This is a genomic window from Citrobacter sp. wls711, from assembly GCF_005281055.1.
In the GTDB taxonomy this organism is placed as follows: domain Bacteria; phylum Pseudomonadota; class Gammaproteobacteria; order Enterobacterales; family Enterobacteriaceae; genus Citrobacter; species Citrobacter gillenii.
Genome location: NZ_SZXC01000008.1, coordinates 1 through 57,671, shown reverse-complemented (window position 1 = coordinate 57,671; position 57,671 = coordinate 1). Strand labels below are relative to the sequence as shown.

The window sequence follows — 57,671 nt, the reverse complement described above, 5'->3', positions numbered from 1 at the left end:
TGACGCCGCTTTCGTGCAACAGCTCGGTAGCGGTTTCAAAATTCAGAATGTCACCGGTGTAATTTTTGATGATTAGCAGCACGCCTTCGCCACCGTTAATTTGCATGGCGCATTCGAACATTTTGTCCGGGGTTGGCGAGGTGAAAATCTCCCCCGGACAGGCACCGGAAAGCATGCCCTGACCAATATAGCCGCAGTGCATTGGTTCATGCCCGCTGCCGCCACCTGAAAGTAGCGCCACTTTACCCATCACCGGCGCGTCAGCACGAGTGACGTATACCGGGTCCTGATGCAGCGCCAGAGAAGGGTAGGCTTTTGCCAGCCCGGCGAGTTGTTCATTCAGTACGTCTTCAACACGGTTGATCAATTTTTTCATTTTTATGCTCCGTAGACAGTCCTGAGATGGCTGCAAAAAACGGCAGGCATCTGGTGTAGGGTATCGGTGATGTACAGCGCCACGGCGACCTCTCGCTGCCGATAAGGTAATTTTGCATATGGGTTGTCAAAAGAAAATTGCCGTAATGAGCGTTTCAATACGGAACATCTTCGCTGATAAATGTTCCGTATTGAAACGTAGTGGTGCATAAAACAGCGGAAATGAGAGATGCGGCAGGTTTAGCGCAAAACGCCTGAGCGTGGGGAGGTGAAGTAAAAACCACCTGCACTGCAGGTGGTTTTGTTCGCAAGAGTGGAGTCCGGTCTTAGCCCGGATAGATACCACGATCTTTACGCGCCAGCAGAATACGCTCACAGGCGACAATGTAGGCGGCAGTACGCAGAGAGCAGGATTTCTCCGCGGCTTTTTCCCACACGTGGACCATTGCGTCGGTCATGATCTTATCCATGCGCGCGTTGATCTCTTCTTCGCTCCAGAAGAAGCTTGCCATGTCTTGTACCCATTCGAAGTAGCTGACGGTAACGCCACCGGCGTTACAGACCACGTCAGGTACCACAACGATACCGCGGCTGGCCAGTACGTCATCGGCATCCGGGTAGGTTGGGCCGTTTGCGCCTTCGAGCACCAGCTTACAGGTCAGCGTTTCCGCGCGATGACGGGTGATCTGGCCTTCAAGCGCAGCCGGGATCAGAATATCCATCTCCACGCTCCAGAACGCTTCGCTGGCAATGGTTTCAGCACCCGGGAAACCGGCAATTTGTTTGTGCTCTAACTGCCATGCAGTCAGCGCAGTCATGTCGATCCCGGTGGTATTAAACAGGGTGGCGGTATGATCCTGAATAGCGACCACGCGTGCACCCGCACCGGCGAACAGGCGAGCTGCTTCACTCCCCACGTTACCAAAACCTTGCACCGCCACGCGAGCGCCTTCAACGGCGATGTTGGCACGGCGCGCTACTTCCAGACCGCTGACGAATACGCCGCGACCGGTGGCTTTATCACGACCCAGAGAGCCGCCAAGATGGATTGGTTTACCGGTGACCACGCTGGTCACGGTAGTGCCGTGGTTCATGGAGTAAGTATCCATCATCCACGCCATGACTTTCCCGTTGGTACCGACATCCGGGGCAGGAATATCTTTCTGCGGTCCGATGATAATGCCGATTTCACTGGTATAGCGGCGAGTCAAACGCTCCAGTTCGCCTTCAGACAACGAGAAAGGATCGACGCGAACGCCACCTTTCGCACCGCCATATGGCAGGTTAAGCGCGGCGCATTTGATGGTCATCCACGCAGAAAGAGCCATCACTTCGTTAAGATCAACATCAGGATGATAACGCACGCCGCCTTTACCTGGGCCTCGGGAGAGGTTGTGCTGCACGCGGTATCCTTCGAAATGGCGGATGGTACCGTCATCCATTTGCACCGGGATATCGACAATCAATGCGCGTTTTGGGTGACGCAGGGTATCCACCCAGTGGGAAAGTTCACCCAGGTACGGGGCCACACGCTCGATTTGTTGCAGGTAGGTATTCCAGGCAGATGTGCTGCTATCTGAAGCGTAAGATAACTTATCCATGATAAACCTTAGTTATAAAAGTAATATGTGCTTAATTTCGCCGTGGTATACAGTGGATCTCACCATATAAACGTAAATTTAACATTTTTTTCAAACAACGGCCTGCCTTCAGGGCACGGATTGTCATGTCTGTGGGTTAGGTTTTTAGTTGGAATGTGAATAATTATCCGGGATTTACAGGGTTTTTGGCGGTTTTTCTGATAATAAACCAATTGCAGTGCATAAGATGTGCGGCTTGCTATTTGCCAGATTTATGACGCACCTCTAAAAGTAAAGAATATGATAATAAATTGTATTTTCCTTATTGCATTTCTGCTCTCAGTAGGTCACCGAGATGGTCACCGTATCGGCATAGTTATCAGGGGTAAAATTGCTGCCCGGAACGGTGGCATACACCGGATAATCGGTGGTTAACCCTGTACCTGTGCCTGCTACTGCATTAAGCGACGTATTTCCCCAGATAGTCCCCGTCGGGCCAGGTGTTGAACTTAGCTGATACGGCACTTTATCCTGATTGGCCCCGGTTCCTTTCAATACACCATAACCTGATGTATTCCCATTGGAAGGCTGCAATCCAATGGTATAGGGAGTGTTATTGGTGCAGGCGATCCCGAGTGCACTGTTTGCTGTGACGTTGCGGTCAGTGGCTTTAGACGGGTTAAAGGTAATGTTATTGGCGTAGCCGATCGCACACTGTTTTGTGACGTTGGCCGAGACGGTGAAGGGTAGCCTGGCGGCGACGGTATCACCACAGGTCGTGGGTGGCAAAACCAGACCGGGATTGAGCGTCACCAGAGCTGTTGCCGTCGTATAGCTATCTTGATAGTTTCCCGGCACGGCGGTCGTTTGCGGGGTGTTGAGCTTCGCGTACACCGTCAGCGTACCGGTCACCGGTGTCAGGTTAAGTAAGTTGAGCTTTACCATCGGGAAGGTGGCGCCCGACTGATACTGACTTCCCCATATTTTGCTATGTCCCGCGTCCTGGTACAGCTGATAGGTCAGCGTTCTGGCTGGCGTACCACTCAATGACATATTCCTGGTGGTGACCTGGCCGCTGACGCCGGAGATGCCAATATTAAAGCACAGATTAATCCCCGCCAGCACGTCACCCAGCTCTTTAGCACAGCTGTAGTTAAAGGTCATCGCGGATGTTACAGCTGACGTTGGCAGTGGATTGACGGCGCCAAAATTAACCGGCTGCACGTTGCTTACCGAACAGGTGACCGCGTAAACGAATCCTGGGTTTACGAGTAATCCGCTAATCAGGGTCAGATTTCTTAGCCACATAAAATTACTCCTGTTATCGGCATACCAGTGGGCCAATTTGCACGATGCCTCGCGCTGAGGCCGGGTAGTCAAATTTGACGCTGCAGGTGCCGGTTTCTGTCTTAATACGCAGAGCGTTGTGTTGCTCCAGCGTGTCGAACCAGGCCATCCCGTCAAACCCAACAAGTGATGACTGGCCCGCGCCAGTGGTGGCAATGGCCATGCTGCCTTCGGGGATAGCCTGCCCCTGTTCATCGACGAGGATCACCTGCGCGGCGCGTACTGGCGTAATGCCAAAACTGACCAGCGTGCCGGAACGGTCTGCAGGGGTGGCATTCGCCTCGACGTGGGTGATGCGCATATTGGCGGGCAGGTCCATCGGGTCAATGCTGATCTGGTTTTTTTGATAGCTGTTCAGGGGGGTAACCAGCAGCAGGCCATTGTCATCACTGCTGCCGATCACGTTGTTTTGTAGCTTGATGGGAACGTCGGGAATGCCGTCGGTCGACACCACGGCAAAGCCATTGCTAATTTCACGTGCGGCAAACAGGCCGCCGCCCATCATCACCACGGACCCGGTCGCACCGGCATAGCCATAGTGGTTATCCGGCAATTGGCTGAAGCCGGTGTACGCTTTCCCGTAACGACCTAAATAACCTACTTCCCCCTGGCCGCTTTGTTGAGATGCTTGCTGGCTGGCGGCGACGTTCCAGCCCCAGCCCCCGTCAGCTGGCGGCGTCTGGCTGGCATTCAACTGGTAGCCGGTTTCGTCATTCGTACGCTGGATGGTGCTGCTGACGCTCAGATTACGCGGCGTGGTGACGGTCACCATCAGGTAGACGCTGCGGTCGCGGTTGTCATCAACATTCTGGTTGAACCCTGCGTTAAGGGACACGGTATCAGTAAGGGACTTGTACCAACTGGCGTTGGCATAGCGCACAGCGTTTTCATGTGGGTAGCGAAATTGCAGGTAGCTCAGGCTGATATTTCCGGCGGACGCCAGCGAATAGCCCACCACCGTGTTGCTGCTCAGCGTCGGTGGTGGTTCGCCATAATGGGTCGCTACATCACGATAATCGCCGGAGGTGGCGGTAGTACTGGTGCTGAAATTGAATTTCTCTCCGGACCAGCGGTATCCTACGCTGTATAAAAAACCGTTTTTCCCGGCGTCCGCACTTGCTGCCAATGCCGTAGAGAGTGTGCCGCTGTGGATATCTGGGATCCAGTCGTTGCTGAAACCGGCATTAATCAGCCCGTCGCTGGTTTCGGCGTGCGCACCTGCGGTGAAGTTACTGCTGAATCCCCGACGCCATGTCCCGCTGATCGCCGGGGCGCTGGCATACTCAAATGAGGCGTACCCGTAGTTTTCGCGCACCACCCCAATCTCGGCTGACCACGAGGTCAGACCTTCGCGCAGCAGCTGTTGATCGTTGTAAAAAGAGAAATTTTGCACCGTCGTTCTGCCCAGCGCATCCGTCATCATCACCTGGCCCGTCCCCGCACCGCTGATATTTGGCAGGGTGTTGATCTGAAAACTGCCCGCCGGGACTTCACCGTTGTAATACCTGACCCCGTCGACATACAACTCTACGTTGGACGGCAACGTTGCGGAGCCGAGATACGCGGGAAGTGGGGTGGTTGGCATATACGGCTGCAAACCAAAATCAGTCCCAATTTGAATCCCGCCGATGCGGGTTGGGCGGGAGCCGGTGAGCGAACTGGTCAGCGTATCCCCCACGGTCAGTGCCAGCATCGTTTCCGGGAACGATGAGCGCCAGCTGGTATCCAGTCGGTAAAAGGCGTTATCGGCATCGGTTTCAGTGGAGTACTGGGTGAGTTGAGTGGTACTTAACACCCCTGAACCATTAAAAGCGCGCAGTTCGCTAAACGTATTAATGCTGCTGGCGTCACCCTGCTCTGCGTAAATATCATAATTGAGCAACGCGCCGCCCGCGGAGGAGGCCATCGGGGCAGTTTCTGCGGGTGGGTTAAGCTGGGTGGTGGTAAGGTCGAGTTCACTTAGTGGTACGGTTAGCGCCAGCGTTTGCAGTTGTTTATTGTAGTCAACGTTCAGTTGCGCAATATCGTTCAGCCCGACAGGCTGAATAGTTTCCTCTGGTAGACGAAAACCCAGCGTGCGTAGGGTATTGGCACTGGCGTACAGCTTTTCGTTTTCATAGCCAAAATGAACCAATCCAGCGGCATTGCCGTTGACCGTCACGTCGAGATATAAATCGACTCCGGGCAAGGGAGACTCATCACGAATAATGCCCGTGTCCGTTGGGGTGTTTGTCTGTGCGTGCACGCAGGCCATTCCCGAGAGTAAGGCCCCATTAAGTACGCCATATTTCACCACAAGCCAGAGCCAGTCAGAGTTCTTGTACTGTTTTTTGGCCATTGACCGTGACTTCAACTTTTCCGCCGTAATGAGTATCACTGGCTGACGGGGAGACTATCCACCGCATCGTTGAACCTGGAAGAACGTAGCCTAGCAGTCCTGGACTGATCACTTTTTTCGCGCCATTTCGTTGTATAAATGTGGCGGCGGATAATTGGGCATGAGCGTTTCCCTGATTACTGACTTCAAGAAAGTGTTTGCCGTCACGCTGTTGCAGTTTCCACTGTAATTTTGCCGCTGTGTCAGCCTGCGTTGTGGGTTGAATAAACACGGGCACGGAATAATGCATCACAAATTGCAGTTTATTTTTTTGTAATTTTGCAGGGGGTAATTCATCAATGGATAAGCGATAGGCCTCTTCAACAGACGCCGATGGCGGCGCGGTTCGAATCACGCGGATGAGCTGGCGTTCACCCGGGGCTAATGCCAGCATTGGTGGACTGATGACCAGTCCCTGAGAGGGTGACAACGTATCGCCGTCTGCTCCATGACGCCAGTGGAAAACGCGTACCTGCGCATTCAGCACGTTTTTACCTGCGTTGCTTAACCAGATACCGTCGGCATTTTGCGTCGCCTGCAATGTCAGCGTAACCGGCGCTATTTGCAGCCCGCTTGCCGCCGCGATATTAATGCTCATGGCTATTCCTGACAGACATGCGAAGGCGCACCGCTGCACAGGCAGTTTCAATGTCATGGGTCGTCCTGAGGTTAGTAGTTAACGTTAACCGTTACGAGATCGGCATAGTCATCAGGCGTGAAGTTGGCGCTCGGAGCGGTGGCATACACAGTGAAGCTTTGTCCCAGCCCGGTTCCGGTCGAGGCCACCCCATTTCCCACGCTTTCCGCAGTGGCTGTATTACCCCAAACCGGACCCGTTGCAGACGTTTGGTTCAACTGGTACGGCACTTTATCCGTGTTGGTTGCTGCGTTGGCCACCGAGGACATTGCCCCTCTGCCCGTGGTATTCCCGCCGTTAGCGACCGAAGGTGCCAGACCTATAAAATAAGGTGTCGTCTTGGAGCAATTAATGGAAATGGTATTACTGGCCGATGTATTTGTCGCAGTGGCATTGACCGATCCCAGGGCAATATTTGACCCTGAACCTGCGGTAACGGTACAGGCTTTTTGAATCGTCATTAGCACCTGAAACGTGCCGTTTGCGGTGACAGCATCAGCCGCTGAAATGATGGAAAAGGCGCTGCAACAAAGAATTAAGCGAGTGACGATAACTGGAGCCATATTCTTTACCTTTTTCAAATAACCACATTTTTTACTTTAAAAATACAATAATGCGGCATATGGAGACATATTCTAACCCTAGGATAAGTATGAGTCGTACGCCAGTTGGTCTAATGAATTTTACTTAGGAAAAAGGTGATGGCGTCGACAAAAAATAGTACCAACAGGTGAGTATTATTCAGTTGTTACCGTTTCTAAAATCCGCATTCTGCAATTAATGCATCCTGATACACGCACTGTGAAAACGTGGTTATTCCCCGATGCTTCACGCAAAGTTAAATTAAATGTGACAACTTTCTACCCGCTTGTTGTGTAGACTTTCAGTATCGGGATCGTGGGGGACAATGAAGTGAATCAGGATAAGAAATTACTTATCGTAGAAGACGATGAAAACATCGCTGAGCTGTTACAGCTTCATCTGCGTGAGGAGGGCTTTACGGTGACGCATGCGGTAAACGGCAATATTGGTATGGCGTTACTTAACCAGGGTGGGTGGGATGCGCTAATCCTGGATCTGATGCTGCCTGGCGTTGACGGGCTTGAAATCTGTCGCCATGCCAGAACGATGACGCGTTATACGCCCATCATTATTATCAGCGCTCGTTCAGGTGAAACCCATCGTATTCTCGGTCTTGAATTGGGGGCTGATGATTACCTTGCGAAACCGTTTTCAATGCTTGAACTGGTCGCCCGTGTAAAGGCGCTCTTTCGCCGTCAGGAAGCAATGAGTAAGAATTTACGGCTGGATGCTGGTGTACTGATTTTTGATAACCTCTCTATTGATCCGCTGGCTCGGGATGTTCAACTTAATCATCAGTCGGTGGAGTTGACGCCCAGAGAGTTTGATTTGCTCTACTTTTTTGCCAGACATCCGGATAAAGTCTTTTCCCGTTTGAGTCTGCTAAATCAGGTCTGGGGGTACGAACATGAAGGCTATGAGCATACGGTGAATACACATATCAATCGTTTAAGGATCAAAATTGAGGATAACCCGGCGGAACCTCACTTTATCCGTACCGTCTGGGGAAAGGGCTATAAATTCACCGCACAGCCACGCGAGTAACCATGCGAACTTATACACTTTCACAGCGTTTAACGCTGGTTTTTGCCCTCCTGTTTATTACGTCGTGTGCCCTGTTGGGCTGGCTGCAGGTGCGAACCAGTACTGAATACAGTAAGGCCGTTATTCAGCAGCTTTCTGCGGACCTTGCCGGGCATATCAACCAAAGTTACCCTCTGCTTGAACGCGATGGCCTTAATAAAGAGTCGATGCGTAATTTATTTGATCATCTGATGGCGGTGAATCCCAGTGTAGAAGTTTATTTACTGGACAAAGAGGGCAATATTATTGGTGATGCGGCGCCGGAAGGGCACATCAAACGTCAGCGGGTTGATTTACAGCCAATACACTCGGCATTAAATAATCCTCATTACCCCATTTACGGCGACGATCCGCGTAGCATTGATGCGAAGAAAGTGTTTAGCGTGTCGCCAATGCGTCAGGATGGGCAGATAAAAGGCTACTTGTATGTAATTTTGCTCGGGGAAAATTACAACGCCTTAAACAGCAATGCGCAATTTGATGCGTTGTTGAAGATAGTCTTACTGTCCATCAGCCTTGTTGCATTGTTGGGGCTGGTGGTGGGGGCACTCGCCTTGCGCTGGATTACTCGTCCCTTGCGCGAATTGTCTGCTCAGGTCCATGCCCTGGAAACCGGTGGGATAGAAGAAATGCAGGCAATGGCGGCGCAGCCCCGGCAAATCAATACCAGTAACGATGAAATTAGCCAACTGCGACAAGGGGTTATCTCGATGGCCCAGCGTATTGCAGAGCAGTGGCACCGACTTTCACAACAAGAGCAGTTACGACGTGAGTTTATCGCCAACATTTCCCATGATTTGCGCACGCCATTAACCTCACTACACGGCTACCTTGAAAGCCTGTCCGTAATGTCAGCCAGCCTGAGTGACGCTGAGAAGCAGCGCTACCTTAATATTGCTCTCGCACAGAGCCAAAAGGTGGGTGCGCTCTCCCAGTCGCTGTTTGAGCTGGCTCGTCTGGAATATGGTGTGGTTAAACCGCAGAAAGAGAAATTCTCGATTAGTGAACTGCTGCAGGATGTTTTCCAGAAATTCGAACTTTCTGCCCAGACCAAACAGCTAGCGTTGCTGGCAGATATTCAGCCTGGTCTGCCGCTTATTGATGCAGACCTCGGGATGATCGAACGGGTGCTGACCAACCTGCTGGATAATGCGATTCGCCATACTCCCGACAACGGCACTGTTGCTGTGCGTTTGTGGCGAGAAGCGGATAAAGTGATGGTGCAAATTAGCGACAGCGGTCCTGGGATCCCGCAAGAATTAATGGAGGGATTATTCATCCGTCCTTCGATTGCGAATCCGTCAGGTGTTCGAGTAGGGGGACTGGGGTTGATGATCGTCCGCCAGATGCTACAGCTACATGGTAGCGAAATTGCGCTGGTGGATACGCCGAAAAGCGGGGCTTGTTTTCGCTTTGGCTTAACGACGGGCCCACATATTTGAACCAGTTATCCGTGATACCAGCTTCAATGGCTACGCGCGCAGATGAAGATGAACGGTGTCGCCAGGTGGCTGCACGGCCGTAAAACCGATAGTAGCTGCGTTATTCATTATCCAGCCAGCTAATGAAAAACTCACTGAAAGCCGTCACCTGCAACGGCTGAAAACGCCGTTGAGGGTAGACAAACTGCAGACCAACGTGTTTCTTGTCATGGCGGCTGAAGCCGATAAAAGTCTCAGCAAATAAAACGCTCAGTCGCCCTTGTTCCACATCTCGCTTCACATCCCACCAGGATTTGCTGGCAATACCCGCTCCGGCCAGTACCCACTGACGAAGCAAGGCGCCGTCATCACATACCATTGCCGGCGTGACCTGCACCACCGCGGTTTCATTTTGCTCTTCAAAACGCCACTCGTTCATCAGCGTGCCGCGCTGCTCCATCACCAGGCAGCGGTGCACGTGTAATTCATCCGGATACTGAGGCGTTCCGTGAGCTTCAAGGTAGCTTTTTGACGCAACCAGTACCCGATAATTAGGACGGATGAATTTTGTGACCAGATTACTGTCCGGCAAGTTCCCGAAACGCACGCTCATATCCAGACGGTTGACAATCAAATCCACCACGCTCTCACTGAGATAAACGGAGCTTCTGACTTCAGGATGCAAACGGGAGAAATCGAGAAGCGCAGGGGAAAGATACTGTCGGCCAAAGTCCGAGGGGGCTGAAATACGCAGGCTGCCGCTGAGCAGTCCGTCCTTCTGCGTCAGTTTTGATTCTGCCTGTGTCATCTCCTCCTGCACACGAAGTGCGGCGTGGTAAAACTCCTCCCCGGCTCGCGTCAATGCGATAGCCCGGGTTGAACGATTAAACAGCCGGGTTTGATAACGTTCTTCCAGCGCCTTTAATCGTGCAGTCATGGTGGCGGGGGAAAGGTTCATCCGACGCCCTGCAGCGGCCAGACCACCAGCTTCAACCACTTCCACCAGTAACGTCATATCTTCGAATTTACCCATTATTCCGTTTTCCTGAAAAGATAATCAATTATTACTGCCATTATCAAAGAGACTTGCATGACATAAAGTCAAGCTATAGTTAACCGCTCAGGAGAGCAGAACATGCCACAACATTCCCTTTTCGAGACAACATCTATTGGCAAACGCGTACTAAAAAACCGTATTGTCATGGCACCGATGACTCGTGCCCGTACTGTCCAGCCCGGTAATATTCCTAGCGCACTTATGGCCGAGTATTATCAGCAGCGCGCCACCGCCGGTCTTATCATCACCGAAGCAACACAGATTTCTGCCCAAGGGCAGGGTTACTCCTGGACGCCAGGCATTCATTCTGCTGAACAGGTGGCGGGATGGCGTCTGGTAACAGATGCGGTCCATCGCGCAGGAGGTACGATTTTCTCCCAGTTGTGGCATGTGGGGCGTATGTCCCATGCAAGTTTTCACCCAGACGGTCAACCTGTAGCTCCTTCTGCGTTATCACCGCACGCACAGGTGTGGGTGGTAAACAATGAGGGTATCGGTGAAATGGTCGACTGCCCGGTTCCACGTGAGCTAACGACAGCTGATATTCAACAGGTAATAGCAGATTACCGGCAGGCGGCCCTCAATGCGGTGGAAGCGGGTTTTGATGGCGTGGAAGTTCACGGTGGCAACGGGTATCTGATTGACCAGTTCCTGCGCCGTTCTTCAAACCAACGAACCGATGAATACGGCGGTAGTCTGGCAAACCGTGTGCGTTTCGCCCAGCAGATACTGGAAGCGATCAGCGAGGCCATTGGTGCAGAGCGTACCGGTATCCGTTTGGCCCCGTACATCACCCAGCGTGGCATGGATGACCCGCAGGTTATTGACGCTATTCTGGCTCTGGCGGCCTGGTGTGAATCAAAAGGTATTGCCTTTATTCATCTGGCGGAAGCAGATTGGGATGATGCGCCGCAGGTGCCCTATGCCTTCCGGGAGACCCTGCGGGCGGCTTTTAGCGGTACGATTATTGTAGCGGGGAATTACACCCGTGAAAAAGCCGACAAACTGTTAGCGGCAGGGATCGTAGATCTGGTCGCTTTCGGACGTCCCTTTATCGCCAATCCAGATTTCCCACGTCGTCTGAAAGAAAACCTGCCACTTTCAGAAATGGGTAACCCAGCGACGCTGTTTGGCGGTAGCGAAGTGGGTTATACCGATTACCCATTTCTGAATTAACTATGGCGATGTATTAACGGCATCGCGGCGGGCATCAACAACAGGGTAAATGAAAAATCCACGCAATTGCGTGGATATATTAATTTTATAATACTATGGGCAAAAAGATATATTTTGTGCGCGATAATGACAGGGTGAAATTTAAACAATGCGTCTGGCTGGATATGCTTTAATATACAAGGTTATAAAATTAAGGAATCTGCCATAACGACAGATTCCTTTAATATATAATTAGAGATTTGCAACGTTATGATATACTTTTTGAACATCATCATCATCTTCAAGGGCATCAACAAGTCCTTCAAAGATTTCTAAATCTTCTGGTGAGAGTTCAATTTCTGCTTGAGCAATCATTTCTAATTCTGTTGTTGAGAATTCAGTAATTCCAGCTGCTTTTAGAGCTGCAATTCCTTTGTGAAGATCTGTAGGTTCAGTATAAATGACGATGTTTCCTTCTTCTTCGGTTACATCACGAACATCAACTTCAGCATCAAGCAAAATTTCAAAAATACGGTCTGGATCTGTTCCTGCAAATACAATGACGCCAGTATTGTCAAACATATAGCTGACAGAGCCTGCCGCTCCGATACTCCCGCCTTTTTTATTGAAAATTGTGCGGACATTAGCAATCGTACGGTTAACATTTGACGTCAAGGTTTCAGCGATAATCATTGAGCCATTGGGTCCAAAGCCTTCATAACGACCTTGCACGAATGTTTCATCGCCGCCGCCTTTGGCTTTATCAATTGCTTTATCAATAACGTGTTTCGGGACTTGTGCTTGCTTTGCACGTTCAATAACGAATTTTAAAGATGAGTTTGATTCTGGGTCTGGTTCACCTTGCTTAGCAGCAGCATAGATTTCTACACCGAATTTTGCATATATATTAGACGTCGCACCGTCTTTAGCCGTTTTTTTAGCAACAATATTGGCCCATTTACGTCCCACTGGAATGCTCTCCTCAAAGATTTATTTACATTAAATGCAGGTTGTTAACCTGCATTTTTTCCGCGAGATTATATCATAATATGTAAATACTCGTCTATGAGAAACAAAAAACGACAATCTTACGTGATGTCACTTTAATTTTATCAATGGTTGGTGTTTTTGGTGGTCATTTTAAAATTTACACTTGGTGCTTTATTTTTATTGTTAATAATTGAGCTGAAGTAATAATAAATAAGTCAGGAGGAATAATTGTGATAATCCAGATAATAAACACTATTAAATTGCGCAGAGTGGACAAAAATATCTGGAAAACTGGACTGACTCCGCGGCAGTAGGTATTTTCTGTCCTCACGACAAGATATGTTCGACTTTTTCTGGACTGATGCCGTTGAGGTTACATGAGACTCTATGAAATGAAAAACCCACGCAATTGCGTGGGTTTTAAAGTTTTTTCTGATTCTGATGAGATTCAGCGAAACCTCATGAGACAACAAACTTTATTTAGACGTTGAACAGGAAGTTCATTACGTCGCCATCTTTGACGATGTAATCTTTACCTTCTGCACGCATCTTACCGGCTTCTTTTGCTCCTTGCTCACCCTTGTAGGTGATGAAGTCTTCAAACGCGATGGTCTGTGCACGGATAAAGCCCTTCTCGAAGTCGGTGTGGATCTTACCAGCAGCCTGCGGAGCGGTAGCACCGACAGGGATGGTCCACGCGCGGACTTCTTTCACGCCAGCGGTGAAGTAGGTCTGCAGGTTCAGCAGCTCGTAACCGGCGCGGATCACGCGGTTCAGACCGGGTTCTTCAATGCCCAGCTCAGCCATAAATTCTTCACGATCGGCATCGTCGAGTTCGGCGATATCGGATTCAACTGCCGCACACACGGCAACCACCACAGAACCTTCAGCTGCCGCGATTTCACGCACTTTATCGAGGTACGGGTTGTTCTCAAAACCGTCTTCGTTAACGTTGGCGATATACATGGTTGGCTTCAGGGTCAGGAAGCTCAGGTATTTGATGGCGGCTTTGTCTTCGTCCGTCAGGTTGGTCAGTGAACGCAGCATCCCGGCATTTTCCAAATGCGGCAGGCATTTTTCCAGCGCGGCCAGCTCGGCTTTAGCGTCTTTGTCGCCGCCTTTGGCTTTTTTCTGCACGCGGTGAATCGCGCGTTCGCAGGTATCCAGGTCAGACAGTGCCAACTCGGTATTAATGACGTCGATATCGTCAGCCGGATCCACTTTGTTATTAACGTGAATGATATTGTCGTTTTCAAAGCAGCGTACCACGTGACCGATCGCTTCGGTTTCGCGGATGTTGGTCAGGAACTGGTTACCCAGACCTTCACCTTTGGATGCGCCTTTTACCAGACCGGCAATGTCGACGAATTCCATGGTGGTCGGGAGAATACGCTGCGGCTTGACGATCTCAGCCAACTGGTCCAGACGCGGATCGGGCATCGGTACAACGCCAGTGTTCGGCTCAATAGTACAGAACGGGAAGTTAGCCGCTTCAATACCCGCTTTGGTGAGCGCGTTGAACAGGGTGGATTTGCCTACGTTTGGCAAACCGACGATACCGCATTTGAATCCCATGTTTAAATCACCTTAATCTTTTGATATTCAACCTGTTATGGAAAACAGATTGTAGAAAAGTAAATAACTTTGCCTATTATACACAGCACGCGGGAAAAATGCCGCACATCGCTGCTTATTGTGCTTTAAAGGTATGTAACCGGCTGGTTGCCTTGGTCAGGCCGTCTTTGAACAATATCTCGGTACAACGCGCCGCTTCGTCGATGGCTTCATCAATTAACTTTTGTTCTGAAACAGGCGGTTTGCCTAAAACAAAACCGACAACTTTGTTTTTATCGCCGGGATGACCAATTCCAACGCGTAAGCGATGAAAGTTCGGGTTATTGCCCAACTTGCTGATGATGTCTTTCAGGCCATTATGCCCTCCGTGGCCGCCGCCGAGCTTAAACTTGGCAACGCCGGGGGGCAAATCTAATTCGTCGTGGGCGACCAAAATCTCATCAGGATTGATCCGGTAAAAGCTGGCCATCGCGCTGACTGCTTTGCCGCTCAGATTCATAAATGTGGTTGGCACCAGCAGACGGACATCTTCACCCTCGAGCGTCACTCTGGAGGTGTAACCGAAGAATTTCGGCTCATCGCGCAGGGGGGCGCGTAATCTCTCTGCCAGTAAATCGACGTACCATGCGCCGGCATTGTGTCGCGTAGCCGCATATTCAGCGCCGGGATTCGCCAGACCGACAATCAATTTAATCGTCACGTATTTTGTCCTGAGTGTGTCCATAACCGGCGTGTAGTTTACTGTCTGGCGGCGCGCTTGACAAAAAACTGCGTGCGTACCGGCAAAAAATGAATAATTGCCTCACTGGACTATTAGAAAATGAGTGTGTTCAGTGGGTTATTTGTAAAGTTTTGTTGCATGAGTGTTTGTAATTGTGATCACAGGCGCACTTGCGAGCGGCAGTGTTGTCTATACTTTACACATAAGGATTAGGGGTATTCCCTGTAGCAACCCAAAGTTCCGGAGGTGACACATGAAACGCAAAAACGCTTCGTTACTCGGTAACGTGCTCATGGCTTTAGGGTTGGTGGTGATGGTTGTCGGTGTGGGCTATTCAATCTTAAATCAGCTGCCGCAATTTAACCTGCCACAATTTTTTGCACACGGTGCCGTGCTCAGTATTTTTGTTGGCGGCGTGCTCTGGCTGGCGGGGGCTCGCGTCGGCGGTCACGAACAAATCAGCGACCGCTACTGGTGGGTTCGCCATTACGACAAACGCTGTCGTCGTAATAATAGCCAACGCCATAGCTAAACCGTGACATTGTCTGCAGACCAGCCAGCCTTACGCTGACTGGTTTTCAGTTCGTCTTGCTTTTGCGCGAGCGGGACTGAATTCGCAGTAATAGTGCTAATAATGCCACAACCACCGCCAGATACCCCATCACATACATTCCCTGATGTTTTCTTGACGCCAGCTGCGGATCGGCAACCCATGCCAGAAACGCGGTGACATCGCGCGCGTACTGTTGCTCGGTTTGTGGCAGATGAGACTGCGTGGTCCAGGTAATCTCACCATCTGCCAGCGGCTTTGGCATAGTGATTATCCCACCAGGAAAATACCGGTTTGCCTTCATCTCAGGATCGTCGGGTAAATAACCCGTTAGCAGCGCATAAATATAATCCGCACCGCTGTCAGTATAGGGAATAAACGCATCGAGGATAAACTGCGGAAACCCGCGATCGTAGCTTCGTGCCCGCACGATATAGCTGAGATCCACCGGCAGTGCGCCATTGTTGAGGTATTTGGCTTCCTGATCGTTCAGATAAGGGGAGGCGAAGACATCGTTCAGATTGCCGTCACGTTCACCCGGTTGTCCGTCGTCCTCAATCGTTGCAAACAGATAGCCGCTGGCCAGCGCTTTGGCTTCTGCTTGCGTGAGTTGCGGCCCGCCAGGTTGGGTCAGCTCTTTGAAGGTGAGATATTTCATACCGTGGCAGGCCCGGCATTTTTCTTCGTAAACCTGTAAACCACGACGTAACTGTTCAGTGTCGTGAGCGCCGTTCACGCCGCTAAATACCCACGGCTGCGGGGGCGGAAGCGGCGCGCAATGCCCATGACTGAAGAGTGACGCCAGGCTCAGGGCCGCAAAGGTTAACCATCGTCCCATCATGTCAGTCCTGTTTTTCCAGTAAGCGTCGACACGGCATCACAAGCAGAAACCATGCGAAATAAATAAGCGTTGAAAGCTGAGACGCGGCGCGGATCCAGCCGTCATCGTTACTCAATCCGTCCAGCAGGTCGGGCCCGACCAGTGCTTTTGAACCCAGCCAGCCTAAAAAGAACACATTACCGACCCAGATCCAGAAACCGAGTTTGATCCATTTGCTGTAATGGCGAAACCGTGCGCGGGAGGTATCCAGCCAGGGTAAAAAATAGAAGATCAGTACTGACGCGCACATGGCGGCAATGCCCGCCAGCTCATTGGGAAAACAGCGCAGAATGGAGAAGAAGGGCAGAAAATACCACTCGGGCGCGACAACGGCGGGCGTGACCGTCGGGTCGGCGGGGATAAAGTTATCGGCACTGCTGAGGTAGTGCGGCGCAAAAAATAAGAACCACGCAAACAGCATTAAAAACAGCGTCAGCTTGAGGGCATCGCGTTCGGTGACGCGAAAATCAAACAGCAGACGTTGCGACTCGCGTGCGGTGAACGTTTTTTTCATCGCGTGGGCGAACGCCGACTGGACGGTACGCACATGCCATATCGTCATCGCAACAATGGCGAAGGGGATAATAAAGTGCAGCACATAGAAACGGCCTAACATCGGCGTGCCGGGCGCATACCCGCCGACCAAAAAGGTGTACAGCGTATCGCCAACGAACGGTATTGCGCGGGCGAAACTGGTGATAACCGTGGCGGCCCAATAGCTTTTTTGCCCCCAAATCAGGCTATAGCCGAGAAATGCGGTGATCATCAGGAGCACATACAGCGTTACGCTGATGGCCCACATCTTCAGATACGGTTTGCGGTACACGTTGTAATACATCGCGCGAAAGATATGCAGGTAGCAGGCGAAGAAAAAAAGCGAGGCGCCAATGGCGTGCAGATTACGCACCAGCTCCCCGTGCCTGACCGCACGCATAATATGCACAATGGAATCAAACGCGGAATCTGCCGTGGGCACATAAAACATTGCCAGCACGATGCCGGAGAGAATTTGCACGCCCAGCATGACCAGCAAGATGATGCCGACGGCAAAGATCCACACGCCGGTAATGGAGCGGGGGAACGGAAGGCGAAATTGCACATGACGCTGGGGTGCTGTCGGGGACGTTGCGTTCATGTCAGGCCTCTTTTGTGCCAAGGCGTACACTCAGACCATCGGCGGCCAGGGCATAGTCGGGGATCGCCAAATTTGCCGTGGCCGGACCCCGCGTCACGCGCCCGGAGGTGTCAAACTCTGAGCCGTGACACGGACAAATCCAGCCCTGACCGCTGGGGTTGGCGTTAGGCACGCATCCGGCATGCGGGCAGTAACCCTGAACAATCAGCCACTGCGGATGCGCCGCCGTGACCCGCTCGCTGTCTGCCTGCGGGTCGAGCAACAGTCGGGTGTCGGCCTGCTGCGCCGCCGTGACCTCGTCTGGCGTACGGTGGCGAATCAGGATCAGTTTCCCCTGCCAGATTCGTTTCACCGTCTGACCAGCCGCTACTCCCGCAAGGGAAACATCCACCGGCTCATTTTCTGCCACGGTTTTATCGTCCGGCCCCAGCGCCGAAATGAGTGGCCAGACGGCTGCGGTCACCCCCGCAGCGCCGACAAATTTTGTCAACTTACACAGGCAATCGCGTCGCTGGGTGTGGATTGCCTCACTGTCCGTTTTTTTATTCACCGCCGTCTCCTCTGTTCATTGCGCTGTCAGGGTTTCTCAATGCGGGTATAAATGTCCTGAAAACGTTTATCGGCAAGGCCGGGGGCTTTAAACGCGCGGTAGCTGTCGGGTAAAACGGCGTCGCCGACTTTGATCAGCATAATCATCCCCTGCGCATAGTGCGGTGAGCATTTGATGCCGTAGAAGCCTGCTGCGTCGTATTTGATTTCAATCTCCTCATCGATTTTGCCGATGAAACCGGGGTACCCGGCAGGAGACAGCTCGGCAATTGAGGCCGCATTGTGGCTTTTGTGCTTGCGAACAAACTTCACGCTATCGCCCGGCTGAATCGCCAGAAAATCCGGCTCGTAGACCATCGGTCCGCCGGTACCGCGGTTTTTCATCAGCACTTCATACGTTTGTGCGAACGCCGTCGAGGTGAACGCGCACAGGCACAGGATGAGTAAACGTTGTTTAATACATTTCATTGCGGTTCCTTGTGATATTTACGCTGGCCGTTGGTAGCGAATAAAGCAGCTCGCCTCATCAGCAGCCCGTTCGACAATCGCATCGATGCCAAACCAGTTGTTAATATTTTCTCGGGTGAAGACAGCTGCAGGGCAGCCTTGCATGACCAGTCGTCCGGCTGTCATCACCATGATGCGATCGCAAAACATCGCGGCATGATTCAGATCGTGCAGGGCGGCAATCACGGTCAGTTTTTCGCGTTTAACCAGGTTAAGCAGGCCAATTTGATGCTGGATGTCGAGATGATTGGTTGGCTCATCCATCAGCAATACCTGCGGCTGTTGTGCCAGCGCCCGGGCAATATGCAGGCGCTGGCGTTCGCCGCCGGAGAAGGTATGCCAGCAGCGATGCTGGACGTTTTGCAGGGAGACTTTCTCCAGCATCGTCTGCACGATATCGTCGTCGGTCCGTGACCACGGCGACAGCAGACTTAACCACGGCGTGCGGCCAAGGGACACGGCCTGGATGGCGGTCAGACGCTCGCTGGTTTCCGCCTGCTGTTCAACCAGGGCGACCTTTTGCGCCAGATGGCGGCGTGAGTAGCGGCGAATATCTTTGCGGTTAAGCGAAACGCTGCCGCTGGAGGGCTTGAGTAAACCGGCCAGCAGGGAAATGAGCGACGTTTTCCCCGAACCGTTGGGGCCGATAATGCCCACAAACTCGCCGGGTGCGACCTGAAAAGAGACATCATTGACGATGGCCTTGCCTTTCACCTCCCAGTGCAGATGCTGAGCGCAGACCACATCGTTGGCGGTATTTACCGCGCGTAGCGGCGTGGTAAAACGTGGGTTAACCGTCATTTGCTCGGGTTCCCTCGGATCAAAATAATCGAAAATGCGGGCGCGCCAACCAGCGCAGTGATCACCCCAATAGGCAGTACTTGCCCTGGTAGTAAGGTGCGTGAAATGACGTCCGCGACAATAAGAAAAATGGCACCAATCAGGGCGCTGACGGGCAGCAAGCGGTGATGCTGATTACCCACCAGTAAACGCGCAGCGTGAGGGATAACCAGTCCAACAAAGCCAATGGCCCCGACAATCGACACCATAATGGCGGTCATCCCCGTCACCGCGGTAATCAGTACGCCGCGAGTGCGTTTAACTGGGATGCCCAGCGAGGCCGCTGACTCTGCGCCAAATGAAAATGCGTCCAGATGGCGGGCGTAGCAAAAGCAGACGATGATGCCGACCAGCGCGGTCGGGATGGCCAGTACCACATCAGGCCAGCGTACGCCGCTCAGATTGCCGAGCAGCCAGAACATAATGCCGCGTGCCTGTTCGGCATTGGCCGAACGGGTAATGATGAGCGAGGTAATGGCATTGAACAGCTGCGAGCTGGCGATCCCGGCGAGAATAATTTGCGTGGTGGCGGACCCGTGTTTACCCCTTGCGGCCACGGCCAGCAGTGCGACAAACAGAAATGCCGTCAGCGCGCCGATAAACGCCCCGAGCGACATGCTGATAATCCCCGCACCCAGCCCGGTCAGCGCGATCAGCACCGCTCCCGTCGACGCCCCGGCCGAGATCCCCAGCAGATAAGGTTCGGCCAGCGCATTACGCAGTAGTGATTGCAGCACCACGCCGGAAACGGCCAGACAGGCACCGCAGCAGGCAGAGACCAGCGCACGGGTCAGGCGGTAGTTCCAGATGATCCCAGCATCCAGCGCGTCTACCGGATATAGGCTGCCAAACAGGTGGTTTGCCAGCGTGTGGGTGACATGCTGCCACGGGATAAACGTCTCACCGATGGAGATCCCCGCCAGCAGCACCCCGCACATCACCACGCTGACCCACAGGCTGTGCAGCAGCGCTCGCTGGGTAAACTGACTCATCGCCCGACGCGTCCTGCGTAATTCGCTCATTGTTGATGGCTTTCCTGAGTGCGAAAGCGCGTGATGCCCGTGCACGGCACCACGCGCGACGAGGATTAATGAGTGGCCTGCGGGTGCGCCAGACCGTATTGCACCAGCGCATCGGCGAGTTTTTCCAGCCCGTCAATGGTTCTGATGCCGGCATTCATGGTTTGCACATCAATCACCGGCAGGTGGTTATCTTTCACCGCCGGGATAAGACGGGTAACCGGGTCAGATTTGAGGTATTCCATTTTGACTTTCCAGTCATCCGCCGGGAAACGGCGACGGCCCATCTCGCCGAGAACAATCACCGATGGACTGGCTTTGGCAATGGTTTCCCAGCCGACAGTCGGCCACTCTTCCGCGGAATCAATGACATTTTTTACCCCGAGGGTTTGTGCGATCCACGCGGCGGGGCCAAATTTACCGGCAACATACGGATCAAGCTGCAGATCGGCGCTGGAGAACCAGAAGACGGCAGAAACGTTATTGTCCATGCCGGCGATCTTCGTTTTGGCTGCGGCTTCACGGGCCTTGAGGCTGGCTATCAGCTCATCGCCTTTGTCCTGTACATCGAAGATTTTTGCCAGATCGGCAACTTCCTGGTAGACCATGGCGATATCAAACATGCCCTTACGCACGCCATCACCGCCGTCTTCATTGTCTTTTGCACAATCGGCAGGGGCGGTATACACCGGAACGTGGAGTTCACTGAATTGTTCATAAGAGGCAACCGTCCCCGCGGGGCCAATCTGCCATTCAAACTGGCTGGCAACCAGGTCTGGTTTTTTGGCGATAATGCCTTCAAAGCTGGGTATGTTTTGCGCGATGACTGCAATCTTGTCATTCGCCGCTTTGTACTGTTCAGGAACCGGGCCAAACCACAGCGATGTGCCTACAACGCGATCGGCCAGACCCAAAGAATAGAGGATTTCAGTGCTGTTCTGACCCACTGTGGTCACGCGCTGCGGGGCTTTATTAAAGGTAATGTCCCGACCGCAGTTTTTGATAGTCAGCGGATATTGCGTCTTTGCCGCCGTCGCCATATTACTGGTCAGAAAGAGTGCCGCGCCAGTCAGCGCCAGAAGTGAATATTTGCAATAAGCAAAGGTAATAGTCGTGTGCATTATAATTATCCCGTTCATGCCAGAATCTGAGGATCTGGTCATGGTTGATTACGTTTTATTTTTTCGGGACAGGCACATGACGTAAAATGACATCTAATCGTGAACGGCAGGCAAGCTAATATGATAATAACGCATATCATTGCCTGACTTGATCAGAAATTGCATTTTTTCATTCGTCAAATAAATCACCCCATGGACCATCCCGTCCACTCAATGTATACAACCGTAACAGTAGGTCTCCTGGCTCGCGGTAATCTGAATATCGGCCTTCCCATAAAGAAATACTTTACAGTGACCTGCAGTGAATCATCACTACACCAGGATATTCAGCATCCGCTTACAGTTGCGGGGGCAGCTATGGCATAAGATTGAAATAATCCGCACCATATTCCGTTTCAAAGTAATAAAATATTTTGAAATACTGTTGCTGAGGACTGTAACGATATCTCATTATCACGTCAACCGCTCGAATCAGTAGGTATGCTTATCTCAACTGAGTTAACCCCTTTAAATTCAGTAAGATATATTTATACTGTTAACCTTGATTTAACATTGATAACGAATATAGAAAAACTAAACGAGAATTATTTGATGTTGATCAATTAATACTTGCACCGTGAAATAATCGAAGAACAAATAATGAGAATTACTAAATAATTAAATTATTAGCGCACTGTCACATTATTGTGATTGTTTTTCCATGTGTACGATTTGCTGTTCACCACCTTCATCAGAAAAAACGCTGAAATGATGACGCAACCAGAATTGATAGCCTCCGGGTAAAAAGTGGTGAGTATGGAGATAACGTATTTTATACCGCTGACTCTGGCAAAACTGTTCTGCCAGTGCGACTAATTGGCTGCCAATGCCTTGTCTACGGTAATCTTTTTCGACATAACAACGACAAATTTCTGCCGTTTCGGACAACTCATACCGTCCTTTTAATGTCGATATTCTGTCATCGTACTGGCATACAGCCAGCGTAGCGATAAGTTGCTGCTGCGCATTCCAGACACCGAGTAACAGACTCCGTTGCTGCTGAATATACTGGTGGTTGATATCAAATACATCTTCATGTGGGGCGGGGGCTGGCCGGTTAGCACTGAAGTAAAGGTTCAAATGGCGAATAATAAATAATTGCACGGCTGGGATATCCGTCGCGGTAATTTCACGAAAGGTAAACATAGCATTAGGGTTCATTGTTGTGGGTATTATCAGGAGTAGGGGAAATGATAATAGCAACTCAGAGGGGATTACAGAAGTGAAGAGTGACCGACAAGCAAAGCCTGCCGGTCATTGCTAAACGTTAAATATCGGCCAGCGCGGCATCACGGTTCGGGAAGAACGCCAGACGGCCGGGAATGGGCTGAATACCCGCCCGTGCCATGGTGCGCAGCGGCTGGAATTCCAGATTACTGATACGTAATTCACAGCCTTCCGGCAGTCGTTTAACAAAACGCTGGAAGGCGTCCAGACCACCGGCATCCAGTACCGGGACGGCATCCCACTTCAGTACCACGATGCGCTTGCCTGCAATGCGGGTTTCGAGATCGGTAAACAATCCCTCCGCGGCGGCAAAGAACAGCGGGCCAATCACACGCAGCACCAGCACATCGTCCGGTACGTCTACGTTAACCGGTGCCAGGCGCGTCATGCGCGCAATGCGGCGCATAAACAGCAGCGAGGCAAGGACGATACCGACGCTGATGGCGATCACCATATCGAACAGCACGGTCAGCGACATACACATCAGCATCACGATGATGTCGTCTTTCGGTGCGTGACGCAGCAGATCCACCACTTTATGGGCTTCACTCATGTTCCACGCCACCATCAGCAGCAGGGCCGCCATGGCGGAAAGCGGCAGCCAGGAAAGCCACGGAGCTAACACCAGCAGGGCGAGGATAACCAGAATCGCGTGGATCACCGCAGAAATGGGCGAGGTGGCCCCGGCGCGAACGTTAGCCGCAGAGCGGGCAATTGCGGCGGTGGCGGTGATGCCGCCAAAGAATGGCGCGACGATATTCCCCAGCCCTTGACCCACCAGCTCGCTGTTGGCTTTGTGCTTGGTGCCGGTCATCCCGTCGAGCACCACAGCGCACAGCAGGGATTCAATCGCGCCGAGCATCGCCATCGAGAAGGCTGCCGGTAACAGCGCCCGTAATGAACTCCAGCTTAGCGTAAAGTCCGACCCCGGCATATCCCACGGCAACACCAGCTGTGGCAGCAGTTGCGGGATACCGTTGCCCTGCGAACCATCCGCCAGAATGTAGTGGAACTGAGAACCGATGGTCGCGACATGGCCACCTGTCAGGTTAACGATGCCCATTACCGCACAACCGGCCAGCAGCGCCGGAAGATGACCAGGCAGGCGGATCCCCAGACGCGGCCAGAAAATCAGGATCCCCAGCGTGACCACGCCAATGGCGGCATCACCAGGGTTAATGGTCGGCAGGGCCATGAACAACGCACCCACTTTTTGCAGGTAGTGTTCCGGGACGTGTGCCATCTGCAGACCGAGAAAATCTTTAATCTGCATGGTACCGATGGTGATACCGATACCTGAGGTAAAGCCTAAGGTAACGGAGACCGGAATATATTCGATCAATCGGCCAAAGCGGGCGAGGCCGAAAAGGATCAGGAAGATCCCGGACATCAGCGTAGCCACCAGCAGACCTGCCAGCCCGAACTGCTGCGACACCGGATACAAAATCACCACGAAGGCGGCGGTAGGGCCGGAGACGCTAAAACGTGAACCACCGGTAAGGGCGATAACAATCCCGGCAACGGCTGAGGTATACAGGCCGTATTGTGGCGCAACGCCGCTGCCAATTGCCAACGCCATTGCCAGCGGGATAGCAATAATGCCCACGGTTATCCCGGCGATCAGATCACGGGTAAAGCGCGAGGCGGTATATTTTTCTTTCCAACAAGCGTCGATGAGGGCGCGGAAAGGCATCACATGTGAGGAAAATAGTCTGTTCACAATAATGTTTCATCCATGGGCGCATCATCTATCTAGAAAATGATAGTTGAAGTTGGCATAAATCATACAAATAAATAAAACGGATAAAAAAACCCGCCGCAGCGGGTTTTTGAGCCGGGCTCGATTAATGCTCGAACATAGCAGAGATGGATTCTTCGTTGCTGATACGACGAATCGCTTCGGCCAGCATACCCGACAGGGTCAACGTACGCACGTTCGGCAGTGCTTTGATTTCGTCGGTCAGTGGAATGGTGTCACAAACCACGACTTCATCAATCACCGAGTTGCGCAGGTTGTTTGCCGCATTGCCTGAGAAGATCGGGTGAGTTGCGTAAGCAAATACGCGTTTGGCACCACGTTCTTTCAGCGCTTCTGCTGCTTTGCACAGCGTACCGCCGGTATCGATCATGTCATCAACCAGGACACAGTCACGACCTGCAACGTCACCAATAATGTGCATCACCTGAGAAACGTTCGCTCGCGGGCGACGTTTGTCGATGATAGCCATATCGGTATCGTTCAGCAGCTTAGCGATAGCGCGGGCACGCACGACGCCACCGATGTCCGGAGAAACCACAATCGGGTTGTCCAGGTTCAGCTGCAGCATGTCTTCTAACAGAATTGGGCTACCGAATACGTTATCAACCGGTACGTCAAAGAAGCCCTGGATCTGTTCAGCATGCAGGTCAACGGTGAGGACGCGGTCAACGCCAACGCTTGACAGGAAGTCAGCGACGACTTTTGCGGTAATCGGTACACGAGCGGAACGTACGCGACGATCCTGGCGTGCATAGCCGAAGTAAGGAATAACGGCGGTGATACGGCCTGCGGAAGCACGGCGCAGAGCATCGACCATAACGACCAATTCCATCAGGTTGTCGTTAGTAGGGGCACAAGTGGACTGGATGATGAAAATATCACCACCGCGTACATTTTCATTAATTTGTACGCTGACTTCGCCGTCGCTAAAGCGACCTACAGCGGCGTCGCCGAGTGAAGTGTACAGGCGGTTGGCAATACGTTGTGCTAGTTCCGGGGTGGCGTTACCAGCAAAAAGCTTCATATCAGGCACGAGAAGAACCTCAGGCATGCGTCCATTGGTGGAAAGAATCTGCCGAAAACTGTGCGGGCCAGGCAGTATCCTCTCCAGGCGGTGTATTAAAGAGCGCGATGCAACGTCTGGAACGGGGTGACGTTGTCACCGCAACTCAGCTTGCCCGGCTTACTCGTTATCTCTCGCGTTTCATGTGGGCTGGCATCAATTCCTCACACCAGTCACATACTTTTGTATGCGCCGGGCGTTCCGTCATCTCGCCATCTTCCTGAAACCCGAATGATTTAGAGTAACGCTCTGTGCAATGGGGAGAGGTTGACACCTTTCGCCACAAAGCCTTCGAGCCATTCCGGGGCTTGCTCAAGCACCTGGCGAGCACGAGACTCTGTATCAAATTCAGCAAAGACACAGGCCCCTGTACCAGTCAGGCGCGACGGCGCATATTCTAACAGCCAAGAAAGCACCGCATCAACCTCGCGAAAACGTTTTCTTGCGATAACCTCGCAATCATTGCTGAATTCACATTTTAGTAACGTTTCTATTGACCTTTTTGGCGTGTTGCGCGAGAGTTCCGGGTCTTTAAAAATCACCGGCGTCGGAATACTGACGCCAGGATGAGCAACCAGGTACCATTTTTCCGGTGGATTGACCGGCGTGAGAATTTCTCCCACCCCCTCGGCGAAGGCCGCGTGTCCGCGTACAAATACCGGCACGTCGGCACCCAGAGTTAATCCGATGGTTGCCAGTTCATCGACGGACAGCCCGCACTGCCAGAGGTGGTTCAGCGCCACCAGAACCGTTGCGGCATTCGAGGAGCCTCCGCCCAGACCCCCGCCCATTGGCAGGCGCTTATCAATGCTGATGGCCGCGCCGCGCCCGGCGGGCAAGCGTCCACTTTCTGCGGCAGTTTTCATCAGCAAACGCGCGGCGCGCACGATCAGGTTATCTTCATGCTCTACACCCGCAACCGGGGTGAGTAGATGAATGTCGCCGTCATCGCGCAACTCAATGCGGATATCATCGCCGTAATCGAGAAACTGAAACAGCGTCTGCAGCGTGTGATAACCATCCGCACGCTGTCCGGTGATGTATAAAAACAGATTCAGTTTTGCCGGAGAGGGCCAATGGGTCATCATTTCACGATCCAGTTATCCATTTTCAGCTTAATGCGCTGGTCGCCGTCGGACAGTTCCATGTTAGCGGGCATCGCTGGCTGCGTTTTGCTGTCGTAGGCGCTGTACACCACTTTCCAGCGCTTACCGTTCTGGCTGTAGTTGACTTCGCTCAGACGGTACTGCGTGTCAAGTTTGTAATCGGTTGCATCGCCCGGCAGACCGAGGATCCACTGACGCAGGCTATTGAGCGGAATCGGCATCCCGGTCAGTTTGCCAATCATTTCTTCGGCATCATCGGCGGTATAATGCTTGCCTTTATTATCGACAAGCTCGACGTTGCCCGGCTGGGCTTTCAGTTCCAGTTCGGTACTGCCCAGCGGATTGGTCAGCAGCAGACGATAGTTATCCTGACCGGTTTGCTGCCAGAAGAAGCGGGCATAGACCTTCTGCTGTTCGGAAATGTAGGCAAACGCGCCGCGCGTCTGATACTGGTGCAGCGCACGCACTTCCTGCTGGTGCTGACGCCACTGCGGGGAGTCCGGGCTTTTGCCAGGACCTTTCGGCGCATTGAGTGTACAGGCGGTGAGGACCAGGCTTGCCAGCGGCAGCAGGCGGATCAGGCGAAAATCAGGCAGGGTCATAATGATGACAAATCCTTGAGATACGTTGCAGTTATAGTTCTTAATGCTAGCGCCGCCATCTAACCTCGTCTACGTTCACGTTATCTTAAATCACTAAAATTTGTGCACTAAGCTATTACTCCAAAAGGGGGCAGTCTCTTTTATTGGCCGCACGCATCCTGTATGATGCCCGCAGTCTAACCTTATCAACGCTGGTACTATTCCCGCACACATGACCCTTTTAGCGCTTGGTATTAACCATAAAACGGCACCTGTATCGCTGCGAGAACGCGTAACGTTTTCGCCGGATACGCTCGATCAGGCGCTGGACAGCCTGCTTGCGCAGCCAATGGTGCAAGGCGGGGTAGTGCTGTCGACGTGTAACCGCACGGAGCTGTATCTCAGCGTCGAAGAGCAGGATAACCTGCAAGAGGCGCTGATCCGTTGGCTGTGCGAATACCATAATCTGAATGAAGAAGAACTGCGCAGCAGCCTTTACTGGCATCAGGACAACGACGCCGTCAGCCATCTGATGCGGGTTGCCAGCGGCCTGGATTCGCTGGTACTCGGCGAGCCACAAATTCTCGGCCAGGTGAAAAAAGCCTTTGCGGATTCGCAAAAAGGCCACCTGAACGCCAGTGCGCTGGAGCGCATGTTCCAGAAATCGTTCTCCGTCGCCAAACGTGTCCGCACCGAAACCGACATCGGCGCCAGTGCCGTGTCCGTTGCTTTTGCGGCCTGTACGCTGGCGCGACAAATCTTTGAATCGCTGTCCACGGTAACCGTACTGCTGGTTGGCGCAGGTGAGACCATCGAACTGGTGGCGCGTCATCTACGCGAACACAAAGTGAAGAAGATGATCATCGCCAACCGTACGCGTGAACGTGCGCAGGTGCTGGCAGACGAAGTCGGCGCTGAGGTGATCTCATTGAGTGATATCGACGCACGTTTACAGGACGCCGATATCATTATCAGTTCTACCGCCAGCCCGCTGCCGATTATCGGTAAAGGGATGGTGGAGCGCGCGCTGAAAAACCGCCGCAATCAGCCGATGCTGCTGGTCGATATCGCCGTACCGCGCGATGTTGAGCCGGAGGTCGGCAAACTGTCGAACGCTTACTTGTACAGCGTTGACGACCTGCAAAGCATCATTTCGCATAATCTGGCGCAGCGTAAAGCGGCGGCGGTGGAAGCAGAAACGATCGTCGAGCAGGAAACCAGCGAATTTATGGCCTGGCTCCGCGCCCAAAGCGCGAGTGACACCATCCGCGAATATCGCAGTCAGTCAGAACAAGTGCGTGATGAACTGACCGCCAAAGCGTTGGCTGCTCTTCAACAGGGCGGTGATGCGCAAGCCATTATGCAAGATCTGGCCTGGAAACTGACTAACCGCCTGATCCATGCACCAACCAAATCTCTTCAACAGGCTGCCCGTGACGGGGATAGTGAACGCCTGAATATTCTGCGCAACAGCCTCGGGCTGGAGTAGCAGCACACCAATCTTATTTTTTACAGGGTGCATTTACGCCTATGAAGCCTTCTATCGTTGCCAAACTGGAAGCCCTGCATGAACGCCATGAAGAAGTTCAGGCGCTGCTCGGCGATGCGGGAACCATCGCAGACCAGGATCGCTTTCGTGCGCTGTCGCGCGAATATGCCCAGTTAAGCGATGTTTCTCGCTGTTTCACGGACTGGCAACAGGTTCAGGATGATATCGAAACAGCACAGATGATGCTCGACGATCCTGAAATGCGTGAGATGGCGCAGGATGAACTGCGCGAAGCAAAAGAAAAATGTGAACAACTGGAACAGCATCTGCAGGTGCTGCTGCTGCCGAAAGATCCGGATGACGAACGTAATGCGTTTCTTGAAGTGCGTGCCGGAACCGGCGGCGATGAAGCGGCGCTGTTTGCAGGCGATCTGTTCCGTATGTACAGCCGTTACGCTGAATCTCGCCGCTGGCGCGTGGAGATCATGAGCGCCAATGAAGGTGAACACGGCGGCTATAAAGAAATTATTGCCAAAGTGAGCGGCGATGGCGTGTATGGTCGACTGAAGTTCGAGTCCGGCGGTCATCGCGTACAGCGCGTTCCGGCCACCGAATCTCAGGGACGTATCCATACCTCTGCCTGTACGGTCGCGGTAATGCCTGAGCTGCCGGAAGCGGAACTGCCGGACATCAATCCGGCTGACCTGCGCATTGATACCTTCCGTTCATCGGGGGCCGGTGGCCAGCACGTTAACACCACCGACTCGGCTATTCGTATTACCCACTTACCGACCGGTATTGTGGTTGAATGTCAGGACGAACGTTCACAGCACAAAAACAAAGCTAAAGCGATGTCGGTGCTGGGCTCACGTATTCGTGCCGCCGAAGTGGCGCGACGCCAGCAGGCGGAATCCTCCGAGCGCCGCAACCTGTTAGGCAGCGGCGATCGCAGCGATCGTAACCGTACCTATAACTTCCCACAGGGTCGCGTGACCGATCACCGCATCAACCTGACGCTCTACCGTCTGGACGAAGCGATGGAAGGGAAACTGGATATGCTCATTGAGCCGATTGTCCAGGAATACCAGGCCGACCAGTTGGCGGCGTTGTCCGAGCAGGATTAATGGATTATCAGCACTGGCTGCGTGAAGCAATAGCCCAATTACAGAACAGCGAAAGCCCGCGCCGCGACGCCGAGATCTTACTCGAGACCGTTACCGGCAAAGGGCGTACCTTTATTCTGGCGTTTGGTGAAACGGTATTAACCGCGGCACAGCAGGAACAGCTGAACGCGCTGGTGGCGCGTCGTCAACGGGGAGAGCCGGTGGCGCACTTAACCGGCGTTCGCGAGTTCTGGTCGCTGCCGCTGTTCGTATCGCCGGCGACGCTTATTCCACGTCCGGACACCGAATGCTTAGTCGAGCAGGCGCTGGCACGCCTGCCTGCCTCTGCGTGCCGCATTGTGGATTTGGGGACCGGTACGGGCGCTATTGCGCTGGCGCTGGCTTCCGAGCGCCCGGACTGCGACGTGACGGCGGTTGATCGGATGCCAGACGCCGTGGCGCTGGCGATCCGCAATACGCAGCATCTGGGCATCAACAATGTGCGCGTGCTGCAAAGCGACTGGTTCAGCGCTTTACAGGGGCAGCAGTTCGACATGATCGTCAGTAACCCACCGTACATTGATGAGCAGGACCCGCATCTGGCACAAGGCGATGTACGTTTTGAGCCGCTGACCGCGCTGGTGGCGGGCGCGAGTGGCCTGGCGGATATCGTGCATATCATCGAACAGTCTAAACACATGTTAACCCCTGGCGGTTATTTGCTACTGGAACACGGCTGGCAGCAGGGACAGGCGGTGCGTGACGCGTTTACGCGCAGTGGATACCAGGCGGTCGAAACCTGTCGTGATTACGGCGGCAACGAGCGCATTACGCTCGGGCGCCTCGCTGCATGACCACCTTCAGCCTGTTGCTCGGCGTTCATCTTATTAGCATTGCGCTGTCCGTGGGGCTGCTCACGCTGCGTTTTTGGTGGCGTTACACGCAAGCACGCCTTGCGTCAGCGCGCTGGACGCGGATTGCTCCGCCGGTCATTGATACCGTTTTGTTACTCAGCGGCGTGGCGTTGATCGCTAAAACGCACATCCTGCCATTCACCGAACAGGGGACATGGCTGACTGAAAAGCTGTTTGGGGTTATCATTTACATCGTTTTGGGTTTTATTGCGCTCGATTATCGTCGGGCGCGCAGCCAGCAGGCGCGTTTAATCGCCTTTCCGCTGGCGCTGGTGGTGCTGTACATCATCATTAAACTCGCCACCACAAAAATACCGTTACTGGGGTAATCATGAGGTCGTTAGCTGATTTCGAATTTAATAAAGCGCCATTGTGCGATGGGATGATCCTGGCATCGGAGTCTATCCGCCTGGATTTCCCTACGCAATCTGTCTACGACGAACTGGAACGTCTGGCCAGCCTCGCGCATGAAGAAATTAGCCAGCTCCTGTCTCAGGATGAGCAACTGGAAAAATTGCTGGCACTTTTTTACGGCGACTGGGGGTTTACGGATACCCGCGGCGTCTATCGTCTTTCTGATGCACTTTGGCTCGACCAGGTCCTGAAAAATCGTCAGGGCAGCGCGGTGTCGCTTGGTGCCATCTTGTTGTGGCTGGCCAATCGGCTGGATCTGCCTCTGGTGCCGGTGATTTTCCCGACGCAGTTAATCCTGCGCATTGAATCACTGGAAGGCGAAATGTGGTTGATTAACCCGTTCAATGGCGAAACGTTAAATGAGCACACGCTGGAAGTGTGGCTAAAGGGCAATATCAGCCCGGTAGCTGAGCTGTTTAACGAAGATCTCGATGAGGCGGATAACGCGGAAGTGATCCGCAAACTGCTCGACACGCTGAAATCATCGCTGATGGAAGAACGGCAAATGGAGCTGGCACTGCGCGCCAGTGAAGCCTTATTGCAGTTTAATCCTGAAGATCCGTATGAAATACGCGATCGCGGATTGATCTACGCGCAGCTGGAATGTGAACATGTTGCGTTAACCGATTTAAGTTATTTTGTTGAGCAGTGTCCGGAAGACCCGATCAGCGAAATGATCCGTGCGCAGATAAATACTATTTCGCACAAGCATATTGTATTGCATTGATTAATGACACTTTACCTACCGTTTAAGGCGATCCTATGAAACAAAAAGTGGTTAGCATTGGCGACATCAACGTGGCAAATGACCTGCCATTCGTGCTGTTTGGCGGCATGAACGTGCTGGAATCCCGCGATCTGGCGATGCGCATTTGTGAGCACTACGTAACCGTTACTCAAAAACTGGGTATCCCTTACGTGTTCAAAGCCTCCTTTGATAAAGCCAACCGTTCTTCCATCCACTCTTATCGTGGTCCGGGCCTTGAAGAAGGGATGAAAATCTTCCAGGAACTGAAACAAACCTTTGGCGTAAAAGTGATCACCGACGTGCATGAAGCCAGCCAGGCGCAGCCTGTGGCTGACGTTGTGGACGTGATTCAGCTTCCGGCCTTCCTCGCTCGCCAGACCGATCTGGTTGAAGCGATGGCGAAAACCGGTGCCGTTATCAACGTCAAAAAACCGCAGTTCGTAAGCCCAGGTCAAATGGGTAATATCGTGGATAAATTCCATGAAGGCGGCAACGACAAGGTTATTCTGTGCGATCGTGGCGCAAACTTCGGTTACGACAACCTGGTTGTGGATATGCTGGGCTTTGGCGTGATGAAGAAAGTTTCCGGTAACTCACCGGTTATTTTTGACGTTACCCACGCGCTGCAGTGCCGTGACCCGTTCGGTGCTGCAAGCGGCGGTCGTCGTGCGCAGGTGACTGAACTGGCGCGTGCCGGTATGGCGGTGGGTCTGGCGGGTCTGTTCATTGAAGCACATCCGGATCCAGCCAATGCGAAATGTGACGGTCCTTCCGCGCTGCCGCTGGCGAAGTTGGAACAGTTCCTCACCCAGATCAAAGCGGTTGATGATCTGGTGAAAAGCTTCGACGAACTGGATACTGAGAACTGAGTTTGGCTTGTGTGCCCGATGGCGCTTACGCTTATCGGGCCTACGACGCAAAAATCACTGTAGGCCGGATATGACGCTTTGCGTCGCATCCGGCTTTTTTATGAATCAGGCAAAGATGGTCATCAGATAGGCGATAAACAGTGCCAGATGTGCCGCACCGTTAAGCACGTTCGTGCGCCCGGTCGAGAAGGAAATTTGGCACAGTACCAACGAAGAAACCATCACAATCATCTCTGGCGAACCTAAGCCAAACACCAGGTCGTTGCCCGTCGCCCACGCAATCAGCGTTACAACCGGAACTGTCAGTGAAATGGTGGCGAGCACGGAGCCGAAGAACAGATTCATTGCCCGCTGTACTTGATTGCTCAGCACCGCTTTCAGCGCACCCAGCCCTTCAGGAGAGAGGATCAGCAATGCGACAAGGAAACCAGTGAACGCAACCGGCGCATTCAGTTCCGTTAACAGCGTCTCCAGTGGGTTGGCGTTCATTTTGGTCACTGCGATAACCGCAATTAAATGAACAATAAGCCAAACAGCATGCCACATATTACTGTGCGCTGACGGTTTACCGTGGTGCGGGTCGTCGTCGTCACCCTCGTCTTCGTGTTCGTAAATAAACAGGCTCTGGTGCGTTTTTGTCTGAATCAGCAGAAATACGCCGTACATTGCGGCAGAAATTAACGCCACCAGTAGCGCCTGCGCAGTGGTGAAATTCGCGCCCGGCAATGCCATCGGGAACACCAGCACAATAATGGCCAGCGGGAACAGGGCGATCAAATACTGTTTAATACCAAACAGATTCATATACTGGGTGGCAAATTTACGCCCGCCTAACAGTAATGAAAAACCGACCAGACCCCCGGTGACGATCATAATGATCGAGTACAGCGTGTCGCGCATTAGCGTAGGCGCGGCGTCGCCCGTTGCCATTAATGCAGAAATTAAGCTGACTTCAAGAATAACCACCGACAGGCTCAGGATCAGGGAACCATAGGGTTCACCGAGTCGGTGGGCTAATACGTCTGCGTGACGAACAACGCTAAATGCGCTGCTTAATATGCCCACCAGAGCAAGCGCATTAATGCCGATAACCACTGGTAGTGACTGGCTGCTCCCCCATAAAAACAGCACTACCAGCGCCACTATCGGGAAGACGAGCGAGGTCTCCTTGTGGCGGGTTTTTACCGCCTCATGTGCATGTGTCATTTACGTTACTCTCCATCTCTGCAGGTATTTATAATTATAAATGTATTAAAGAATGTGAAAAATAACAGATATCTCGGTATTTCCGATCTGTTTTTACGTAATTTTACGGCGTGGCCTGTTTCTTGCTTCAAAGTGAGTAAAATCCCTTATCTTGTTTAGAGAGCATTTAAATAACAATGTGTTAGTTTTAATTGAACACAAATATTGACACTGATAATAGGGAAAATGTCGGTCCTGAGCGAAACATAAGTACAGGATATAAAGTGCCGTTGAGTCTTTGTAGCCTTGCAAGCGGTCAGTGAATTGCCTATTGTCCTGATATTGGTTTCAAAATGAGCAGCAAAAAAGCCCGGAAGGCGTCAAAAAGTTGTCGCAGGGATGTTGCAGTGGCGGAGGTGTAAGGTGTTAACGCGTGATTTTTTATTGAATGCCGACTGTAAGACGGCATTTGGTGCTATTGAAGAATCACTACTCTGGTCAGCGGAACAACGTGCAGCCTCACTGGCCGCCACGCTCGCTTGCCGACCAGATGATGGACCGGTGTGGATCTTTGGTTATGGATCGTTGATGTGGAACCCGGCCTTAGAGTTTGAAGAATCGTGTACCGGCACGTTAGTCGGCTGGCATCGGGCATTTTGTCTGCGCCTGACGGCAGGACGAGGCACGGCGTGTCAGCCTGGACGGATGCTGGCGCTGAAAGAAGGGGGACGTACCACCGGTGTGGCCTACCGCTTGCCGGATGCCTCGCTGGAGCAAGAATTGTCGCTGCTGTGGAAGCGAGAAATGATCACCGGCTGCTATCTTCCGACCTGGTGTCAGCTCACGCTTGATGACGGGCGGACGGTCAATGCGTTGGTCTTTATTATGGATCCGCGGCATCCGTTGTTTGAGTCCGATACGCGCGCGCAGGTGATCGCGCCGCTGATTGCCGCCGCCAGTGGGCCACTTGGGACCAACGCGCAGTATCTGTTCTCGCTGGAACAAGAACTGTCCCGGTTAGGGATGCAGGATGACTGTCTGAGCGAACTGATCGTCACGGTCAAACGACTGCTGGGCGAGGTGTTACCGGAAGGGGTCATGCGACCAGGATTTGCCTGAGCCGGCGAACTGCCCGAGAAGCGAGAGTGCTTTCGGGCAGCTAACTATCAGGCTGCGATATAACTGATGGAATGCTCCAGCGACTGGCTGTGGCTGTCGATCAGAACATTCCACGTGCCGGTATACGGCACGGTCAGCCATGCGTTATCCCGATCCTGCACGCTTAAAATGTCGGTCTGCGTGTCTTTGACGTGATTTTTCTCGCTCATCAGATGAATGTGACAGCGCTCAGAGCAGCGCACTACCACCGTATCTCCACCAAACAATTTCAAACTTGCCTTCACTAATGCCATTTTTCACCCCGTTCTTGAAAACAACGTACTTTCTGTCGAAAGTGCTGCGTGATGTTGTTCACATTTCACTCATGGCATAACACCAAAGGGGGAGGGACGGGATGCTGATTTTGATCAAAAAATGGCATAACGATTAAACAAAAATGACAAAATCCCTGAAAAGCGTTGAAAGGGCGTGCTTACGTTTAGAGAAACCGCGCCCCTGACAGATTAAATCTGGAAATATCCGGCTCTTTCAGTGTGCTTGCCTGAAAAGCCGTCTATCAGAAGGTTAACACCTTATCTGCTGCCAGCGTCCACTGGGCTAATTCCACCAATGTCCCGACTTCAACGCCGTCAATTAACGGCAGCGTGGTAATGCCACGACCATCGGTGCAGGTTTTGCACAGCTTCACCGGCACGTTTTGTGCGGTCAGGATCTCCAGCATTTGCTGAATATTGTAGCCTTCCGTCGGCTTCTGCCCGCGTATTCCCGCCGTTACTGCGTCCGACATCAAAAAAAGTCGCAGGTCGAGGCTGTCATCCTGTTCGCGCAGGGCAATGGCCAGACGCAGACTGTTAAATAACGATTCGCTTCCATAGGCCGCACCGTTCGCGACGATCACTATCTTTTGCATTTTGACTCCTGTTGTCAGGGGGGCATGGATATTGCTAGCTCTTTGGGAAAACCCGTTATCCGTGAGAGCAGAGATGATGACACATGCGCAAGACCCCGGTGCCACGCAATGGTTTCACCACGCACGTCAGCTTGAGAATACCCAGCTTCGCCAGTTGGCGCAGTCAGGCCAACTGGTGACGCGCATTAGCCATCTGGTGCATATGCTACAGTGCGAACGCGGTGCATCCAACATTTGGTTGTGCTCCCGTGGGTCACTTTACGGTCCGGAGGTCCGTGCCAGCCGCGCACTGGTGGATGAGGAATGTCGACAACTGCACGCGCTGTTTACGCAGCTTATGCCGCAGGCCAGCAGCACGCTATGCCATCGCATTGCCGGTACCGTCTGGTGCCTGGCGCAGTTGCCCGCATTGCGTGAAGCGGTCAGCGGGCAGGCGTTAGATGCGCAACAGGCCATGGCGCAGTACAACCGTGCGCTGCGGCATGTGCTCGGTATTGTCCCGCAACTTAATGACAGCATTGATGACCCCTACGTTGCCCGCGGGATGGTGGCCCTGTACAGCTTTATGCAGGGCAAAGAGCTGGTGGGGCAAGAGCGGGCATTGGGCGCGATTGGCTTTACGCTTGGCGAATTTGAGCTGCCTATGCGCCAGGCGCTGGTGGACAGGATCGACGGACAGCAGTCGTGCTTTGAAACCTTTAGCTCACTGGCTTCACCGGCGTTGGTGCAGCATTTTCGCCTGCAGTGCGAAGCCTCTGGCACGATTGAACAGCTGCGTCGACAGGCCTGCACGCGACAGCCGCAGGCCGATAACGGCGAAAGTGCGCTGCGCTGGTTTACGTTGCAGACCCAGCGGCTGGAACGTTTACGCGACGTTGAGGAGTGGCTGATCGGCGAGCTGATGCAGGCCGTTGAGCGGCGTCTGGCGGAAGACGCCAATGCGCTACCGCTCGACAACTGGCTTGACGATAGCGCCGATGACAGCCTCTGCCTGCGTCGCGACAAACAGCTTCTGCTGCTGGTTCGCCAGCAGGCACGTCAGCTCGAGCAGATGAGCGGCCAACTGGCGTCGCTACAGGATACGTTAGAAGAGCGGAAGGTGATTGATAAGGCGAAAAGTGTACTGATGAATCATCACAATATGAGTGAGGAACAGGCCTGGCAACGGCTGCGCAAAATGGCGATGGATAAAAATCAGCGGATGGTGGATATCGCCCGTGCGCTGTTGACCGTGAAATCACTCATTCAGGGATAGCGGCTGCACAACAGACGAGCAGCCTCTGCCATATTCGGGTGCAAAATAACGTCACCGGGAGGTAAAAGCCGCTCAGCGCGCCAGCGAAATTCTGGCATCCGAATTGCATTCATCTCTACAGACAGTTTAGCAACAGACCAACGGCGGTTTGTCTGCTTTGAGGATAAAGGCGTCCTGCAATGCTTCGGCATTGCCGGGCGCTTTTTTTTTGTTATGGGGAGCATGTATGGGTGACAGAACAGTTTTGCTAACGCGGCGGCGATTCCTGCAGGCCAGCGCCGCCATCGGGGGGGCATCCCTGATTTCCGGCCTGATGCCATCGGTGTGGGCTGCAGGGTCTGACGCGCCAGAAATGACCACGGTCAGAGTGGGCTTCATTCCCCTCACTGACTGCGCGCCGTTGGTGATTGCCGCGTTGAAAGGCTTTGATAAAAAGTACGGCATTACGCTGGTGCCCAGCAAAGAGGCCAGTTGGGCGGCGGTACGTGACAAACTGGTTTCCGGCGAACTGGACGCCGCCCACGTTCTGTATGGACTCTTGTACGGGCTGGAGTTGGGCATCGCCAGCAAACCGCAGGCGATGGCAAATCTGATGACGCTGAACCAAAACGGTCAGGCGATTACGCTGTCTGCTGCGCTACAGGAGCAGGGGATCACCGACGCGCCATCGCTGAAAAAGTTGATTGCCGGGCAGGCACCGGGAACCTATACCTTCGCGCATACCTTTCCTACCGGCACGCACGCCATGTGGCTCTATTACTGGCTGGCCAGCGCCGACATCAATCCGTTTACCGATATCCGCACCGTGGTGGTACCGCCGCCGCAAATGGTGATGAACATGCGCATCGGCAATATGAGCGGTTTCTGTGTCGGCGAGCCGTGGAATGCACGGGCCATTAACGATCGCATCGGATTCACCGCCGCCACCTCGCAGGCAATCTGGCCCGATCATCCGGAAAAAGTGCTCGGCACACGCCGGGAATGGGTGGAGACGCATCCTCACACCGCCCGGGCGCTGGTCAGTGCTGTACTTGAGGCGGCGCGGTGGATTGACGCCAGCGAGGCCAACAAACGTGAAACGGCGCAAATCCTTGCCGGGCGCGCCTGGCTCAATACAAAAGCACAGTACCTGACCGGGCGCATGCTGGGCGAATACGACAACGGTGCTGGTCATCGCTGGCAGGACGCGCACCCGATCCAATTCTTTCGTGACGGAGAAGTCAGCTTCCCGTGGCACTCGGACGGCATGTGGTTCCTGACGCAGTTCCGCCGCTGGGGGCTGCTTAAGCAGGCGCCGGACTATGCGGATATTGCGGCCAGGGTCAACCGTATTGATATCTGGCGCGACGCAGCGACAGCCGTTGGCGGCATAACCCCGCCTGCGCAGCTATTGCGTACCAGCACGCTGATGGACGGTACCGTGTGGGACGGTCGCGACCCGGAAGCGTATGCCAACCGCTTTACCCTCCACCGTAAAGGAGCCTGAGATGAAACAAAACACGCAACTAAAAACCCCTGAACCGACTGTGGGTGAGGTGATCGCGCTGGCCGCCGTGACCGTGAGAAAACGCAAAACGCCGAGCTATTTGTGGCTGCGCGCGTGGGTCAGACGAGCCGTGCCCGCGCTGCTGGGGATGGGCCTGCTGGTGGTGTGCTGGCAACTGGCGGCGATCAACAGCCAGGGATTTCCGACGCCGCTCAGCACGCTGGACTCGGCGCTAACGCTGTTTGCTGACCCGTTCTATAACAATGGGCCGAACGATATGGGCATCGGCTGGAACGTGCTGGCGTCATTGCAGCGGGTGGCCATCGGTTTTGGCCTCGCGGCGCTAGTCGGCATCCCGCTCGGATTTCTGATTGGCCGATTTACCTTCGCCTCACACATGTTTTCACCGCTGGTCGCGCTGCTGCGCCCGGTCAGCCCGCTGGCCTGGCTGCCCATTGGGTTGCTGCTGTTTCAAAAGGCGGAACCGGCCTCCAGCTGGACTATTTTTATCTGCTCCATCTGGCCGATGGTGATCAACACCGCCGAAGGGGTGCGCAGAATTCCTGACGATTATCTCAACGTCGCCCGTGTGCTCCAGCTCTCCGAGTGGACGGTGATGCGCCGCATTCTTTTTCCCGCGGTACTGCCTGCGATCCTTACCGGCATGCGCCTGTCTATCGGTATTGCCTGGCTGGTGATTGTGGCCGCCGAAATGCTCACCGGTGGACTGGGCATTGGCTTTTGGATCTGGAATGAGTGGAACAACCTCAACGTCGAAAACATTCTTATCGCCATTGTCATTATCGGCGTCGTGGGCCTGCTGCTTGAGCAGGGGCTGATGCGGGTCGCCCGTCGTTTTAGCTGGCAGGAAAAATAAGGAGACAGCATGAAACCCATTATTCAGGTACAGGCAGTGAGCCAACGTTTTTCCACCACCAGCGGCGAGTTTCTGGCGCTGCAAAACGTCTCGTTTGATATCCATGAAGGGGAAACGGTCAGCCTGATTGGTCATTCCGGCTGCGGGAAATCGACGTTGCTGAATCTGATCGCGGGCATCACGTTACCCACTGAAGGCGGCCTGCTTTGCGATAACCGCGAAATTGCCGGGCCGGGGCCGGAGCGGGCGGTTGTATTCCAGAACCATTCATTGCTGCCGTGGCTGAGTTGCTTTGACAACGTGGCGCTGGCGGTCGATCAGGTCTTTCGCCGCACCATGAACAAGGCCGAGCGGCGCGAGTGGATTGCGCACAATCTTGAACGGGTGCAGATGGGCCACGCGATGCACAAACATCCAGGCGAGGTTTCCGGCGGCATGAAGCAGCGAGTGGGTATTGCCCGTGCGCTGGCCATGAAACCCAAAGTGCTGCTGATGGATGAACCGTTTGGCGCGCTGGATGCACTCACCAGAGCACATTTGCAGGACACGGTGATGCAGATCCAGCAATCGCTGAACACCACCATTGTGCTGATTACCCATGACGTCGATGAGGCGGTGCTGCTCTCTGATCGGGTGATGATGATGACCAACGGCCCGGCGGCCACGGTGGGCGAGATTCTGGCGGTAAATCTGCCGCGCCCGCGTAACCGCGTCCAGTTGGCGGATGACAACCGTTATCACCACCTGCGGCAACGCATCCTCCACTTCCTGTATGAGAAACAGCCGAAGGCGGCGTAAGGGGGCGATATGACGCAACGACTGGTCATTGTGGGGCACGGCATGGCGGCGACGCGCCTGACCGAGGCGCTGCTGGCGTACAAGTGCAACGACATCGCGATCACGCTGATCGGTGAGGAACCGCAGCTGGCCTATAACCGCATCCAGCTATCACCGGTGCTGGGTGGGGAGAAGACGTTTGCCCACACGCTACTTTATCCGCGCCAGTGGTATACCGACCACGGCGTGACGGTGCTGAGCGGGGAGCGCGTGCTGACCGTTGATGCGACTCGCCGCCGGCTGACGACCTGCAGGCGCATCCTTGAGTGGGATGAGCTGGTTTTTGCCACCGGCTCGGTGCCGTTTATTCCGCCAATTCCCGGCGGTGAACAGGCGCATGTGCACGCGTTTCGCACGATGGCGGATGTGGAGGCCATCTTGCAACAACCAGGTCCGGTGGTGGTGCTTGGCGGCGGCGTACTCGGCGTGGAGGCAGCGGCAGCGCTACGGCTAAACTGTGACAACGTCACGTTAATTCATCGCGCCGAACGCCTGATGGAGCACCAGCTGGATCGGCAGGCCAGCGATCTGTTGCAGGCCCAGCTGACAGCGCGCGGTATTCGCTGCGTACTCAATTCCGGGATTACGTGCATTGAAGGAGATCGCGTCACATTGCTGGATGGTGAGCAGTTGGCCGCGCAGCGGGTGGTGATGGCGACCGGCGTCAAACCCAATATCCACCTGGCGCAGGAGAGCGGCGTGAGCTGCCAACGGGGGATCGTGGTGGACGCACAGCTGCGTACCACCGTCGCAGGCATCAGCGCGGTGGGCGAGTGTTGTGAAATTAACGGCCAGACCTGGGGGCTGGTGGCACCGTGCCTGCAGCAGGCCGAGGTGCTGGCTGCACGCCTGGCAGGCCAGAACGGCGAGGGATTTCGTTGGCAGGATCGCGGCACGCGCCTGAAGGTGACGGGAATCGAACTGTTCAGCGCGGGGGTAACGGACGCCGAACCCACGGATACCGCGTTGAGTAGCTGGGATCCGCTCAGCGGACACTACCGCCGTCTGCTGATTCGCGACGGAAAACTCCATGGCGTGCTGTTAATGGGCAATTGCCGCAGCGCGGTGCCGCTCACCGACTTGCTGGATGCACACGCGACGGCAAATTCCGCCTGGCTATTTGACCGCTTTGATACGCAGCCACCGGCTGCAGGACTGATGACGATGACAAAACCGACGCTGGCTGTTGTGGGACACGGTATGGTTGGCCACCATTTTCTTGAGCAATGCGTAAGCCGCAACCTGCATATGCAGTATCACATCGTGGTGTTCGGCGAAGAACGTTATGCCGCCTATGATCGGGTACATCTTTCCGAGTACTTCGCCGGGCGTAGCGCGCAGTCTCTGTCACTGGTGGACGAGGACTTCTTTGCGCGTCACGGTATCGAGCTGCGTCTTGCGCAGTGTGTGACGGAAATCGACCGTGAAGCTCGGGTTATCCGTACCGCCAGCGGCCATGAAACCCACTGGGATGCGCTGGTGCTGGCCACCGGATCGTACCCGTTTGTGCCGCCGGTAAAAGGCGGTGATTCCGCGGATTGTTTTGTTTACCGTACGCTTGACGATCTCGATGCCATTGCGGAAAAAGCGAAAAATGCCCGGCGTGGGGTGGTGATTGGCGGTGGGCTGCTTGGGCTGGAGGCGGCTAATGCGCTGCGCCAGCTTGGGCTGGAAACCCATGTCGTTGAATTCGCCGCGAACCTGATGGCGGTGCAACTGGATAATGCCGGCGCCGCTATGCTGCGCGAAAAAATTGAGGCGTTGGGCGTGGGGGTGCATACCGCAAAATCCACCCGCGAAATTGAGCGTACGCCAGACGGCCTGGTGCTGCATTTTGCCGACGGAGAGCGACTGGACACCGATCTGGTGGTGTTTTCCGCCGGTATTCGCCCGCAGGATACGCTGGCTCGCAGCAGTGGCTTACACCTCGGCGATCGCGGTGGAATAAGCATTGATAGCCACTGCCGCACGTCAGATGATGCCATTTACGCCATTGGCGAGTGCGCGCTGTGGGAAGGGCGGATATTTGGACTGGTGGCGCCGGGCTATCAGATGGCGCGCGTTGCCGCCGCGCGGCTGGCCGGGGAAGAGGCCAGTTTTGGCGGGGCGGACATGAGCACTAAGCTCAAGCTGCTCGGCGTTGATGTGGCGTCATTTGGTGATGCGCAGGCGCGCACGCCGGGGGCGCAAAGCTATCAGTGGACCCACGGCCCGCAGCAAATCTACAAGAAAATCGTCGTCAGTGCCGACGGCAAAACGCTGCTGGGCGGCGTGTTGGTGGGCGATGCCAGTGACTATGCCACGCTACTGCAAATGATGTTGAACGGACTGGCGCTACCCGCGCAGCCGGAATTGCTGATCCTGCCTGCCGTGGCGGGCGGCGCACCGAAAGTGCTTGGGGTGGCGGCACTCCCTGACACCGCACAGATTTGTTCTTGTCATAACGTCAGCAAGGCCGATATCTGCCAGGCGGTCAGCGCTGGGGCGACGGATATCGGTGCAATAAAACAGTGTACCAAAGCGGCAACCGGCTGTGGCGGGTGCAGCGCACTGGTCAAACAGGTAATGGAGCATCAGCTGGCTGCGCAGGGTGTGGAGGTCAAAAAGGATATCTGTGAACACTTTCCCTGGTCGCGTCAGGAAATCTATCATCTGGTGCGGGTGAATCATATTCACACTTTCGAACAGTTGATTGCCCGCTATGGACACGGGCACGGCTGTGAAATTTGTAAACCGCTGGTGGGGTCGGTGCTGGCCTCCTGCTGGAATGAGTATCTGCTTAAACCTGCGCATCTGCCGTTGCAGGATACGAACGATCGCTATTTTGCCAACATTCAAAAAGACGGATCGTATTCGGTGGTCCCGCGCATGCCGGCGGGGGAAGTGACGCCGGATGGCCTGATTGCCATTGGTCAGATTGCTAAACGCTACCAGTTGTACAGCAAAATTACCGGCGGGCAGCGGGTTGATCTCTTCGGTGCGCGGCTTGAACAGTTGCCCGATATCTGGCGCGAGCTGGTCGAGGCGGGGTTCGAGACCGGGCACGCTTACGGGAAGTCGCTGCGTACGGTGAAGTCCTGCGTCGGCTCAACCTGGTGTCGCTACGGTGTTCAGGACTCAACCGGACTGGCGGTCACGCTGGAGAATCGCTACAAGGGCCTGCGCGCACCGCACAAAATCAAAATGGCGGTTTCCGGCTGTACCCGCGAGTGTGCCGAAGCCCAGGGGAAAGATGTCGGCGTCATTGCCACGGATAAAGGCTGGAACCTGTATTTGTGCGGCAACGGCGGCATGAAGCCGCGCCATGCCGATCTGTTTGCCAGCGATCTGGATGATGCCACGCTGATTCAGACCATCGATCGTTTCCTGATGTTCTACATCCGCACCGCGGACCGCCTGCAGCGTACCAGTACCTGGATGGACAATCTCGAGGGCGGTATTGATTACCTGCGCGAGGTGATCATGGACGATAGCTTAGGTATTGCCAGCGAGTTGGAACAAGAGATGGCGCGGGTAGTGGAAAGCTACCAGTGCGAGTGGCAAACCACGCTCAGCAGTCCGCAACGTCTGGCGCTGTTTCGCTCTTACGTCAACAGCGATGCCCCGGATGACGCCATCGCGCGTCAAACCTTGCGCGGCCAGCCGCAGTTGGCCCCCCCTGTACGCCATGCTCGTGAGACATTGCCGGTGAAACCCTGGCAGGCGATCTGCCCGCTTGAGGCGATCCCGGAACAGGCAGGGATTGGTGCCCTACTGGGTGACCTGCAAATCGCACTCTTCCGTTTTGGTCAGTCGATTTATGCGCTGGATAATCGTGAACCCGGCAGTGACGCTCAGGTACTTTCGCGCGGTATTTTGGGGGATGTGGCCGGTGAGCCTGTTGTGATTTCGCCGCTGTATAAACAGCGCATTCGCCTGCGCGATGGTCGCCAGGTTGACAGCGGCGAGCAGGCGGTACGCGCCTGGCCGGTGAAAGTGGTGGATGGAAAAGTGTGGGTAGGCAATCAGGCATTGATTCTGCGCGCGGAGGCCTCATGAGTGAGATACGTACCACATGCCCCTACTGCGGCGTTGGCTGTGGGGTGATCGCCCAGGTGAGCGAAAAAGGCGTTAACGTCCGGGGCGATCCTGACCATCCGGCAAACTTTGGTCGCCTGTGCGTCAAAGGTGCGGCGCTGGCGGAAACCACCGGGCTGAGCGGCAGATTGTTACAGCCGACGGTTGACGGGGCGAAGGTCAGTTGGTCGCAGGCGCTGGAAACCGCAGGCACGCGTCTGCGCAGCATTATCGCCCAGCACGGCCCGCAGGCGGTGGCCTTTTACGCTTCCGGTCAGCTACTGACGGAAGATTACTACGCGGCCAACAAGCTGATGAAAGGTTTTATCGGTGTGACCAATATCGATACCAACTCGCGGCTTTGCATGTCGTCGGCGGTGACCGGCTATAAGCGGGCGCTGGGTGCCGACGTGGTGCCCTGCAGCTATGAAGATATCGAGTGTAGCGATCTGGTGGTGCTGGTGGGATCGAATGCCGCGTGGACGCATCCAGTGCTGTACCAACGACTGGTGCAGGCGCGACAAACCAATCCATTGTTGAAGGTGGTGGTTATCGATCCCCGACGTACTGCCACCTGTGATATTGCGGATCTGCATCTGCCGCTGCTGCCTGGCAGCGACGGTGGGCTGTTCGTGGGTTTACTCAACAGAATTGCCACCGACGGTGCAGCGCGGGGAGATTTTGACGGGGCAACGGAAACGCTGGCTATCGCGCGTGACTGGGACGTGGCGCGGGTGGCGCAGTTTTGCGGGCTGGAGATGGCGGAAGTCACCGCGTTTTATGACGCGTTTATGCATGCGCCAAAGGCCGTCACGCTGTACACCATGGGCATTAACCAGTCCGCCAGCGGCAGCGATAAATGCAATGCGATCATCAACGTCCATTTGGCCAGCGGTAAATACGCCCGCGCCGGGTGCGGGCCATTTTCACTGACCGGACAGCCAAACGCGATGGGCGGTCGCGAGGTAGGCGGGCTGGCGACGCAGTTGGCAGCGCAGATGAGTTTTGACCCGCAGGACCTGTCGCGCGTGGCCCGCTTCTGGGGCGCTGAGCGGCTGGCGCAAACGCCGGGGTTGATGGCGGTCGAGCTATTCGAGGCTATTGGCAACGGCAAGATTAAAGCGGTGTGGATCATGGGGACTAACCCGGCGGTATCGTTACCGGACAGCCATGCCGTGTGTCAGGCGCTGACGGCCTGCCCGCTGGTCATTGTCTCCGAGGTGGTGGCTGACACCGATACCAGTCGCTATGCCCACATTCGCTTTCCAGCGCAGGCCTGGGGAGAGAAGAATGGCACGGTGACCAATTCAGAGCGGCGCATTTCTCGCCAGCGCGCCTTTTTGTCCTCTCCCGGTGAGGCGCGTGCGGATTGGTGGATTATCGCCCAGATGGCTAAACAGCTGGGGTATGCCGGGGCGTTTAGCTGGCAAAACGCGTGGGAGGTCTTCTGTGAACATGCGGCGCTTTCCGGTTTTGAAAATAATGGGGAACGCGCCTTTGATATTGGTGCCCTGGCCGATATGACGTACGCGCAGTGGGAAGACATGACCCCGGTTCGCTGGCCGGTCAGTCGACGTCTAGCGCCGCTAAACCTCTGGCAGGGCTGGCACGCGAACCAGCGTTTGCGGCTGGTGCCGGTCAGGCCGCAGGGGATGACAACCGCCTGTGATGCGCTCTATCCGCTGGTGTTAAACAGCGGGCGTATCCGTGATCAGTGGCACACCATGACCCGCACCGGTACCGTTTCGCGCCTGATGCAGCACATCAGCGAACCGCTGGTCGAGGTGTCACCCGAGGACGCCGTACGATTTCAGCTGACCGGGGGAGCGCTGTGTCGTATCAGTTCCCCGCGCGGGCTGATGGTGGGCAGGGTGGCAATCCAGCCAGGTCAGCGGACGGGCAGCGCGTTTACCTCGATGCACTGGAACAACAGCTTTGCCCGTCAGGGCCGGGTAAACGCGCTGGTCGCACCGGTGTGCGATCCCCATTCCGGACAGCCAGAAAGCAAACAGACTGCGGTGCGTATCATGCCCTGGCAGCCGCAATGGCAGGGGGAGATGTTTAGCCGCCATCAATTAACACTGCCCGGTTTTGTCCATTGGTGGCGCAAAGCGGCGGACACGGTTTTTCGCTATACCCTGGCGGGTGACAGGGAATTCGCCAGCTGGCTAGGCCAGTACTGCACGGCACAAGGCTGGCAAATCCAGCAGGCGCACTGGGGACAGGGGCTGAATATTCTGGCCTGGCGGGAAGGGCAACTGATGCTGGGATTCTGGTCGGCGACGACGCAGCCTGAGATTGACACCGTCACTATTCTCGCCGCGTTTGCGCGAGCGCCAGACAATGCTGAAATACGCCATGCGCTGCTGAGCGGCAAATCAGCAGGTATAGCGCCTGACGAGGGGGCGATAGTGTGCAGCTGTTTCAGCGTAGGCGAAACGGCGATCGTCCGGGCGATCACCGACGGTTGCCATTCGGTTCAGACTCTGGGGCAAAAGCTGCGCTGCGGCAGCAACTGCGGGTCGTGCATCCCGGAGTTGCGTGCTTTACTGAAACAAACGCTAACGCTTAAAGAGTAAGGATATTCCTGAAAATTTGAGAAAAGGCTGCAAATTGCCGGCCTGAAAGGTATGGTTAACGGTCGAGAGACCTGACTTTAATGATGTAAAAGCCACCGACGATTTGAGCCGTTTTTTCAGTTGTACACGTAGTTTCCTCCTACTCTTGCCGCTGGCAGGCGGTACTGCCAGCGCGCAGTCTTCGTTTATCCAGCAGGCCGCCAACCCGTTTGACAACAATCATGATGGCTTACCCGATCTTGGCATGGCAGCGGAGTCCCGGGCCGGTGAAAAGCATTTTGCCGAAATGGTCAAAGCGTTTGGCGAAGCCAGCATGACCGATAATGGTCTTGATACCGGTGAACAGGCGAAGCAGTTTGCGTTTGGCCAGGTGCGTGACACGGTCAGCGAGCAGGTGAATCAACAGCTGGAGTCGTTGCTTTCTCCCTGGGGCAATGCCAGCGTTGGGCTACAGGTGGATAACGAGGGTCGCTTTACCGGCAGCCGGGGAAGCTGGTTTATTCCCTGGCAGGATAATCAACGCTACCTGACCTGGAGCCAGATGGGGATAACCCAGCAAGATGAGGGGCTGGTCAGTAATCTGGGCATCGGGCAGCGCTGGGTACGCAACGGCTGGTTGTTAGGTTACAACACCTTTTATGACACCCTGCTGGAAGAAAACCTGCCGCGCGGTGGCGTGGGTGCCGAAGCGTGGGGCGAGTATCTGCGCTTCTCCGCCAATTATTACCAGCCGTTCTCGTCCTGGCAGGAACGTTCTGCGACGCAGGTGCAGCGCATGGCGCGGGGATACGACCTTACTGCACTGATGCGGGTCCCGTTTTATGAACATCTCAATACCAGCGTTAGCGTGGAGCAATACTTTGGCGACCAGGTCGATCTGTTTCATTCCGGAACCGGCTACCACAACCCGGTGGCGGTCAAGCTGGGGCTGAGCTACACGCCGGTGCCGCTGGTGACGGTGACCGCGCAGCATAAGCAGGGTGAAAGCGGGGTCAGCCAGAACAGCGTCGGTGTAAAGCTTAACTATCGCTTTGGCGTGCCGTTAAAAAAACAGTTGATGGTCAGCGAAGTGGCAGGCAGTCAGTCCCTGCGCGGGAGTCGTTATGATTTACCACAGCGTAACAATCTGCCGACGATGGAATATCGCCAGCGCAAAACCCTGGCTGTGTTTCTGGCAACTCCGCCGTGGGATCTCACGCCTGGCGAGTCGGTGGCGCTGAAGCTGGAGGTGCGCAGTCTGCACGGTATTCGCCACCTGACGTGGCAGGGGGATACGCAAGCGCTGAGTTTGACGGCGGGAACAACCACCCGGAGTGCAGAAGGCTGGACGATTATTATGCCAAAGTGGGACAGCAGTGACGGGGCAACAAACCGCTGGCGGCTGTCGGTGGTGGTGGAAGACGAACAGGGTCAGCGTGTCTCTTCCAATGAGATCACGCTATCACTGACCGAACCGTTTAGCGCGGTGTCGGAAAATGATCCTCGTTGACGATAAGCAGCATACAAAATTAGAAAATGCGTTCCTGATGCACCCATACCGCGGCTTCTACGCGTGATTTGAGCTTCATTTTCTTCAGCATATGCTTCACATGGACTTTGACCGTACTTTCGGTGATGTCCAGACGGCGGGCAATCATCTTGTTAGGCAGGCCCTGGGCAATCAGTTTCAGGATATCGCGTTCGCGCGGCGTGAGCTGGGTGACATCGCGGTCTGAGGTGGCACGATTAGCACGCAGGCTGGCGGCCAGTACGGGTGTTAAGGCTTCGCTGAGCACCATTTCACCGGCGGCTGCTTGCTGTAATGCCTTCAGTAAATCTTCCGGTTCCATGTCTTTCAACAAATAACCATCCGCGCCGCGTTTCAGGGCGGTGACCACGTCTTCTTCATGATTGGAGACGCTGAATACTACGATGCGGCCGGACAGGGATTTTTCGCGCAGCTTATCGAGCGTTTCCAGACCGTTCATACCGGGCATATTGAGATCCAACAGGATCAGATCAGGGTCAAGAGATTCAGCCAGCTCGATACCCTGCTCGCCATTACTGGCTTCGCCGACCACGGTAATATCGGGCGCCATGCTGACAAGCTGTTTTACACCGGTTCGCAACATCGGATGATCGTCGATCAACAGGATGGTTGCCGGTTCCAGATTACTCATGGGTATCTCCTTGGACTTCTGTGAAGTTTGTTTCGGGAATGAAAGTGACAGCAACTTCAGTACCGCCAGTCTCGCGACGGCGTACACGGCAATCGCCGCGCAAGCTTTGCGCACGATCGCGCATAATAATCATGCCGTAGTGGTTACTGCGTTCGGCGTTTTCCGGTACGCCGCAGCCGTTATCTTGCACTGTCAGTTTGACCTGCTTGCCATTTTGCACCACCGTCACCACAACGTTATCGGCGTGAGAGTGTTTCAGGGCATTACTCAGGGCTTCACGGGCAATTTGCAACAGGTGAATAGCCTGGTGCGAGGGCACCAGACGCGGTGGCAGCTGGTAATCCAGCTTTACCGTAAAACCAAATCGGGCGCTGTATTCCTGGCAGCTGGCTTCCAGCGCCGGGCGCAATCCAGGCTCCGTTAACTGTAAACGGAAGGTGGTTAACAGCTCACGCAACTGCACCCAGGACGTGTTCAATTCGTTACGAATTTGACCCAGCAGAGCGCGGCAGTTTTCCGGCAGCGTCTCGCCTTGCATTTGCAAACAGCTGACCTGCATCTTCATACAAGAAAGTGATTGTGCAATAGAATCATGCAGTTCGCGTGCAATGGTGGCACGCTCTTCCATCACAATCAACTGCTGCTGACGCTCCTGCTGCCTGTCCAGCGCCAGCGTCGCGGTCAGTTGTTCAACCAGGGTATCAACCAGTTGCTGCTGGTCGTGGCTAAGATGACGTCCGTGCGGCAACGTGGCCAGCAGAATACCATACTGAGTATGCGCATCGGTCAGTCGCCATTTCAGTGTGATTCCGCCGTCAATGGCGGGCAGCGTGCCGCGCGGACACAGATGACACCCTTTTTCATCACAGCTGACGTTCGACTGACAGGTAAACTCCTGGTGATTATCTTCATCTTCCAGGTCGTACACCCGCAGTTCGATATCATGCAACAGCGTTAAATTTTGTAGCCCGTTGAGTACCGGGGAAAGACGTTCACACAGCGGTACCTGAGAGTGCAGACGGCGGTTGGCTTGCCACAGGAAGGAGAGGATCTGGTTTTTATGCTCCAGACCGGCGGTTTTCTCCTGCACCCGCTGTTCCAGTACCGCGTAACTTTCTGCCAGCTCTTCTGACATATTGTTCAGTGCCGATCCCAGGGCTGCCATTTCATTACGCCCGCTAATGCGTGCGCGCTGGGTAAAATCACGCTGGCTGACGGCTCGCGCCATCGACAGCAGCTGTTTCCACGGTTCCAGCAGACGAACACGCAGCCAGATAATGGTGAAAACCAGCAGCAGTGCCATAAACACGGCCATCAGACGATGCAGCATCACCACGCGCTCAATACGCAATTCCGTGGTGTGGTCAAAGGCGGTCACCAGATTATCCAGTCCTGCCACAAACTGCGTAACGTCCTCGGCAACGGCGTCCGCGTTTTGTGCATGTGATAGCCCTGGCGCCAGTTCGGTATGCCAGTAATCCTGTAACGCCTTCAGCTGCGCCTGTTGTCCGTCGCGCTTAGCGGCGCGCGTGAGTTCCGGGCTGAAGGCCGTTCTTTCCATCTCTTCCAGCAGCGGCTGGTCATTGGCATCCAGCGGAACCGCTGCCAGCAGACGATAGCTCTGCATACGCAGGGAGCCGGCTTTATTAATCGCATGCGCGCTGCCCTGAACGCCCTGAACCAGCCAGCCGGAGACGGCCATACCTGCCACGCCGATTGCGGTGGACAGTAAAACAATCAGCGCCACCTGGTTGACCAGCGTAAGCGGAGAGAGACAACGTTTTAACATGGTGACTTCTTCCTTCAGGATTTCGTTGTAGCGAAAACCTTATGAATGACGATGCTGCTGCAAGCAGTGGCGTTATTCTCAGCTATACACTGGAGTATACCCATACCTCAAACGGGCTACCCCTTAATTGCCGCAGGTGGGAGAGATCCCCGGCTGCGGGGAGTAGGGGTCGACAGAAGCGTGAAAAACCACATCTTTTTTAGCGATGTTATGTACTCATTTGGGGTAATGATAAATTTTAAGCACTAATAATGACATCTTTTCCTTTGATTTATATCAACTTACCTCTCGCTGTAAACCCTAATGTTGCAGGCATCGAAACAAGTATCAGAGGTGTCTATGAGTCACTCATCTGCCCCGGAAAGGGCATCTGGATCTGTAATTACAGAATGGCGGCCGGAAGATCCCGCCTTTTGGCAACAAAGAGGTCATCGTATTGCCAGCCGCAACCTGTGGATTTCCGTCCCTTGTCTGCTGCTGGCATTTTGCGTATGGATGTTATTTAGCGCCGTGGCGGTGAACTTACCGAAGGTTGGCTTTGACTTTACCACCGAGCAGCTGTTCATGCTGACGGCATTACCGTCGGTTTCCGGTGCGCTGCTGCGTGTTCCGTACTCCTTTATGGTTCCTCTGTTTGGCGGACGTCGCTGGACGGCATTCAGCACCGGTATCTTGATCATTCCTTGCGTATGGTTAGGTTTTGCCGTGCAAGATACCACCACGCCGTTTAGCACGTTTATTATCATCTCTCTGCTGTGCGGTTTTGCCGGGGCAAACTTTGCTTCCAGCATGGCTAACATCAGTTTCTTCTTCCCGAAACAGAAACAGGGCGGTGCGCTGGGGCTGAATGGCGGACTGGGTAACATGGGTGTCAGTGTGATGCAGTTGGTTGCGCCGCTGGTGGTATCCTTGTCTATCTTCGCGGCATTTGGTAGCCACGGCGTTGAGCAACCGGATGGCACGCAGCTTTATCTGGCCAACGCCGCGTGGATTTGGGTACCGTTTCTGGCGGTGCTGACGCTGGCTGCGTGGTTTGGTATGAACGAACTGGCAACCTCTAAAGCGTCACTGAAAGAGCAATTACCGGTGCTGAAACGCGGACATCTGTGGATTATGAGTCTGCTGTATCTGGCAACCTTCGGCTCCTTTATCGGCTTCTCTGCCGGTTTTGCCATGCTGTCAAAAACGCAGTTCCCTGAGGTGCAAATCCTGCATTACGCCTTCTTTGGTCCGCTGATTGGCGCCCTGGCGCGTTCTGCTGGTGGGGCGATTTCTGACCGACTGGGCGGGACGCGCGTGACGCTGGTGAACTTTGTCCTGATGGCCATTTTCAGCGCCTTGCTGTTCCTGACGCTGCCAACAAACGGTGAGGGTGGCAACTTTATCGCCTTCTTTGCGGTGTTCCTGGCGCTGTTCCTGACGGCTGGGTTGGGTAGTGGTTCTACCTTCCAGATGATCTCCGTGATCTTCCGTAAACTGACGATGGACCGAGTGAAAGCCGAAGGTGGCTCCGAAGAGAAAGCGATGCGTGAAGCGGCAACCGACACGGCGGCGGCACTGGGCTTTATCTCAGCGATCGGCGCGATTGGCGGCTTCTTTATTCCTAAAGCGTTTGGTACGTCGCTGGCGTTAACCGGTTCGCCGGTAGATGCGATGAAAGTGTTCCTGATCTTCTATGTCGCCTGCGTGGTCATCACTTGGGTGGTATACGGACGTCATTCTAAAAAATAAAAAAGTAATGTACACAAAATCACTCAAACTGCATCACGGCGGCAAGTGAGAAATTCCCAGGAGCATACTCAAGTCAGTGACTGGGGAGAACGAGCACAGCCAACGCGGAAGCAGTTTGAAGGATGACGTGTAGGTTGATTATCCTTTGCGCGGTGTTAGACCGCGCTTTTTTTTGTCTGTAATTAGTTACAACATACTTATTTGTCTACAGAGACTATCGTCTGTCAGAACGGTGCACAGAAAGAGGTTTACCAGGGGGGATACCCCTTAATACTCACTTGTAAAGAATTTAACATTTGTATGATGAGTTAATTTTAAAATCATATTTAAAATCAATTAATTACTGACTTTTACCCTATCCCACTTAAGGGGTATATAAAATTTAACCTCTCTTTCCCATCCCTGCCTGCCTTGATCGTTATCAATTCCCACGCGCTTTCATAGCGTTACCTTCGCTCTCAATCAAGCAATGTCGATTTATCAGAGAGCCGTCAGGCTCCTACAGGAGACAACCGATGAGTAAATTCCTGGACCGGTTTCGCTACTTCAAGCAGAAGGGCGAAACCTTTGCCGATGGGCACGGCCAGCTTCTCAATACTAACCGGGACTGGGAGGATGGATACCGCCAGCGTTGGCAGCATGACAAAGTCGTGCGATCAACTCATGGGGTAAACTGCACCGGCTCATGCAGCTGGAAAATCTACGTGAAAAATGGTCTGGTGACCTGGGAAACCCAGCAAACCGACTACCCGCGCACCCGTCCAGACCTGCCAAACCACGAACCACGCGGCTGCCCGCGCGGTGCGAGCTACTCCTGGTATCTCTACAGCGCTAACCGCCTGAAATACCCGCTGATGCGTAAACGCCTGATGAAAATGTGGCGTGAAGCGAAAAGACTGCACAGCGATCCGGTAGACGCATGGGCATCCATCATCGAAGACGCCGATAAAGCAAAAAGCTTCAAGCAAGCGCGCGGTCGTGGTGGTTTTGTACGTTCCTCCTGGCAGGAAGTGAATGAGCTGATTGCCGCTTCTAACGTCTACACCGTCAAAACCTACGGCCCTGACCGCGTGGCGGGCTTCTCGCCGATCCCGGCAATGTCGATGGTTTCCTACGCCTCCGGTGCACGCTACCTGTCCCTGATTGGCGGTACCTGCCTGAGCTTCTACGACTGGTACTGTGACCTGCCGCCTGCGTCTCCGCAGACCTGGGGTGAGCAGACCGACGTTCCGGAATCTGCCGACTGGTACAACTCCAGCTACATCATCGCCTGGGGTTCAAACGTTCCGCAGACCCGTACCCCGGATGCCCACTTCTTCACTGAAGTTCGCTACAAAGGGACCAAAACGGTCGCGATCACCCCGGACTATGCCGAAATTGCCAAGCTGTGCGACCTGTGGCTGGCACCGAAGCAGGGCACCGATGCCGCGATGGCGCTGGCAATGGGTCACGTCATGCTGCGTGAGTTCCACCTTGATAACCCAAGCCAGTACTTCACCGACTATGTGCGTCGTTACACCGACTTCCCGATGCTGGTGATGCTCGAAGAGCGTGACGGTTACTATGCGGCGGGCCGTATGCTGCGCGCCGCCGATCTGGTCGATTCTTTGGGCCAGGAAAATAACCCAGAGTGGAAAACCGTTGCCGTCAATACCGACGGCGAGATGGTCGCGCCAAACGGTTCGATTGGTTTCCGCTGGGGCGAAAAAGGGAAGTGGAACCTTGAGCAGCGCGACGGCACATCCGGTAAAGAAACCGAACTGCAGCTCAGCTTGCTGGGCAGCCAGGATGACATCGCTGAAGTCGGCTTCCCATACTTTGGCGGCGAAGGCACCGAGCACTTCAATAAAGTCGAACTGGAAAACGTTCTACTGCACAAACTGCCGGTCAAACGCCTGCAACTGGCGGACGGTACTACCGCGCTGGTGACCACCGTTTATGACCTGACCATGGCGAACTACGGTCTGGAACGCGGTCTGAACGATGAAAACTGCGCCACCAGCTACGATGATATCAAAGCATATACCCCGGCATGGGCAGAAAAAATTACCGGTGTATCACGCGCTCAAATCGTGCGTATCGCCCGTGAATTTGCCGATAACGCTGACAAAACGCACGGTCGTTCAATGATCATCGTCGGTGCCGGTCTGAACCACTGGTATCACCTCGATATGAACTATCGCGGATTGATCAACATGCTGGTGTTCTGCGGCTGCGTTGGTCAGAGCGGCGGCGGTTGGGCGCACTATGTGGGTCAGGAAAAACTGCGTCCGCAGACCGGCTGGCAGCCGCTGGCGTTTGGCCTTGACTGGCAGCGTCCGGCACGTCACATGAACAGCACCTCCTACTTCTATAACCACTCCAGCCAGTGGCGTTATGAGACGGTAACTGCGCAGGAACTGCTGTCGCCGATGGCGGACAAGTCCCGCTATAGCGGTCATTTGATCGACTTTAACGTGCGCGCTGAACGTATGGGCTGGTTGCCATCTGCGCCGCAGTTGGGCACCAACCCGCTGTACATTGCCCGTGAGGCGGAAAAAGCCGGGATGACGCCGGTGGATTACACCGTGAAATCGCTGAAAGAGGGTTCTATTCGCTTTGCGGCAGAACAACCTGAAAACGGTAAAAACCATCCGCGTAACCTGTTCATCTGGCGTTCTAACCTGCTGGGCTCGTCCGGTAAAGGTCATGAGTACATGCTGAAGTATCTGCTGGGTACTGAACACGGTATTCAGGGGATGGATCTGGGCAAACAGGGCGGTGTGAAGCCAGAAGAAGTGGAATGGCAGGACAACGGTCTCGATGGCAAGCTGGATCTGGTGGTGACGCTGGACTTCCGCCTGTCGAGCACCTGTCTGTATTCCGACATCGTGTTGCCTACCGCCACCTGGTATGAAAAAGACGACATGAATACATCGGACATGCATCCGTTTATTCATCCGTTGTCTGCCGCTGTTGATCCGGCCTGGGAATCGAAAAGCGACTGGGAAATTTACAAAGCCATCGCCAAGAAATTCTCTGAAGTCTGCGTAGGTCACCTCGGTAAAGAAACCGACGTGGTGACGCTGCCTATTCAGCACGATTCCGCTGCCGAACTGGCGCAGCCGCTGGACGTGAAGGACTGGAAAAAAGGCGAATGCGATCTGATCCCTGGTGTTACTGCCCCGCACATCATGACCGTTGAGCGTGATTACCCCGCAACTTACGAACGCTTCACCTCCATCGGCCCACTGATGGATAAAGTCGGTAACGGCGGGAAAGGGATTGCCTGGAACACCCAGAGCGAAATGGACTTGCTGCGTAAGCTTAACTACACCAAGGCAGAAGGCCCGGCTAAAGGTCAGCCGATGCTGAATACGGCGATTGATGCCGCCGAGATGATCCTCACCCTGGCGCCGGAAACCAACGGTCAGGTGGCGGTGAAGGCCTGGGCTGCGCTGAGTGAATTTACCGGCCGTGACCATACGCATCTGGCACTGAATAAAGAAGACGAGAAAATCCGCTTCCGCGATATTCAGGCGCAGCCGCGTAAAATTATCTCCAGCCCGACCTGGTCTGGCCTGGAAGATGAGCATGTTTCTTACAACGCCGGTTACACCAACGTTCACGAGCTGATCCCATGGCGTACGCTGACCGGTCGTCAGCAGCTGTATCAGGATCATCAGTGGATGCGCGACTTCGGTGAAAGTCTTCTGGTTTATCGTCCGCCAATTGACACCCGTTCGGTGAAAGCCGTGATGGGCGAGAAATCCAACGGCAATCCGGAAAAGGCGCTCAACTTCCTGACGCCACACCAGAAGTGGGGTATCCACTCCACTTACAGCGACAACCTGCTGATGCTGACATTAGGCCGCGGCGGTCCGATCGTGTGGATGAGTGAAGCGGATGCGAAAGATCTGGGTATCGAAGATAACGACTGGATCGAAGTCTTTAACAGCAACGGTTCACTAACCGCCCGTGCGGTAGTCAGCCAGCGTGTCCCGGCCGGGATGACCATGATGTACCACGCCCAGGAACGTATTGTGAATATTCCAGGGTCGGAAATTACCGAACAGCGCGGCGGGATCCATAACTCGGTGACCCGTATTACGCCGAAACCGACGCACATGATTGGTGGTTATGCCCACCTGGCCTACGGCTTTAACTACTACGGCACCGTAGGGTCAAACCGTGATGAGTTCGTGGTGGTCCGTAAGATGAAGAACATTGACTGGTTGGATGGCGAAGGCAATGACCAGGTACAGGAGAGCGTAAAATGAAAATTCGTTCACAAGTCGGCATGGTGCTGAATCTCGATAAGTGCATCGGTTGCCACACCTGTTCAGTAACCTGCAAAAACGTCTGGACCAGCCGTGAAGGGACCGAGTACGCCTGGTTCAACAACGTTGAAACTAAGCCGGGCACCGGTTTCCCGACCGACTGGGAAAACCAGGAAAAATGGAAGGGCGGTTGGATCCGCAAGATCAACGGTAAGCTGGTACCGCGCATGGGTAATAAAGCGCTGCTGCTGGGTAAAATCTTCGCTAACCCGCATCTGCCGGGTATCGATGATTACTACGAGCCGTTTGACTTCGATTACCAGACGCTGCACAACGCTCCGGCTGACAGCAAAGCGCAGCCGATTGCACGTCCACGTTCGCTGATCACCGGCAAGCGTATGGACAAGATAACCAAAGGTCCGAACTGGGAAGACGACCTGGGCGGCGAGTTCGAGAAGCTGTCAAAAGACAAAAACTTCGAGAACATGCAGAAGGCGATGTACGGCCAGTTCGAAAATACCTTCATGATGTATTTGCCGCGTCTGTGCGAGCACTGCCTTAACCCGGCGTGCGTGGCGACCTGCCCAAGCGGTGCCATCTACAAGCGTGAAGAAGA

The 57,671-nt window shown here is 54.3% G+C and carries 48 protein-coding genes and 1 riboswitch (1 of these 49 running past the window's edge); of the genes, 21 read left to right on the top strand and 27 right to left on the bottom strand.

Annotated features, from left to right (window positions below; genetic code table 11):
- The 6 genes from dhaK to FDW98_RS04230 all read right to left on the bottom strand — a co-directional run.
- Positions 1-376, bottom strand: the 5' end (the start) of a protein-coding gene (gene dhaK, locus FDW98_RS04255; RefSeq protein WP_096756743.1) for a dihydroxyacetone kinase subunit DhaK. The gene continues 695 nt to the left of window position 1, outside the view; only the first 376 of its 1,071 coding nucleotides appear in the window; it begins with the start codon at positions 374-376; the stop codon falls past the left edge of the window.
- A 325-nt stretch (positions 377-701) separates the two neighbouring features.
- Positions 702-1,976 carry a Glu/Leu/Phe/Val dehydrogenase gene (locus tag FDW98_RS04250; protein WP_096756744.1) on the bottom strand — a complete coding sequence of 425 codons (1,275 nt, stop codon included), beginning with the start codon at positions 1,974-1,976 and terminating at the stop codon, positions 702-704.
- A 318-nt stretch (positions 1,977-2,294) separates the two neighbouring features.
- Positions 2,295-3,263 (bottom strand): spore coat protein U domain-containing protein, encoded by a 969-nt coding sequence (locus tag FDW98_RS04245; RefSeq protein ID WP_096756745.1) that lies wholly within the window; start codon positions 3,261-3,263, stop codon positions 2,295-2,297.
- A 13-nt stretch (positions 3,264-3,276) separates the two neighbouring features.
- Positions 3,277-5,640: a fimbria/pilus outer membrane usher protein gene (locus FDW98_RS04240; protein ID WP_096756746.1), complete on the bottom strand. Its 2,364-nt coding sequence runs from the start codon at positions 5,638-5,640 to the stop codon at positions 3,277-3,279.
- Entirely contained in the window at positions 5,612-6,334 is a 723-nt protein-coding gene (locus FDW98_RS04235) for a molecular chaperone (RefSeq protein WP_137398741.1), read from the bottom strand. The genes FDW98_RS04240 and FDW98_RS04235 overlap by 29 nt, the downstream gene beginning before the upstream one ends.
- Positions 6,335-6,348: 14 nt before the next feature.
- Positions 6,349-6,879: a spore coat protein U domain-containing protein gene (locus FDW98_RS04230; protein WP_096756748.1), complete on the bottom strand. Its 531-nt coding sequence runs from the start codon at positions 6,877-6,879 to the stop codon at positions 6,349-6,351.
- 349 nt (positions 6,880-7,228) lie between these two features.
- On the opposite strand from FDW98_RS04230, the gene FDW98_RS04225 reads away from it, so the two are divergent.
- Both FDW98_RS04225 and FDW98_RS04220 read left to right on the top strand, forming a co-directional pair.
- On the top strand, positions 7,229-7,942 hold the full coding sequence (locus FDW98_RS04225) for a response regulator transcription factor (protein WP_096756749.1): 714 nt from the start codon (positions 7,229-7,231) through the stop codon (positions 7,940-7,942).
- A 2-nt stretch (positions 7,943-7,944) separates the two neighbouring features.
- The gene (locus FDW98_RS04220) at positions 7,945-9,423 is read left to right on the top strand and encodes a HAMP domain-containing sensor histidine kinase (RefSeq protein WP_096756750.1); all 1,479 of its coding nucleotides are present in this window, start codon (positions 7,945-7,947) and stop codon (positions 9,421-9,423) included.
- A 100-nt stretch (positions 9,424-9,523) separates the two neighbouring features.
- On the opposite strand, the gene FDW98_RS04215 is transcribed toward FDW98_RS04220, so the two are convergent.
- Entirely contained in the window at positions 9,524-10,435 is a 912-nt protein-coding gene (locus FDW98_RS04215; RefSeq protein ID WP_096756751.1) for a LysR family transcriptional regulator, read from the bottom strand.
- A gap of 102 nt (positions 10,436-10,537) precedes the next feature.
- Here FDW98_RS04215 and FDW98_RS04210 point away from each other — a divergent pair, with 102 nt between their 5' ends.
- Positions 10,538-11,635: an alkene reductase gene (locus tag FDW98_RS04210; RefSeq protein WP_096756752.1), complete on the top strand. Its 1,098-nt coding sequence runs from the start codon at positions 10,538-10,540 to the stop codon at positions 11,633-11,635.
- A gap of 231 nt (positions 11,636-11,866) precedes the next feature.
- Here the strand turns inward: FDW98_RS04210 and FDW98_RS04205 are convergent, their stop codons facing one another.
- From FDW98_RS04205 to pth, 3 genes are all read right to left on the bottom strand, one after another.
- Entirely contained in the window at positions 11,867-12,583 is a 717-nt protein-coding gene (locus FDW98_RS04205; RefSeq protein ID WP_096756753.1) for a YebC/PmpR family DNA-binding transcriptional regulator, read from the bottom strand.
- A gap of 501 nt (positions 12,584-13,084) precedes the next feature.
- A complete protein-coding gene (gene ychF, locus FDW98_RS04200; RefSeq protein ID WP_096756754.1) occupies positions 13,085-14,179 on the bottom strand; it encodes a redox-regulated ATPase YchF in 1,095 nt (364 codons plus the stop codon).
- Positions 14,180-14,294: 115 nt separating this feature from the next.
- Positions 14,295-14,879 carry an aminoacyl-tRNA hydrolase gene (pth, locus tag FDW98_RS04195; RefSeq protein ID WP_046275292.1) on the bottom strand — a complete coding sequence of 195 codons (585 nt, stop codon included), beginning with the start codon at positions 14,877-14,879 and terminating at the stop codon, positions 14,295-14,297.
- Between the two features lie 274 nt (positions 14,880-15,153).
- Between pth and ychH the strand changes: the two genes are divergently transcribed.
- Positions 15,154-15,432, top strand: coding sequence for a stress-induced protein YchH (ychH, locus tag FDW98_RS04190; RefSeq protein ID WP_045443721.1), 279 nt, complete (start codon positions 15,154-15,156; stop codon positions 15,430-15,432).
- A gap of 46 nt (positions 15,433-15,478) precedes the next feature.
- Here ychH and FDW98_RS04185 read toward each other — a convergent pair whose 3' ends face one another.
- From FDW98_RS04185 to lolB, 12 genes are all read right to left on the bottom strand, one after another.
- Positions 15,479-16,288, bottom strand: coding sequence for a cytochrome c1 (locus FDW98_RS04185; RefSeq protein WP_096759381.1), 810 nt, complete (start codon positions 16,286-16,288; stop codon positions 15,479-15,481).
- 4 nt (positions 16,289-16,292) lie between these two features.
- Positions 16,293-17,465: a cytochrome b N-terminal domain-containing protein gene (locus tag FDW98_RS04180; protein ID WP_096756755.1), complete on the bottom strand. Its 1,173-nt coding sequence runs from the start codon at positions 17,463-17,465 to the stop codon at positions 16,293-16,295.
- A 1-nt stretch (position 17,466) separates the two neighbouring features.
- Positions 17,467-18,015, bottom strand: coding sequence for a ubiquinol-cytochrome c reductase iron-sulfur subunit (petA, locus tag FDW98_RS04175; RefSeq protein WP_096756756.1), 549 nt, complete (start codon positions 18,013-18,015; stop codon positions 17,467-17,469).
- A gap of 26 nt (positions 18,016-18,041) precedes the next feature.
- A complete protein-coding gene (locus FDW98_RS04170) occupies positions 18,042-18,482 on the bottom strand; it encodes a pseudoazurin (protein WP_096756757.1) in 441 nt (146 codons plus the stop codon).
- Positions 18,483-18,500: 18 nt separating this feature from the next.
- Complete coding sequence (locus FDW98_RS04165) at positions 18,501-19,322, bottom strand: ABC transporter ATP-binding protein (RefSeq protein WP_096756758.1); 822 nt, start codon at positions 19,320-19,322, stop codon at positions 18,501-18,503.
- Complete coding sequence (locus FDW98_RS04160; protein ID WP_096756759.1) at positions 19,319-20,383, bottom strand: iron ABC transporter permease; 1,065 nt, start codon at positions 20,381-20,383, stop codon at positions 19,319-19,321. Before FDW98_RS04160 ends, FDW98_RS04165 begins: the two co-directional genes overlap by 4 nt.
- Before the next feature lie 65 nt (positions 20,384-20,448).
- Positions 20,449-21,501, bottom strand: coding sequence for an ABC transporter substrate-binding protein (locus FDW98_RS04155; RefSeq protein WP_096756760.1), 1,053 nt, complete (start codon positions 21,499-21,501; stop codon positions 20,449-20,451).
- Between the two features lie 212 nt (positions 21,502-21,713).
- A riboswitch (cobalamin riboswitch) is annotated at positions 21,714-21,942 on the bottom strand.
- Positions 21,943-22,182: 240 nt separating this feature from the next.
- On the bottom strand, positions 22,183-22,701 hold the full coding sequence (locus FDW98_RS04150) for a GNAT family N-acetyltransferase (RefSeq protein WP_096756761.1): 519 nt from the start codon (positions 22,699-22,701) through the stop codon (positions 22,183-22,185).
- 106 nt (positions 22,702-22,807) lie between these two features.
- Positions 22,808-24,487, bottom strand: a complete 1,680-nt coding sequence (gene dauA, locus FDW98_RS04145; RefSeq protein WP_096756762.1) for a C4-dicarboxylic acid transporter DauA — start codon at positions 24,485-24,487, stop codon at positions 22,808-22,810.
- 124 nt (positions 24,488-24,611) lie between these two features.
- The gene (prs, locus tag FDW98_RS04140) at positions 24,612-25,559 is read right to left on the bottom strand and encodes a ribose-phosphate diphosphokinase (RefSeq protein ID WP_001518537.1); all 948 of its coding nucleotides are present in this window, start codon (positions 25,557-25,559) and stop codon (positions 24,612-24,614) included.
- Positions 25,560-25,825: 266 nt separating this feature from the next.
- Positions 25,826-26,677, bottom strand: coding sequence for a 4-(cytidine 5'-diphospho)-2-C-methyl-D-erythritol kinase (gene ispE / locus FDW98_RS04135; RefSeq protein WP_096756763.1), 852 nt, complete (start codon positions 26,675-26,677; stop codon positions 25,826-25,828).
- Positions 26,674-27,297: a lipoprotein insertase outer membrane protein LolB gene (gene lolB / locus FDW98_RS04130; protein WP_096756764.1), complete on the bottom strand. Its 624-nt coding sequence runs from the start codon at positions 27,295-27,297 to the stop codon at positions 26,674-26,676. Before lolB ends, ispE begins: the two co-directional genes overlap by 4 nt.
- A gap of 211 nt (positions 27,298-27,508) precedes the next feature.
- Between lolB and hemA the strand changes: the two genes are divergently transcribed.
- From hemA to kdsA, 6 genes are read left to right on the top strand one after another with little or no spacing between them, the layout of a single operon-like run.
- Positions 27,509-28,765, top strand: a complete 1,257-nt coding sequence (hemA, locus tag FDW98_RS04125) for a glutamyl-tRNA reductase (protein WP_096756765.1) — start codon at positions 27,509-27,511, stop codon at positions 28,763-28,765.
- A 41-nt stretch (positions 28,766-28,806) separates the two neighbouring features.
- Positions 28,807-29,889: a peptide chain release factor 1 gene (gene prfA, locus FDW98_RS04120; protein WP_096756766.1), complete on the top strand. Its 1,083-nt coding sequence runs from the start codon at positions 28,807-28,809 to the stop codon at positions 29,887-29,889.
- Entirely contained in the window at positions 29,889-30,722 is an 834-nt protein-coding gene (prmC, locus tag FDW98_RS04115; protein WP_096756767.1) for a peptide chain release factor N(5)-glutamine methyltransferase, read from the top strand. The genes prfA and prmC overlap by 1 nt, the downstream gene beginning before the upstream one ends.
- The gene (sirB2, locus tag FDW98_RS04110) at positions 30,719-31,111 is read left to right on the top strand and encodes an invasion regulator SirB2 (RefSeq protein WP_096756768.1); all 393 of its coding nucleotides are present in this window, start codon (positions 30,719-30,721) and stop codon (positions 31,109-31,111) included. The genes prmC and sirB2 overlap by 4 nt, the downstream gene beginning before the upstream one ends.
- Positions 31,112-31,113: 2 nt before the next feature.
- Positions 31,114-31,923: an invasion regulator SirB1 gene (sirB1, locus tag FDW98_RS04105; protein WP_096756769.1), complete on the top strand. Its 810-nt coding sequence runs from the start codon at positions 31,114-31,116 to the stop codon at positions 31,921-31,923.
- A gap of 35 nt (positions 31,924-31,958) precedes the next feature.
- Positions 31,959-32,813: a 3-deoxy-8-phosphooctulonate synthase gene (gene kdsA / locus FDW98_RS04100; protein ID WP_096756770.1), complete on the top strand. Its 855-nt coding sequence runs from the start codon at positions 31,959-31,961 to the stop codon at positions 32,811-32,813.
- Positions 32,814-32,918: 105 nt separating this feature from the next.
- On the opposite strand, the gene chaA is transcribed toward kdsA, so the two are convergent.
- On the bottom strand, positions 32,919-34,019 hold the full coding sequence (chaA, locus tag FDW98_RS04095) for a sodium-potassium/proton antiporter ChaA (protein ID WP_096756771.1): 1,101 nt from the start codon (positions 34,017-34,019) through the stop codon (positions 32,919-32,921).
- Positions 34,020-34,421: 402 nt separating this feature from the next.
- Between chaA and FDW98_RS04090 the strand changes: the two genes are divergently transcribed.
- Entirely contained in the window at positions 34,422-35,117 is a 696-nt protein-coding gene (locus FDW98_RS04090; protein ID WP_096756772.1) for a gamma-glutamylcyclotransferase, read from the top strand.
- Between the two features lie 47 nt (positions 35,118-35,164).
- Here FDW98_RS04090 and FDW98_RS04085 read toward each other — a convergent pair whose 3' ends face one another.
- Positions 35,165-35,410, bottom strand: coding sequence for a DUF1883 domain-containing protein (locus FDW98_RS04085; protein WP_096756773.1), 246 nt, complete (start codon positions 35,408-35,410; stop codon positions 35,165-35,167).
- Between the two features lie 263 nt (positions 35,411-35,673).
- Positions 35,674-36,027, bottom strand: a complete 354-nt coding sequence (locus FDW98_RS04080) for a DsrE/DsrF/TusD sulfur relay family protein (protein ID WP_096756774.1) — start codon at positions 36,025-36,027, stop codon at positions 35,674-35,676.
- Between the two features lie 73 nt (positions 36,028-36,100).
- Here FDW98_RS04080 and nasR point away from each other — a divergent pair, with 73 nt between their 5' ends.
- The 7 genes from nasR (at position 36,101) to FDW98_RS04045 (ending at position 48,606) form a co-directional block, all read left to right on the top strand.
- Positions 36,101-37,282: a nitrate regulatory protein NasR gene (nasR, locus tag FDW98_RS04075; RefSeq protein WP_096756775.1), complete on the top strand. Its 1,182-nt coding sequence runs from the start codon at positions 36,101-36,103 to the stop codon at positions 37,280-37,282.
- 226 nt (positions 37,283-37,508) lie between these two features.
- Positions 37,509-38,768 (top strand): CmpA/NrtA family ABC transporter substrate-binding protein, encoded by a 1,260-nt coding sequence (locus FDW98_RS04070; RefSeq protein WP_096756776.1) that lies wholly within the window; start codon positions 37,509-37,511, stop codon positions 38,766-38,768.
- A 1-nt stretch (position 38,769) separates the two neighbouring features.
- Complete coding sequence (gene ntrB, locus FDW98_RS04065) at positions 38,770-39,645, top strand: nitrate ABC transporter permease (RefSeq protein ID WP_096756777.1); 876 nt, start codon at positions 38,770-38,772, stop codon at positions 39,643-39,645.
- 9 nt (positions 39,646-39,654) lie between these two features.
- On the top strand, positions 39,655-40,443 hold the full coding sequence (locus tag FDW98_RS04060) for an ABC transporter ATP-binding protein (RefSeq protein ID WP_096756778.1): 789 nt from the start codon (positions 39,655-39,657) through the stop codon (positions 40,441-40,443).
- 9 nt (positions 40,444-40,452) lie between these two features.
- Complete coding sequence (gene nirB / locus FDW98_RS04055; protein WP_096756779.1) at positions 40,453-44,520, top strand: nitrite reductase large subunit NirB; 4,068 nt, start codon at positions 40,453-40,455, stop codon at positions 44,518-44,520.
- Positions 44,517-47,117, top strand: coding sequence for a nitrate reductase (locus tag FDW98_RS04050; RefSeq protein ID WP_096756780.1), 2,601 nt, complete (start codon positions 44,517-44,519; stop codon positions 47,115-47,117). The genes nirB and FDW98_RS04050 overlap by 4 nt, the downstream gene beginning before the upstream one ends.
- 103 nt (positions 47,118-47,220) lie before the next feature.
- Positions 47,221-48,606 carry a YchO/YchP family invasin gene (locus tag FDW98_RS04045; protein WP_096756781.1) on the top strand — a complete coding sequence of 462 codons (1,386 nt, stop codon included), beginning with the start codon at positions 47,221-47,223 and terminating at the stop codon, positions 48,604-48,606.
- A 19-nt stretch (positions 48,607-48,625) separates the two neighbouring features.
- Here FDW98_RS04045 and narL read toward each other — a convergent pair whose 3' ends face one another.
- Together narL and narX are read right to left on the bottom strand one after the other, a co-directional pair.
- Positions 48,626-49,276, bottom strand: a complete 651-nt coding sequence (narL, locus tag FDW98_RS04040; RefSeq protein ID WP_003020756.1) for a two-component system response regulator NarL — start codon at positions 49,274-49,276, stop codon at positions 48,626-48,628.
- Positions 49,269-51,065: a nitrate/nitrite two-component system sensor histidine kinase NarX gene (gene narX / locus FDW98_RS04035; protein WP_096756782.1), complete on the bottom strand. Its 1,797-nt coding sequence runs from the start codon at positions 51,063-51,065 to the stop codon at positions 49,269-49,271. The genes narL and narX overlap by 8 nt, the downstream gene beginning before the upstream one ends.
- 339 nt (positions 51,066-51,404) lie before the next feature.
- Between narX and FDW98_RS04030 the strand changes: the two genes are divergently transcribed.
- From FDW98_RS04030 to FDW98_RS04020, 3 genes are all read left to right on the top strand, one after another.
- Positions 51,405-52,796, top strand: coding sequence for a NarK family nitrate/nitrite MFS transporter (locus FDW98_RS04030; RefSeq protein ID WP_096756784.1), 1,392 nt, complete (start codon positions 51,405-51,407; stop codon positions 52,794-52,796).
- Positions 52,797-53,311: 515 nt separating this feature from the next.
- On the top strand, positions 53,312-57,055 hold the full coding sequence (locus FDW98_RS04025) for a nitrate reductase subunit alpha (protein WP_096756785.1): 3,744 nt from the start codon (positions 53,312-53,314) through the stop codon (positions 57,053-57,055).
- Positions 57,052-57,671 (top strand): 4Fe-4S dicluster domain-containing protein (locus FDW98_RS04020; RefSeq protein ID WP_371683352.1); only part of this gene is annotated, 620 nt, incomplete at its 3' end. The genes FDW98_RS04025 and FDW98_RS04020, both read left to right, overlap by 4 nt.

What these genes read in the sequence shown, in the direction of transcription:
- lolB (WP_096756764.1), bottom strand. Translation starts at nt 27,297, where the DNA reads ATGACCCTGCCTGATTTTCGCCTGATCCGCCTGCTGCCGCTGGCAAGC.
- FDW98_RS04220 (WP_096756750.1), top strand. Translation starts at nt 7,945, where the DNA reads ATGCGAACTTATACACTTTCACAGCGTTTAACGCTGGTTTTTGCCCTC.
- FDW98_RS04025 (WP_096756785.1), top strand. Translation starts at nt 53,312, where the DNA reads ATGAGTAAATTCCTGGACCGGTTTCGCTACTTCAAGCAGAAGGGCGAA.
- ychF (WP_096756754.1), bottom strand. Translation starts at nt 14,179, where the DNA reads ATGGGATTCAAATGCGGTATCGTCGGTTTGCCAAACGTAGGCAAATCC.
- prfA (WP_096756766.1), top strand. Translation starts at nt 28,807, where the DNA reads ATGAAGCCTTCTATCGTTGCCAAACTGGAAGCCCTGCATGAACGCCAT.
- hemA (WP_096756765.1), top strand. Translation starts at nt 27,509, where the DNA reads ATGACCCTTTTAGCGCTTGGTATTAACCATAAAACGGCACCTGTATCG.
- FDW98_RS04180 (WP_096756755.1), bottom strand. Translation starts at nt 17,465, where the DNA reads ATGAACGCAACGTCCCCGACAGCACCCCAGCGTCATGTGCAATTTCGC.
- nirB (WP_096756779.1), top strand. Translation starts at nt 40,453, where the DNA reads ATGACGCAACGACTGGTCATTGTGGGGCACGGCATGGCGGCGACGCGC.
- ispE (WP_096756763.1), bottom strand. Translation starts at nt 26,677, where the DNA reads ATGATGACCCATTGGCCCTCTCCGGCAAAACTGAATCTGTTTTTATAC.
- FDW98_RS04165 (WP_096756758.1), bottom strand. Translation starts at nt 19,322, where the DNA reads ATGACGGTTAACCCACGTTTTACCACGCCGCTACGCGCGGTAAATACC.
- chaA (WP_096756771.1), bottom strand. Translation starts at nt 34,019, where the DNA reads ATGACACATGCACATGAGGCGGTAAAAACCCGCCACAAGGAGACCTCG.
- FDW98_RS04050 (WP_096756780.1), top strand. Translation starts at nt 44,517, where the DNA reads ATGAGTGAGATACGTACCACATGCCCCTACTGCGGCGTTGGCTGTGGG.
- FDW98_RS04185 (WP_096759381.1), bottom strand. Translation starts at nt 16,288, where the DNA reads ATGGGACGATGGTTAACCTTTGCGGCCCTGAGCCTGGCGTCACTCTTC.
- ychH (WP_045443721.1), top strand. Translation starts at nt 15,154, where the DNA reads ATGAAACGCAAAAACGCTTCGTTACTCGGTAACGTGCTCATGGCTTTA.
- FDW98_RS04250 (WP_096756744.1), bottom strand. Translation starts at nt 1,976, where the DNA reads ATGGATAAGTTATCTTACGCTTCAGATAGCAGCACATCTGCCTGGAAT.
- FDW98_RS04070 (WP_096756776.1), top strand. Translation starts at nt 37,509, where the DNA reads ATGGGTGACAGAACAGTTTTGCTAACGCGGCGGCGATTCCTGCAGGCC.
- FDW98_RS04215 (WP_096756751.1), bottom strand. Translation starts at nt 10,435, where the DNA reads ATGGGTAAATTCGAAGATATGACGTTACTGGTGGAAGTGGTTGAAGCT.
- FDW98_RS04160 (WP_096756759.1), bottom strand. Translation starts at nt 20,383, where the DNA reads ATGAGCGAATTACGCAGGACGCGTCGGGCGATGAGTCAGTTTACCCAG.
- prmC (WP_096756767.1), top strand. Translation starts at nt 29,889, where the DNA reads ATGGATTATCAGCACTGGCTGCGTGAAGCAATAGCCCAATTACAGAAC.
- FDW98_RS04245 (WP_096756745.1), bottom strand. Translation starts at nt 3,263, where the DNA reads ATGTGGCTAAGAAATCTGACCCTGATTAGCGGATTACTCGTAAACCCA.
- ntrB (WP_096756777.1), top strand. Translation starts at nt 38,770, where the DNA reads ATGAAACAAAACACGCAACTAAAAACCCCTGAACCGACTGTGGGTGAG.
- FDW98_RS04060 (WP_096756778.1), top strand. Translation starts at nt 39,655, where the DNA reads ATGAAACCCATTATTCAGGTACAGGCAGTGAGCCAACGTTTTTCCACC.
- FDW98_RS04080 (WP_096756774.1), bottom strand. Translation starts at nt 36,027, where the DNA reads ATGCAAAAGATAGTGATCGTCGCGAACGGTGCGGCCTATGGAAGCGAA.
- FDW98_RS04170 (WP_096756757.1), bottom strand. Translation starts at nt 18,482, where the DNA reads ATGAAATGTATTAAACAACGTTTACTCATCCTGTGCCTGTGCGCGTTC.
- narL (WP_003020756.1), bottom strand. Translation starts at nt 49,276, where the DNA reads ATGAGTAATCTGGAACCGGCAACCATCCTGTTGATCGACGATCATCCG.
- FDW98_RS04235 (WP_137398741.1), bottom strand. Translation starts at nt 6,334, where the DNA reads ATGACATTGAAACTGCCTGTGCAGCGGTGCGCCTTCGCATGTCTGTCA.
- FDW98_RS04155 (WP_096756760.1), bottom strand. Translation starts at nt 21,501, where the DNA reads ATGCACACGACTATTACCTTTGCTTATTGCAAATATTCACTTCTGGCG.
- narX (WP_096756782.1), bottom strand. Translation starts at nt 51,065, where the DNA reads ATGTTAAAACGTTGTCTCTCTCCGCTTACGCTGGTCAACCAGGTGGCG.
- FDW98_RS04230 (WP_096756748.1), bottom strand. Translation starts at nt 6,879, where the DNA reads ATGGCTCCAGTTATCGTCACTCGCTTAATTCTTTGTTGCAGCGCCTTT.
- FDW98_RS04030 (WP_096756784.1), top strand. Translation starts at nt 51,405, where the DNA reads ATGAGTCACTCATCTGCCCCGGAAAGGGCATCTGGATCTGTAATTACA.
- FDW98_RS04150 (WP_096756761.1), bottom strand. Translation starts at nt 22,701, where the DNA reads ATGAACCCTAATGCTATGTTTACCTTTCGTGAAATTACCGCGACGGAT.
- sirB2 (WP_096756768.1), top strand. Translation starts at nt 30,719, where the DNA reads ATGACCACCTTCAGCCTGTTGCTCGGCGTTCATCTTATTAGCATTGCG.
- FDW98_RS04085 (WP_096756773.1), bottom strand. Translation starts at nt 35,410, where the DNA reads ATGGCATTAGTGAAGGCAAGTTTGAAATTGTTTGGTGGAGATACGGTG.
- sirB1 (WP_096756769.1), top strand. Translation starts at nt 31,114, where the DNA reads ATGAGGTCGTTAGCTGATTTCGAATTTAATAAAGCGCCATTGTGCGAT.
- FDW98_RS04240 (WP_096756746.1), bottom strand. Translation starts at nt 5,640, where the DNA reads ATGGCCAAAAAACAGTACAAGAACTCTGACTGGCTCTGGCTTGTGGTG.
- FDW98_RS04210 (WP_096756752.1), top strand. Translation starts at nt 10,538, where the DNA reads ATGCCACAACATTCCCTTTTCGAGACAACATCTATTGGCAAACGCGTA.
- nasR (WP_096756775.1), top strand. Translation starts at nt 36,101, where the DNA reads ATGATGACACATGCGCAAGACCCCGGTGCCACGCAATGGTTTCACCAC.
- kdsA (WP_096756770.1), top strand. Translation starts at nt 31,959, where the DNA reads ATGAAACAAAAAGTGGTTAGCATTGGCGACATCAACGTGGCAAATGAC.